The sequence below is a fragment of the Enterobacter sp. BNK-14 genome (assembly GCF_047456095.1).
In the GTDB taxonomy this organism is placed as follows: Bacteria; Pseudomonadota; Gammaproteobacteria; order Enterobacterales; family Enterobacteriaceae; genus Enterobacter; species Enterobacter kobei.
The window spans coordinates 2,975,126-3,032,796 of record NZ_CP179897.1 but is presented as its reverse complement, the minus strand read 5'-3'; the positions used below and the strand labels follow the sequence as shown (position 1 = coordinate 3,032,796).

General features: G+C 54.7%; 49 protein-coding genes and 5 tRNA genes (2 of these 54 running past the window's edge). 22 read left to right on the top strand and 32 right to left on the bottom strand.

Going from position 1 to position 57,671, the window contains the following annotated elements; translation table 11 throughout:
- The 9 genes from thiC to ACMGGM_RS14415 form a co-directional block, all read left to right on the top strand.
- On the top strand, window positions 1-1,143 hold the 3' portion of the coding sequence (thiC, locus tag ACMGGM_RS14455; protein WP_023331766.1) for a phosphomethylpyrimidine synthase ThiC. Its footprint begins 753 nt before the window's first position; 1,143 of the gene's 1,896 nt are visible here — the last part of the coding sequence; the start codon falls outside the window, past its left edge; it ends in the stop codon at window positions 1,141-1,143.
- Window positions 1,143-1,778 (top strand): thiamine phosphate synthase, encoded by a 636-nt coding sequence (thiE, locus tag ACMGGM_RS14450; RefSeq protein WP_414149026.1) that lies wholly within the window; start codon window positions 1,143-1,145, stop codon window positions 1,776-1,778. The genes thiC and thiE overlap by 1 nt, the downstream gene beginning before the upstream one ends.
- Window positions 1,771-2,526: a HesA/MoeB/ThiF family protein gene (locus tag ACMGGM_RS14445; RefSeq protein WP_045282298.1), complete on the top strand. Its 756-nt coding sequence runs from the start codon at window positions 1,771-1,773 to the stop codon at window positions 2,524-2,526. Before thiE ends, ACMGGM_RS14445 begins: the two co-directional genes overlap by 8 nt.
- Entirely contained in the window at window positions 2,510-2,710 is a 201-nt protein-coding gene (thiS, locus tag ACMGGM_RS14440) for a sulfur carrier protein ThiS (RefSeq protein WP_014882071.1), read from the top strand. Before ACMGGM_RS14445 ends, thiS begins: the two co-directional genes overlap by 17 nt.
- Window position 2,711: 1 nt before the next feature.
- A complete protein-coding gene (gene thiG, locus ACMGGM_RS14435) occupies window positions 2,712-3,482 on the top strand; it encodes a thiazole synthase (protein ID WP_045282299.1) in 771 nt (256 codons plus the stop codon).
- The gene (gene thiH / locus ACMGGM_RS14430) at window positions 3,479-4,606 is read left to right on the top strand and encodes a 2-iminoacetate synthase ThiH (RefSeq protein WP_063614560.1); all 1,128 of its coding nucleotides are present in this window, start codon (window positions 3,479-3,481) and stop codon (window positions 4,604-4,606) included. The genes thiG and thiH overlap by 4 nt, the downstream gene beginning before the upstream one ends.
- A gap of 340 nt (window positions 4,607-4,946) precedes the next feature.
- Window positions 4,947-6,488, top strand: coding sequence for a sensor domain-containing diguanylate cyclase (locus tag ACMGGM_RS14425; RefSeq protein WP_063614559.1), 1,542 nt, complete (start codon window positions 4,947-4,949; stop codon window positions 6,486-6,488).
- 146 nt (window positions 6,489-6,634) lie between these two features.
- Window positions 6,635-6,940 (top strand): PTS sugar transporter subunit IIB, encoded by a 306-nt coding sequence (locus ACMGGM_RS14420; RefSeq protein WP_014882067.1) that lies wholly within the window; start codon window positions 6,635-6,637, stop codon window positions 6,938-6,940.
- Window positions 6,941-6,944: 4 nt separating this feature from the next.
- Window positions 6,945-7,262, top strand: coding sequence for a PTS lactose/cellobiose transporter subunit IIA (locus ACMGGM_RS14415; protein WP_008503455.1), 318 nt, complete (start codon window positions 6,945-6,947; stop codon window positions 7,260-7,262).
- A 58-nt stretch (window positions 7,263-7,320) separates the two neighbouring features.
- Here the strand turns inward: ACMGGM_RS14415 and rpoC are convergent, their stop codons facing one another.
- From rpoC to ACMGGM_RS14350, 13 genes are all read right to left on the bottom strand, one after another.
- Window positions 7,321-11,544 (bottom strand): DNA-directed RNA polymerase subunit beta', encoded by a 4,224-nt coding sequence (gene rpoC, locus ACMGGM_RS14410; protein WP_014882066.1) that lies wholly within the window; start codon window positions 11,542-11,544, stop codon window positions 7,321-7,323.
- A 76-nt stretch (window positions 11,545-11,620) separates the two neighbouring features.
- The gene (gene rpoB, locus ACMGGM_RS14405; RefSeq protein ID WP_014882065.1) at window positions 11,621-15,649 is read right to left on the bottom strand and encodes a DNA-directed RNA polymerase subunit beta; all 4,029 of its coding nucleotides are present in this window, start codon (window positions 15,647-15,649) and stop codon (window positions 11,621-11,623) included.
- Between the two features lie 319 nt (window positions 15,650-15,968).
- Entirely contained in the window at window positions 15,969-16,337 is a 369-nt protein-coding gene (rplL, locus tag ACMGGM_RS14400) for a 50S ribosomal protein L7/L12 (protein ID WP_014882064.1), read from the bottom strand.
- Window positions 16,338-16,403: 66 nt separating this feature from the next.
- Entirely contained in the window at window positions 16,404-16,901 is a 498-nt protein-coding gene (gene rplJ / locus ACMGGM_RS14395) for a 50S ribosomal protein L10 (protein ID WP_004097644.1), read from the bottom strand.
- A 291-nt stretch (window positions 16,902-17,192) separates the two neighbouring features.
- Window positions 17,193-17,897: a 50S ribosomal protein L1 gene (rplA, locus tag ACMGGM_RS14390; protein WP_013095000.1), complete on the bottom strand. Its 705-nt coding sequence runs from the start codon at window positions 17,895-17,897 to the stop codon at window positions 17,193-17,195.
- A 3-nt stretch (window positions 17,898-17,900) separates the two neighbouring features.
- Window positions 17,901-18,329: a 50S ribosomal protein L11 gene (gene rplK, locus ACMGGM_RS14385; RefSeq protein ID WP_008503452.1), complete on the bottom strand. Its 429-nt coding sequence runs from the start codon at window positions 18,327-18,329 to the stop codon at window positions 17,901-17,903.
- A 156-nt stretch (window positions 18,330-18,485) separates the two neighbouring features.
- Window positions 18,486-19,031 carry a transcription termination/antitermination protein NusG gene (gene nusG, locus ACMGGM_RS14380; RefSeq protein ID WP_003862341.1) on the bottom strand — a complete coding sequence of 182 codons (546 nt, stop codon included), beginning with the start codon at window positions 19,029-19,031 and terminating at the stop codon, window positions 18,486-18,488.
- Window position 19,032: 1 nt separating this feature from the next.
- Window positions 19,033-19,416 carry a preprotein translocase subunit SecE gene (secE, locus tag ACMGGM_RS14375; RefSeq protein ID WP_013094999.1) on the bottom strand — a complete coding sequence of 128 codons (384 nt, stop codon included), beginning with the start codon at window positions 19,414-19,416 and terminating at the stop codon, window positions 19,033-19,035.
- A 229-nt stretch (window positions 19,417-19,645) separates the two neighbouring features.
- Window positions 19,646-20,830 carry an elongation factor Tu gene (gene tuf / locus ACMGGM_RS14370; protein WP_013094997.1) on the bottom strand — a complete coding sequence of 395 codons (1,185 nt, stop codon included), beginning with the start codon at window positions 20,828-20,830 and terminating at the stop codon, window positions 19,646-19,648.
- Between the two features lie 118 nt (window positions 20,831-20,948).
- Window positions 20,949-21,024: transfer RNA gene (locus ACMGGM_RS14365), tRNA-Thr, on the bottom strand.
- A gap of 6 nt (window positions 21,025-21,030) precedes the next feature.
- A tRNA-Gly gene (locus ACMGGM_RS14360) sits at window positions 21,031-21,105 on the bottom strand.
- 117 nt (window positions 21,106-21,222) lie between these two features.
- Window positions 21,223-21,307 (bottom strand) — tRNA-Tyr (locus ACMGGM_RS14355).
- A gap of 8 nt (window positions 21,308-21,315) precedes the next feature.
- Window positions 21,316-21,391: transfer RNA gene (locus tag ACMGGM_RS14350), tRNA-Thr, on the bottom strand.
- 317 nt (window positions 21,392-21,708) lie between these two features.
- Between ACMGGM_RS14350 and coaA the strand changes: the two genes are divergently transcribed.
- A complete protein-coding gene (gene coaA, locus ACMGGM_RS14345; RefSeq protein ID WP_014882061.1) occupies window positions 21,709-22,659 on the top strand; it encodes a type I pantothenate kinase in 951 nt (316 codons plus the stop codon).
- A gap of 42 nt (window positions 22,660-22,701) precedes the next feature.
- On the opposite strand, the gene dppF is transcribed toward coaA, so the two are convergent.
- The 9 genes from dppF to ACMGGM_RS14300 form a co-directional block, all read right to left on the bottom strand.
- On the bottom strand, window positions 22,702-23,715 hold the full coding sequence (gene dppF / locus ACMGGM_RS14340; RefSeq protein WP_023331759.1) for a dipeptide ABC transporter ATP-binding subunit DppF: 1,014 nt from the start codon (window positions 23,713-23,715) through the stop codon (window positions 22,702-22,704).
- Window positions 23,712-24,695, bottom strand: a complete 984-nt coding sequence (gene dppD, locus ACMGGM_RS14335; RefSeq protein WP_032635363.1) for a dipeptide ABC transporter ATP-binding protein — start codon at window positions 24,693-24,695, stop codon at window positions 23,712-23,714. The genes dppF and dppD overlap by 4 nt, the downstream gene beginning before the upstream one ends.
- A gap of 10 nt (window positions 24,696-24,705) precedes the next feature.
- On the bottom strand, window positions 24,706-25,608 hold the full coding sequence (gene dppC, locus ACMGGM_RS14330) for a dipeptide ABC transporter permease DppC (protein WP_014882058.1): 903 nt from the start codon (window positions 25,606-25,608) through the stop codon (window positions 24,706-24,708).
- A 9-nt stretch (window positions 25,609-25,617) separates the two neighbouring features.
- Window positions 25,618-26,637: a dipeptide ABC transporter permease DppB gene (gene dppB, locus ACMGGM_RS14325; protein ID WP_014882057.1), complete on the bottom strand. Its 1,020-nt coding sequence runs from the start codon at window positions 26,635-26,637 to the stop codon at window positions 25,618-25,620.
- A gap of 176 nt (window positions 26,638-26,813) precedes the next feature.
- Entirely contained in the window at window positions 26,814-28,421 is a 1,608-nt protein-coding gene (gene dppA, locus ACMGGM_RS14320) for a dipeptide ABC transporter periplasmic-binding protein DppA (protein WP_014882056.1), read from the bottom strand.
- A gap of 620 nt (window positions 28,422-29,041) precedes the next feature.
- Window positions 29,042-29,118, bottom strand: a tRNA-Pro gene (locus ACMGGM_RS14315).
- 91 nt (window positions 29,119-29,209) lie between these two features.
- On the bottom strand, window positions 29,210-30,904 hold the full coding sequence (eptB, locus tag ACMGGM_RS14310; RefSeq protein ID WP_014882055.1) for a kdo(2)-lipid A phosphoethanolamine 7''-transferase: 1,695 nt from the start codon (window positions 30,902-30,904) through the stop codon (window positions 29,210-29,212).
- Window positions 30,905-31,140: 236 nt separating this feature from the next.
- Entirely contained in the window at window positions 31,141-32,343 is a 1,203-nt protein-coding gene (locus ACMGGM_RS14305) for an MFS transporter (RefSeq protein WP_014882054.1), read from the bottom strand.
- A gap of 238 nt (window positions 32,344-32,581) precedes the next feature.
- Window positions 32,582-33,280, bottom strand: coding sequence for an autotransporter domain-containing protein (locus ACMGGM_RS14300; RefSeq protein ID WP_023331756.1), 699 nt, complete (start codon window positions 33,278-33,280; stop codon window positions 32,582-32,584).
- Window positions 33,281-33,442: 162 nt separating this feature from the next.
- Here ACMGGM_RS14300 and tag point away from each other — a divergent pair, with 162 nt between their 5' ends.
- Both tag and ACMGGM_RS14290 read left to right on the top strand, forming a co-directional pair.
- Window positions 33,443-34,024: a DNA-3-methyladenine glycosylase I gene (gene tag, locus ACMGGM_RS14295; RefSeq protein WP_023331755.1), complete on the top strand. Its 582-nt coding sequence runs from the start codon at window positions 33,443-33,445 to the stop codon at window positions 34,022-34,024.
- Complete coding sequence (locus ACMGGM_RS14290) at window positions 34,002-34,448, top strand: N-acetyltransferase (RefSeq protein WP_014882051.1); 447 nt, start codon at window positions 34,002-34,004, stop codon at window positions 34,446-34,448. The genes tag and ACMGGM_RS14290 overlap by 23 nt, the downstream gene beginning before the upstream one ends.
- Here ACMGGM_RS14290 and ACMGGM_RS14285 read toward each other — a convergent pair.
- On the bottom strand, window positions 34,411-36,690 hold the full coding sequence (locus tag ACMGGM_RS14285) for a molybdopterin guanine dinucleotide-containing S/N-oxide reductase (protein ID WP_045282198.1): 2,280 nt from the start codon (window positions 36,688-36,690) through the stop codon (window positions 34,411-34,413). The genes ACMGGM_RS14290 and ACMGGM_RS14285 overlap by 38 nt on opposite strands.
- Window positions 36,691-36,902: 212 nt before the next feature.
- Here ACMGGM_RS14285 and ACMGGM_RS14280 point away from each other — a divergent pair, with 212 nt between their 5' ends.
- A complete protein-coding gene (locus ACMGGM_RS14280; protein WP_010426241.1) occupies window positions 36,903-37,565 on the top strand; it encodes an OmpA family lipoprotein in 663 nt (220 codons plus the stop codon).
- A gap of 69 nt (window positions 37,566-37,634) precedes the next feature.
- Here ACMGGM_RS14280 and ACMGGM_RS14275 read toward each other — a convergent pair whose 3' ends face one another.
- The gene (locus ACMGGM_RS14275) at window positions 37,635-38,570 is read right to left on the bottom strand and encodes an IS110 family transposase (protein WP_045282185.1); all 936 of its coding nucleotides are present in this window, start codon (window positions 38,568-38,570) and stop codon (window positions 37,635-37,637) included.
- 309 nt (window positions 38,571-38,879) lie between these two features.
- Here ACMGGM_RS14275 and ACMGGM_RS14270 point away from each other — a divergent pair, with 309 nt between their 5' ends.
- From ACMGGM_RS14270 to ghrB, 5 genes are all read left to right on the top strand, one after another.
- On the top strand, window positions 38,880-39,896 hold the full coding sequence (locus ACMGGM_RS14270) for a LacI family DNA-binding transcriptional regulator (RefSeq protein WP_014882049.1): 1,017 nt from the start codon (window positions 38,880-38,882) through the stop codon (window positions 39,894-39,896).
- A gap of 103 nt (window positions 39,897-39,999) precedes the next feature.
- A complete protein-coding gene (locus tag ACMGGM_RS14265; protein WP_032664923.1) occupies window positions 40,000-40,749 on the top strand; it encodes a sugar phosphate isomerase/epimerase family protein in 750 nt (249 codons plus the stop codon).
- A 3-nt stretch (window positions 40,750-40,752) separates the two neighbouring features.
- Window positions 40,753-41,691: a sugar kinase gene (locus ACMGGM_RS14260; RefSeq protein WP_336221414.1), complete on the top strand. Its 939-nt coding sequence runs from the start codon at window positions 40,753-40,755 to the stop codon at window positions 41,689-41,691.
- A 117-nt stretch (window positions 41,692-41,808) separates the two neighbouring features.
- Entirely contained in the window at window positions 41,809-43,089 is a 1,281-nt protein-coding gene (locus ACMGGM_RS14255; RefSeq protein ID WP_023331751.1) for an MFS transporter, read from the top strand.
- A gap of 26 nt (window positions 43,090-43,115) precedes the next feature.
- Window positions 43,116-44,090: a glyoxylate/hydroxypyruvate reductase GhrB gene (gene ghrB, locus ACMGGM_RS14250; RefSeq protein ID WP_023338918.1), complete on the top strand. Its 975-nt coding sequence runs from the start codon at window positions 43,116-43,118 to the stop codon at window positions 44,088-44,090.
- 58 nt (window positions 44,091-44,148) lie between these two features.
- Here ghrB and cspA read toward each other — a convergent pair whose 3' ends face one another.
- Entirely contained in the window at window positions 44,149-44,361 is a 213-nt protein-coding gene (gene cspA, locus ACMGGM_RS14245) for an RNA chaperone/antiterminator CspA (protein ID WP_003860775.1), read from the bottom strand.
- A 247-nt stretch (window positions 44,362-44,608) separates the two neighbouring features.
- On the bottom strand, window positions 44,609-45,319 hold the full coding sequence (locus ACMGGM_RS14240; protein ID WP_014882044.1) for a DUF3053 domain-containing protein: 711 nt from the start codon (window positions 45,317-45,319) through the stop codon (window positions 44,609-44,611).
- A gap of 332 nt (window positions 45,320-45,651) precedes the next feature.
- Here ACMGGM_RS14240 and ACMGGM_RS14235 point away from each other — a divergent pair, with 332 nt between their 5' ends.
- Window positions 45,652-45,939, top strand: a complete 288-nt coding sequence (locus ACMGGM_RS14235) for an HTH-type transcriptional regulator (protein ID WP_014882043.1) — start codon at window positions 45,652-45,654, stop codon at window positions 45,937-45,939.
- A 38-nt stretch (window positions 45,940-45,977) separates the two neighbouring features.
- On the opposite strand, the gene ACMGGM_RS14230 is transcribed toward ACMGGM_RS14235, so the two are convergent.
- From ACMGGM_RS14230 to ACMGGM_RS14215, 4 genes are all read right to left on the bottom strand, one after another.
- The gene (locus ACMGGM_RS14230) at window positions 45,978-47,597 is read right to left on the bottom strand and encodes an ABC-F family ATP-binding cassette domain-containing protein (RefSeq protein WP_045134444.1); all 1,620 of its coding nucleotides are present in this window, start codon (window positions 47,595-47,597) and stop codon (window positions 45,978-45,980) included.
- A gap of 440 nt (window positions 47,598-48,037) precedes the next feature.
- A complete protein-coding gene (glyS, locus tag ACMGGM_RS14225) occupies window positions 48,038-50,107 on the bottom strand; it encodes a glycine--tRNA ligase subunit beta (RefSeq protein ID WP_014882041.1) in 2,070 nt (689 codons plus the stop codon).
- Window positions 50,108-50,116: 9 nt separating this feature from the next.
- Window positions 50,117-51,028 (bottom strand): glycine--tRNA ligase subunit alpha, encoded by a 912-nt coding sequence (gene glyQ / locus ACMGGM_RS14220; protein WP_045134445.1) that lies wholly within the window; start codon window positions 51,026-51,028, stop codon window positions 50,117-50,119.
- A gap of 160 nt (window positions 51,029-51,188) precedes the next feature.
- Window positions 51,189-51,494 carry a YsaB family lipoprotein gene (locus ACMGGM_RS14215; protein ID WP_045134446.1) on the bottom strand — a complete coding sequence of 102 codons (306 nt, stop codon included), beginning with the start codon at window positions 51,492-51,494 and terminating at the stop codon, window positions 51,189-51,191.
- A 182-nt stretch (window positions 51,495-51,676) separates the two neighbouring features.
- On the opposite strand from ACMGGM_RS14215, the gene ACMGGM_RS14210 reads away from it, so the two are divergent.
- The gene (locus ACMGGM_RS14210; protein WP_023338914.1) at window positions 51,677-52,672 is read left to right on the top strand and encodes an acyltransferase; all 996 of its coding nucleotides are present in this window, start codon (window positions 51,677-51,679) and stop codon (window positions 52,670-52,672) included.
- A gap of 54 nt (window positions 52,673-52,726) precedes the next feature.
- Here ACMGGM_RS14210 and xylB read toward each other — a convergent pair whose 3' ends face one another.
- Window positions 52,727-54,181: a xylulokinase gene (gene xylB / locus ACMGGM_RS14205; protein ID WP_045134447.1), complete on the bottom strand. Its 1,455-nt coding sequence runs from the start codon at window positions 54,179-54,181 to the stop codon at window positions 52,727-52,729.
- Window positions 54,182-54,242: 61 nt separating this feature from the next.
- Window positions 54,243-55,565 carry a xylose isomerase gene (gene xylA, locus ACMGGM_RS14200; RefSeq protein ID WP_086527836.1) on the bottom strand — a complete coding sequence of 441 codons (1,323 nt, stop codon included), beginning with the start codon at window positions 55,563-55,565 and terminating at the stop codon, window positions 54,243-54,245.
- Between the two features lie 370 nt (window positions 55,566-55,935).
- Between xylA and xylF the strand changes: the two genes are divergently transcribed.
- Together xylF and ACMGGM_RS14190 are read left to right on the top strand one after the other, a co-directional pair.
- The gene (xylF, locus tag ACMGGM_RS14195) at window positions 55,936-56,928 is read left to right on the top strand and encodes a D-xylose ABC transporter substrate-binding protein (RefSeq protein WP_014882036.1); all 993 of its coding nucleotides are present in this window, start codon (window positions 55,936-55,938) and stop codon (window positions 56,926-56,928) included.
- A gap of 72 nt (window positions 56,929-57,000) precedes the next feature.
- Window positions 57,001-57,671: the 5' end (the start) of a xylose ABC transporter ATP-binding protein gene (locus ACMGGM_RS14190; RefSeq protein WP_063614450.1), read on the top strand. It continues 871 nt past the right edge of the window; the window shows 671 of its 1,542 coding nt (coding positions 1-671); its start codon is at window positions 57,001-57,003; its stop codon lies beyond the right edge, outside the window.

Here is a 57,671-nt window from a genome sequence, read left to right as displayed (position 1 = left end):
GAGGTAGAAAAGCTGGTCTGGTCAACGCGCTGGGGCGCGGACACGGTAATGGACCTCTCAACTGGCCGTTATATTCACGAAACCCGCGAGTGGATCCTGCGTAACAGCCCGGTCCCGATTGGTACCGTCCCGATTTATCAGGCGCTGGAGAAAGTGAACGGCATCGCCGAAAACCTCACCTGGGAAACCTTCCGCGACACGCTGCTGGAGCAGGCGGAACAGGGCGTGGACTACTTCACGATTCACGCTGGCGTGCTGCTGCGCTACGTGCCGATGACCGCAAAACGTCTGACCGGCATCGTCTCCCGCGGCGGATCCATCATGGCAAAATGGTGTCTGTCACATCATCAGGAAAACTTCCTCTACGAACACTTCCGCGAGATCTGCGAAATCTGCGCTGCCTATGACGTATCCCTGTCGCTGGGCGACGGCCTGCGTCCGGGCTCCATTCGCGATGCCAACGACGAAGCGCAGTTTGCCGAGCTGCACACGCTGGGCGAACTGACAAAAATTGCATGGGAGTATGACGTACAGGTAATGATTGAAGGCCCTGGACATGTGCCGATGCAGATGATCCGCCGCAATATGACCGAGGAGCTGGAGCACTGCCACGAAGCGCCGTTCTATACTCTGGGGCCCCTGACCACCGATATTGCACCGGGCTACGACCACTTCACCTCCGGGATTGGCGCAGCGATGATCGGCTGGTTCGGCTGCGCCATGCTCTGCTACGTCACGCCGAAAGAGCACCTGGGCCTGCCAAATAAAGAGGACGTGAAGCAAGGACTGATTACCTACAAAATTGCCGCTCATGCGGCGGATCTGGCGAAAGGCCACCCGGGGGCGCAAATCCGCGATAACGCCATGTCGAAGGCGCGCTTTGAATTCCGCTGGGAAGATCAGTTCAACCTGGCGCTGGACCCCTTCACCGCCCGCGCCTACCACGACGAAACCCTGCCACAGGAATCGGGCAAGGTGGCACACTTCTGCTCCATGTGCGGTCCAAAATTCTGCTCGATGAAAATCAGCCAGGAGGTACGCGACTACGCCGCCGCACAGACCATCGAAGTGGGTATGGCAGACATGTCAGAAACCTTCCGCGCGAAAGGCGGCGAGATCTACCTCAAAAAAGAGGAGGCCTAATGTACCAGCCTGATTTCCCCTCCGTGCCCTTCCGTTTAGGGCTCTATCCGGTGGTGGACAGCGTGGAGTGGATCCAACGCCTGCTGGAGGCAGGCGTTCGCACCCTCCAGCTGCGCATCAAGGATAAGCGCGATGAAGAAGTTGAGGCCGACGTTATCGCCGCCATCGCGCTGGGACGACGCTACCACGCTCGTCTGTTTATCAACGACTACTGGCGGCTGGCTATTAAGCACCAGGCGTACGGCGTCCATCTGGGTCAGGAAGATCTGGAAACTACCGATCTTAACGCTATTCGCAAAGCCGGGCTGCGGCTGGGGGTGTCGACACACGACGATATGGAAATTGACGTGGCACTGCCGGCGCGCCCCTCCTACATTGCCCTCGGCCACGTTTTTCCGACGCAAACCAAGCAGATGCCCTCCGCACCACAGGGTTTAACGCAGCTGGCGTTACACGTTAAGCGCCTGACCGATTACCCCACCGTTGCCATTGGCGGGATAAGCCTTGAACGCGCCCCTGCGGTACTGGAAACCGGCGTCGGCAGTATCGCCGTCGTCAGCGCGATTACCCAGGCGACGGACTGGCAGGCGGCCACGGCACGGCTTTTACAGCTGGCAGGAGCGGGCGATGAATGACCGCGATTTTATGCGCTACAGCCGTCAAATTCTGCTGGAGGATATCGCCATCGACGGGCAGCAAAAGCTGCTCGCCAGCAGGGTGTTGATTGTTGGTCTGGGTGGATTAGGCGCCCCCGCCGCGCTTTATCTGGCAGGCGCAGGTATCGGTACGCTGGTGCTGGCCGACGACGACGAGGTGCACCTCAGCAACCTGCAGCGACAAATCCTCTTCACGACAAAGGACATTAATCAACCCAAAGCGCAGATTACCCGCCAGAGGCTGAATCAGCTCAACCCGGACATCGAACTGATTGCACTCCAGACGCGGCTGAGCGATGACAATCTGCACCGTGAGGTCGCCCTGGCCGACGTGGTGCTGGACTGCACTGACAATATGGCGACGCGTCAGGCGATCAACGCCGCCTGCGTGATCAATAACACGCCGCTGATCACCGCCAGCGCGGTGGGGTTCGGCGGACAGATGATGGTCCTGACGCCCCCCTGGGCGCAGGGCTGCTATCGCTGCCTGTGGCCGGACGATGCCGAGCCCGCACGCAACTGCCGCACGGCAGGCATTCTTGGCCCGGTAGTCGGAGTGATGGGCACCCTTCAGGCGCTTGAGGCCATCAAGCTGCTCAGCGGCATGGAGACGGAACGTAATACGCTGCGGCTGTTCGACGCTCGTTCAGGCGGCTGGCGCCATCTGGCCTTAAACCGCGCCAGCCACTGCCCGGTATGCGGAGGCCGCGATGCGCATTCTGTTTAACGATGAGCCGATAAGCTGCGACGACGGGCTGACCATTGCCGCCCTGCTCGATAAGTTACGTCAGCTCAAGCCGGGAACGGCGCTGGCACTCAATCAACAGATCCTGCCGCGCGAGCAGTGGGAACATCAGCAGGTCAATGACGGCGACCAGATCCTGCTGTTTCAGGTTATCGCAGGGGGCTGAGATGCTACATATTGCCGATAAAATCTTTGATTCACATCTGTTTACCGGAACCGGAAAGTTCGCCTCTCCACAGCTGATGGTAGAGGCCATCCGTGAAAGTGGCAGCCAGCTGGTGACGCTGGCGATGAAACGCGTGGATCTGCGCCAGCACAACGATGCCATTCTTGCGCCTTTGCTGGAGGCAGGCGTTACGCTCTTGCCCAACACCTCCGGTGCAAAAACGGCGGAAGAAGCAATTTTCGCCGCACAGCTGGCACGTGAAGCGCTCGGTACCCGCTGGCTGAAGCTGGAAATTCATCCGGATGCCCGCTGGCTGCTGCCGGACCCGATTGAAACGCTGAAAGCAGCAGAAAAGCTTGTGCAGCAAGGGTTTACCGTCCTGCCTTACTGCGGGGCGGACCCTGTGCTATGTAAGCGTCTGGAAGAGGTCGGCTGTGCCGCCGTGATGCCGCTGGGTGCGCCAATTGGCTCTAATCAGGGTCTCGAAACTCGCGCGATGCTGGAGATCATCATTGAACAAGCCACCGTGCCGGTGGTGGTAGATGCGGGGATTGGCGTACCAAGCCATGCCGCGCAGGCGCTGGAGATGGGGGCCGACGCGGTACTGGTCAATACGGCGATTGCGGTGGCTGACGATCCGGTCATGATGGCGCGCGCGTTCCGCATGGCCGTAGAGGCCGGCTTGCTGGCAAGAGGATCCGGCCCTGGCTCGCGCAGTTTTCAGGCGCAGGCCACCAGCCCGCTGACCGGTTTTCTGGAGGCTCTCTCATGAGTACGTTTACCGAACGCTGGCGTCAGCTCAACTGGGACGATATCGCCCTGCGTATCAACAGCAAAACGGCGGCTGACGTGGAGCGTGCCCTGAATGCCCGTCATCTGACCCGTGAGGACCTGATGGCCCTGCTCTCTCCGGCGGCCAGCGCGTACCTTGAACCGATGGCGCAGCGCGCTCAGCGCCTTACCCGCCAGCGTTTTGGCAACACGGTAAGCTTCTACGTTCCACTTTATCTCTCGAACCTGTGCGCCAATGACTGCACCTATTGCGGTTTCTCCATGAGCAACCGCATCAAGCGGAAAACCCTTGATGAAGATGAGATCGCACGTGAGTGCGCCGCCATTCGTGAAATGGGGTTCGAACATCTTCTGCTGGTCACGGGCGAGCATCAGGGAAAAGTGGGAATGGACTATTTCCGTCAGCACCTTCCGGCGATACGTCGCGAGTTTGCGTCGTTGCAGATGGAGGTACAGCCCCTGTCGCAGGATGAGTACGCGGAGTTAAAATCGCTCGGGCTGGATGGGGTCATGGTTTACCAGGAAACCTACCACGAGGCAACGTACGCCCGGCACCACCTGAAGGGCAAGAAACAGGATTTCTTCTTCCGGCTGGAGACACCGGACAGGCTGGGCCGCGCCGGGATCGATAAAATCGGTCTCGGGGCGCTGATTGGGCTCTCCGACAGCTGGCGGGTCGATTGCTACATGGTGGCAGAGCATTTGCTGTGGCTCCAGCAGCACTACTGGCAGAGCCGCTATTCTATCTCTTTCCCCCGCCTGCGACCCTGCGCAGGCGGAATAGAACCGGCATCGCTGATGGATGAGCGTCAGCTGGTGCAGACTATTTGCGCGTTTCGCCTGCTCGCCCCGGAGGTTGAATTATCGCTTTCAACGCGTGAGTCCCAGGCGTTTCGCGATCGCGTGATCCCGCTGGCAATTAACAACGTCAGCGCGTTTTCCAAAACACAGCCGGGCGGTTACGCCGACGATCACCCGGAGCTGGAGCAGTTTGCACCGCATGACGGGCGACGTCCGGAGGCAGTCGCCGCCGCCCTGACGGCACAGGGCCTACAGCCGGTCTGGAAAGACTGGGACAGCTGGCTGGGAAGAGCCTCGCAATAACGTTGAAACACGCTGCAATACGGTAAAAAAGTGTCGAGACACTACGGAAAGATAAAACCGGACGATTGTCAGCGATCGTCCGGTTTTTTTATTGTCATCCGGTCAGCAAGGGATGCTGGCCAGGGCGAAAAGCTTCTTCCTCGTTTCGCCCTGCCTCCGGTTTCTTGCATAAATGGGGCGGCAAAAAACATGGATAAGGAATTTCTTAGTGATTCTTAAGATAAATCATCTTGCCGAAAATCGTGTTCCGTATAATTCACCGCGAACCGCAGGACAGCGACTATGCTGAGAGGATATCGGCAGACAAAAAGTATTCACCATCAGGATCGATGTACAACTCATGGCACTTCACAGCAAAAAGCTCTCTTTTACCCGGCCAATCATGCTCAGCTTCGCGGGGATCCTGTGCAGTTTTGCGCTGATCGCGGTCGTGGTCTCTCTTTCGCAAAGAAAGGATTTTCTTGAGGATTATCACAAGATTAACAGTAACTTCACGCATAACCTGGCGGTTAACTATACCGAATCAATCCTGCGTGAAAACGACTATATCCTTGGTCGCTCTGCGATGTACTTTGCCCGCAGCGAGATACTGAATGAGACGCTCAACGTCAACCCGACGCAAGGGCTGCAGATGTTGATGCATTTGCAAAACCTGATGCCGACCGTGTCATCCATCTCGCTGGCCGATACAGAGGGACATTATTTACACGCACCAGAAGCACCTCCCACGGAAAAGAGTAAAAACGTCGATCCGCGGACGCGCCCGTGGTTTGTCGCGCACGCAGAAGCCAGTATTTTCAGCCATTATACCCACCATTATACGGACTACTTTACCGGGCATCCGACAGTTACGCTTTATAAGCCATTGATTTCAACAGAAGGCAGACTCAAGGGAACCCTCGCCTTTCATCTTGATTTGACGTCGATGGGGTATACCCTTCGACAAATGGTGGCCCCCGTACAAGGGGAATTCTTCGTCGTCGAACGCGACGGGACCGTCGTGCTGCACCCAGATACAGGCGCCCTGTTCAAAAAGTACGTGAGCGAAGCGCTGATGGACAAAATGACCAGCGGCGAAGGCCATCTTTACGACCGGAAAACCAATGCCTGGTATTACTACTACTCTTTCACGAACCCGGACTGGTTTGTTATCTATCGGGTATCTGGCGCAACGCTTACCGATATCACCCGCCACGAAACTACTATCGTTGTCTGGGGCTTCGCGCTGGCAGCCATCATCATCATTCTGTTCGGCCTTTATTTGCGTCATGCCTCGCGTACCGTATTAATGACCATTATCAATGCGATCAAAACGGGCGATGTCAGCCAGGCACCGCGTCTGGAAGCGATGCTGAGCCACACGATTCAGTCCAATAAAGAGCGGGAGATGGCGTATGTTCGCCAGGCGACTCACGATGCGTTGACCGGCTGCAAAAACCGCCGCGCGTTTGACAATGATGTGGATGAACTGCTGACCGCCCACCAGCCTTTCGCACTGGCGCTGATTGATATCGATAACTTCAAATCGATCAACGACACATGGGGACATCTGAGTGGTGACATTGTCCTGCGTAATGTGGCGCGCGAAGGGATCCAGATAATGCAGCCACACAACATCTCGGTCTATCGCTACGGTGGAGAAGAGTTCGCGGTGATCTTCCAGGCCGAGCAGATCGCTGCCGCATTCTCATTGCTTGACGCCTGGCGCACCGCCGTTGAAAGGCGCGTCTGGCGGGAAGAAAACCTGCACGTTACGTTCAGTGCGGGTCTGGGGGAATGGCACTTCGAACCGCTGGAACAACTGGTGGGAAGTGTCGATAACGCGCTTTATAGCGCTAAACAGCAGGGAAAAAACCGCATTGTTCGAACAACCGTCGGCTAATTTTCTCTCCTCCCGTCAGAATTGTAACCGGTTTCAGAAAAATGCCGTTTTCTTTGTGATGCCTGACACACAATCGCGGTAAAGCGGTTGTTGAAGCGGTCTGCACGGGATAATTATCAATAAACACATGTAGATCGAGGCTGATTATGAAGAACATCGTTTTATGCTGTGCAGCGGGAATGTCAACCAGCATGCTGGTTCAACGTATGAAAGACGCCGCGCAGAAAAAAGGGGTTGAAGTCACCATTAAAGCCGTTCCGGTTGCGGAGTTTAAAGACAACATCGCGACGGCCGACATCGTATTGCTGGGGCCACAGGTTAAATACGAGCAGGCAAAACTGCAGGCACAGGCTGACCCACTGGGCAAAAAAGTCGCGGTGATCGACATGATGGACTACGGCATGATGAAAGGCGATGCCGTACTGGAAAAAGCCCTCAAACTGCTGGAGTGACCTCATGGAAGATTTAGAGACAACGATCATGGAACTGCTGGTCAACGCCGGGGCGGCGCGAAGTGCCGCGCTTACGGCATTACAAATGGCCCGCAAAGGTGAGTTCGACGAAGCCGAAAAAGCAATGGAAGAGTCTCGCGAATATGTGAAGCATGCGCATACGATCCAGACACAGCTTATCGGTCTTGACGAAGGAACCGGCAAGCTCCCGGTCAACCTGATAACCGTTCACTCTCAGGACCACCTGATGAACGCCATGGTGATTCAGGATCTGGCAGGCGACATGATTGAGCTTTATCGACGGATCCCGTTAGTGAATTGAAAAAATGCAGATGTAAAAAAACCCGCCGAGGCGGGTTTTTTATTTACTGCATCAACGATTACTCGTTGTCGGAACCGCCCAGACCTGCGTTCAGCAGTTCTGCCAGGCTCGCGGATGCATCTTCAGCAGTCACCTGCGGTGCAGCTGGCAGTTCGCCCGCAGCACGACGACGCATACGATCCTGATGGTATGCATAACCGGTACCCGCTGGGATCAGACGACCCACGATAACGTTCTCTTTCAGACCGCGCAGTTCATCACGTTTACCTGCAACAGCCGCTTCGGTCAGGACACGAGTCGTTTCCTGGAACGATGCTGCAGAGATGAAGGACTCGGTTGCCAGAGACGCTTTGGTGATACCCAGCAGATCGCGCGCGTAAGTCGCACCGATTTTGCCATTCGCTTCCAGGTCGCGGTTAGCGATCTTGACGCGTGAGTATTCAACCTGCTCGCCTTCGAGGAACTCAGAGCTGCCTGCGTTTTCGATGGTTGCTTTACGCAGCATCTGACGAACGATAACTTCGATGTGTTTATCGTTAATCTTAACGCCCTGCAGACGGTATACGTCCTGTACTTCGTTAACAATGTAACGGGTAACAGCATGTACACCACGCAGACGCAGGATGTCGTGCGGCGCTTCTGGACCGTCGGAAACAACGTCACCACGTTCTACACGTTCACCTTCGAACACGTTGAGCTGACGCCACTTAGGAATCATCTCTTCGTACGGCTCGCTGCCATCTACTGGAGTGATAACCAGACGGCGCTTACCTTTGGTCTCTTTACCGAAGGAAATGATACCGCTGATTTCAGCCAGGATTGCCGGCTCTTTCGGACGACGTGCTTCGAACAGGTCCGCAACGCGTGGCAGACCACCGGTGATGTCCTTGGTACCGCCGGATTCCTGAGGAATACGCGCCAGGGTGTCACCAGAGCTGATCTGTACGCCATCTTCCAGCTGTACAATCGCTTTACCCGGCAGGAAGTACTGCGCAGGCATATCGGTACCCGGGATCAGAACGTCATTACCCTGAGCATCAACGATTTTCAGTGCAGGACGCAGATCTTTACCACCGGTAGTACGTTCAGCAGAATCCAGAACCACCAGAGAAGACAGACCGGTCAGCTCGTCGGTCTGACGAGTAATGGTCTGGCCGTCGATCATGTCAGTAAAGCGGATGAAACCACTTACTTCGGTGATAACCGGCATGGTGTGTGGATCCCAGTTTGCAACGGTTTCACCGCCGGCAACCTGCTCGCCATCACCTTTCGCCATAACCGCACCGTAAGGTACTTTATAGCTCTCTTTGGTACGACCGAATTCGTCGATCAGCTTCAGCTCGGTGTTACGAGAGGTCACAACCAGCTTGCCTGCGGAGTTAACAACCGACTTCGCATTGCTGAGCTTGATGCTACCTTTGTTTTTCACCTGAATGCTGGATTCAGCAGCCGCACGAGATGCCGCACCACCGATATGGAACGTGCGCATCGTCAGCTGTGTACCTGGCTCACCGATGGACTGTGCCGCGATAACGCCGATAGCTTCACCTTTGTTGATGATGTGGCCACGCGCCAGGTCACGACCATAGCAGTGCGCACAAACACCAAAGTCGGTGTCACAGGATACAACGGAACGCACTTTCACGGAGTCAACAGAGTTCGCTTCCAGCAGGTCACACCACTGTTCGTGCAGCAGCGTGTTGCGTGGAACCAGAATGTCTGCGGTACCCGGCTTCAGAATGTCTTCCGCGGTTACACGACCCAGTACGCGATCGCGCAGTGGCTCTTTAACATCACCACCCTCGATAACCGGGGTCATGGTGATACCTTCGAGGGTGCCACAATCGTCTTCAGTTACGACCAGATCCTGTGCAACGTCAACCAGACGACGCGTCAGATAACCGGAGTTCGCTGTTTTCAGTGCGGTATCCGCCAGACCTTTACGCGCACCGTGCGTGGAGATGAAGTACTGGAGTACGTTCAGACCTTCACGGAAGTTCGCGGTGATTGGCGTTTCGATGATGGAACCATCTGGCTTCGCCATCAGACCACGCATACCTGCCAGCTGACGAATCTGTGCTGCAGAACCACGCGCACCGGAGTCGGCCATCATGTAGATGCTGTTGAAGGAAACCTGCTGCTCTTCTACGCCGTCACGGTTAATCACGGTTTCGGTCTGCAGGTTATCCATCATCGCCTTGGATACACGATCGTTCGCCGCAGCCCAGATATCGATAACTTTGTTATAGCGTTCGCCCGCGGTTACCAGACCAGACTGGAACTGCTCCTGGATCTCAGCAACTTCAGCTTCCGCTTCAGAGATGATCTCGTGTTTCTTCTCTGGGATGACCATGTCATCGATACCAACAGATGCACCTGAACGCGCTGCATAAGCAAAGCCGGTGTACATTGTCTGGTCAGCGAAGATAACGGTCGGCTTCAGACCCAGAATGCGGTAACAGGTGTTCAGCATTTTGGAGATCGCTTTCTTACCCAGCGCCTGGTTGACGATGGAGAAAGGCAGACCTTTCGGTACGATCATCCACAGAATGGCACGGCCAACGGTCGTGTCTTTCAGGCTGGTGTGCGCAACGAATTCGCCGTTTGCATCTTTTTCGTATTCAGTGATACGCACTTTAACGCGCGCATGCAGAGAGGCCAGGCCAGCGCGATAAATACGCTCAGCTTCTTTAGGGCCAGTCAGCACCATGCCTTCGCCTTTGGCGTTAACACAGTCACGGGTCATGTAGTACAGACCCAGTACAACGTCCTGAGAAGGAACAATGATTGGCTCACCGTTCGCTGGGGACAGAATGTTGTTGGTAGACATCATCAGCGCACGCGCTTCCAGCTGGGCTTCCAGCGTCAGCGGTACGTGAACAGCCATCTGGTCACCATCGAAGTCGGCGTTATACGCCGCACAAACCAGCGGGTGCAGCTGGATAGCTTTACCTTCGATCAGTACTGGCTCAAATGCCTGAATACCCAGACGGTGCAGGGTTGGTGCACGGTTCAGCAGTACCGGGTGTTCGCGGATCACTTCGTCCAGGATATCCCAAACGACAGCTTCTTCACGCTCAACCATTTTCTTCGCGGCTTTGATGGTGGTGGCCAGGCCACGCAGCTCCAGTTTGCCGTAGATGAATGGTTTGAACAGCTCCAGTGCCATTTTCTTCGGCAGACCGCACTGATGCAGACGCAGGTATGGACCTACGGTGATAACAGAACGACCGGAGTAGTCAACACGCTTACCGAGCAGGTTCTGACGGAAACGACCCTGTTTACCTTTGATCATATCGGCCAAAGATTTCAGAGGACGCTTGTTAGAACCGGTGATCGCACGACCGCGACGACCGTTATCCAGCAGGGCATCTACCGCTTCCTGCAGCATACGTTTTTCGTTGCGTACGATGATGTCCGGCGCAGCCAGATCCAGCAGACGTTTCAGACGGTTGTTACGGTTAATGACGCGACGATACAGATCGTTCAGGTCAGACGTCGCGAAACGACCACCATCCAGTGGAACCAGCGGACGCAGATCTGGCGGCAGAACCGGCAGAACGGTCAGGATCATCCACTCTGGTTTGTTACCAGACTGAACGAACGCTTCCAGCAGTTTGATACGCTTGGTCAGCTTTTTACGCTTGGTTTCGGAGTTGGTTTCGTTCAGCTCTTCACGCAGCTGCTCGCACTCTTGCTCCAGATCCATGCTCTTCAGCAGGGCCTGGATAGCTTCCGCACCCATTTTCGCGTCGAATTCGTCACCGAACTCTTCCAGCGCGTCCAGATACTGCTCTTCAGTCAGGATCTGGTGACGTTCCAGATTCGTCATACCGCCTTCGATAACCACATAAGATTCGAAGTACAGTACGCGTTCGATATCACGCAGCGGCATATCCAGCAGCAGACCGATACGGGACGGCAGAGATTTCAGGAACCAGATGTGCGCAGTCGGAGACGCCAGCTCGATGTGGCCCATGCGCTCACGACGCACTTTGGTCTGGGTCACTTCAACGCCACACTTCTCACAGATCACACCACGGTGTTTCAGGCGCTTGTACTTACCGCACAGGCACTCGTAGTCTTTTACTGGCCCGAAAATACGCGCACAGAAAAGGCCGTCACGCTCAGGCTTGAACGTACGGTAGTTGATGGTTTCCGGCTTTTTAACTTCACCGAAAGACCATGAACGGATCATGTCTGGCGAAGCCAGAGCAATTTTGATCGCATCAAACTCTTCGGTTTTAGTCTGCGCTTTCAGAAACTTTAATAAATCTTTCACGGATTTGCTCCCGTCGGAGTTAGCACAATCCGGTGCCGGGGGTTAACCCGGCACCAGTGACCTGTTTGAGCGAGAATTACTCGTCTTCCAGTTCGATGTTGATACCCAGCGAACGAATCTCTTTCAACAGTACGTTGAAGGACTCTGGCATGCCCGGTTCCATCTGATGGTTGCCGTCCACGATGTTTTTATACATCTTGGTACGACCGTTCACGTCATCAGACTTAACGGTGAGCATTTCCTGCAGGGTGTATGCCGCGCCGTATGCTTCCAGCGCCCACACTTCCATCTCCCCGAAGCGCTGACCACCGAACTGTGCCTTACCACCCAGCGGCTGCTGAGTAACCAGGCTGTAAGAACCGGTAGAACGAGCGTGCATTTTGTCGTCGACCAGGTGGTTCAGTTTCAGCATGTACATGTAACCTACGGTTACCGGACGCTCAAACTGTTCACCGGTACGGCCGTCAAACAGCGTAATCTGACCAGACGTTGGCAGACCACCCAGTTGCAGCAGCTCTTTAATTTCAGCTTCTTTTGCACCGTCGAAGACCGGCGTTGCAATTGGCATACCTTTGCGCAGGTTCTCTGCCAGACGCAGCACTTCTTCATCGCTGAAGGTGTTCAGGTCGACTTTCTGACGAACGTCGGTACCCAGATCGTAGGCACGCTGGATGAATTCGCGCAGTTTCGCGACTTCCTGCTGCTGTTTCAGCATGGCGTTGATCTTGTCGCCGATACCTTTCGCAGCCATACCCAGGTGGGTTTCCAGAATCTGACCGATGTTCATACGAGACGGTACGCCCAGTGGGTTCAGTACGATATCTACCGGCGTACCGTTAGCATCGTGCGGCATATCTTCGATCGGGTTGATCTTAGAGATAACACCCTTGTTACCGTGACGACCTGCCATCTTATCACCAGGCTGGATCTGACGTTTAACGGCCAGATACACCTTAACAATCTTCAGCACGCCTGGTGCCAGATCGTCGCCCTGAGTGATTTTGCGGCGTTTCGCTTCGAGTTTTTTCTCGAACTCGTGTTTCAGTTCGTCATACTGCTCAGCCAGCTGTTCCAGCTGATTCTGTTTCTCTTCGTCGGTCAGGCCCAGTTCCAGCCAGCGATCGCGTGGCAGTTTGTCGAGCTTCTCAGCTTCAACGCCACCGGCAACCAGCACCGCATAAATACGGCTGAACAAACCTGCTTCGAGGATCTGCAGTTCTTCAGACAGGTCTTTCTTGGCCTGCTTGAGCTGCATCTCTTCGATTTCCAGCGCACGTTTATCTTTCTCAACGCCATCACGGGTGAAGACCTGAACGTCGATAACCGTACCGGAAACACCGTTTGGTACGCGCAGAGAAGAGTCTTTAACGTCAGACGCTTTCTCACCGAAGATGGCACGCAGCAGTTTCTCTTCTGGCGTCAGCTGGGTTTCACCTTTCGGCGTTACCTTACCAACCAGAATGTCACCGCCGGTCACTTCCGCACCGATGTAAACAATACCGGATTCATCCAGTTTGGAGAGCGCTGCTTCACCCACGTTAGGGATATCGGCCGTGATCTCTTCTGGCCCCAGCTTGGTGTCACGGGACACACATGCCAGTTCCTGAATGTGGATGGTGGTGAAACGATCTTCCTGAACCACACGCTCGGAGACGAGGATGGAGTCTTCGAAGTTGTAACCGTTCCACGGCATGAACGCTACGCGCATGTTCTGACCGAGCGCCAGTTCACCGAGGTCGGTGGACGGACCGTCTGCCAGCACGTCGCCGCGCTCAACTGGCTCACCCAGAGATACACAAGGCATCTGGTTGATACAGGTGTTCTGGTTAGAACGGGTGTATTTGGTCAGGTTGTAGATGTCGATACCCGCTTCGCCCGGATACATCTCGTCTTCGTTAACTTTGATAACGATACGGGATGCGTCAACGTACTGAACGGTACCGCCACGCTTAGCAACTGCAGTAACACCGGAGTCAACGGCAACAGCACGTTCCATACCGGTACCAACCAGCGGCTTATCAGCACGCAGAGTTGGAACGGCCTGACGTTGCATGTTCGCACCCATCAATGCACGGTTGGCGTCATCGTGTTCCAGGAACGGGATCAGGGACGCACCGACGGATACCACCTGCTGGGTGGATACGTCCATGTAGTCAACCTGGTCGCGGCTGAACAAGCTGGATTCGCCTTTGCTACGGCAGGTAACCAGATCTTCTACAAAGTGGCCTTCGTCATCCAGGTTGGAGTTCGCCTGAGCGATAACGTAGTTGCCTTCTTCGATAGCAGACAGGTAATGAATTTCGTCGGTTACAACACCGTCGGTCACTTTACGATACGGGGTTTCGAGGAAACCGTATTCGTTTGTCTGTGCGTACACGGACAGGGAGTTGATCAGACCGATGTTTGGACCTTCAGGCGTTTCGATTGGACATACGCGACCATAGTGCGTCGGGTGTACGTCTCGAACTTCGAAGCCTGCACGTTCACGGGTCAGACCGCCTGGGCCGAGTGCAGAGATACGACGTTTGTGCGTAATCTCAGACAGCGGGTTGTTCTGGTCCATGAACTGAGACAGCTGGCTGGAACCGAAGAACTCTTTCACTGCCGCAGAAATCGGCTTGGCGTTGATCATATCCTGAGGCATCAGGGTATCCAGATCGCCCAGAGACAGACGCTCTTTAACCGCACGCTCAACACGTACCAGGCCAACGCGGAACTGGTTTTCCGCCATTTCGCCTACGGAACGGATACGACGGTTGCCGAGGTGGTCGATATCGTCCACTTCGCCTTTACCGTTACGGATATCGATGAGCTTCTTCATCACTTCGATGATGTCGTCTTTGCTCAGGATACCGGAACCTTCGATCTCATCACGCAGCAGAGAACGGTTGAACTTCATACGACCTACCGCGGACAAATCGTAGCGGTCTTCGGAGAAGAACAGGTTCTCGAACAGGCTTTCAGCCGCTTCGCGAGTTGGTGGCTCACCAGGACGCATCATGCGGTAGATTTCAACCAGCGCGCTCAGACGATCGGTCGTTGGGTCGACGCGGATAGTCTCAGAGATATAAGGACCGTGGTCCAGATCGTTGGTGAACAGCGTTTCGATACGTTTGTGGCCAGACTGGCTCAGCTTAGCCAGCAGATCCAGGCTCAGCTCCATGTTAGCCGGGCAGATCAGCTCGCCAGTTGATTCATCAACGTAATCTTTCGCGGCTACTTTTCCTGCAATGTACTCAACCGGAACTTCGATGTGTTTGATATCATCTTTTTCCAGCTGGCGGATGTGGCGCGCGGTGATACGGCGACCTTTTTCCACATACACTTTGCCGTCGGCTTCGATGTCGAACGACGCGGTCTCACCACGCAGACGTTCCGGCACCAGCTCCATCTGCAGCTTGTTGTCGCGGATTTCAAAGATCACTTTCTCAAAGAACAGGTCCAGGATCTGCTCAGTGGTATATTGCAGCGCACGCAGAATGATGGTTGCAGGCAGCTTACGACGACGGTCGATACGGACAAACAGGTTGTCTTTTGGATCGAACTCGAAGTCCAGCCATGAACCACGGTAAGGAATGATACGTGCGTTATACAGTACTTTACCGGAAGAGTGTGTTTTACCTTTATCGCTGTCGAAGAAGACGCCCGGGCTACGATGCAGCTGGGAAACGATAACACGCTCAGTACCGTTGATAACGAAAGTACCGTTGTCTGTCATGAGCGGAATTTCACCCATGTAGACTTCTTGTTCTTTAATGTCTTTTACGGTGCCTTCCGGCGCTTCGCGCTCGTAGATCACCAGACGCAGTTTTACGCGCAGCGGTGCGGAATAGGTCACGCCACGGATCTGACATTCCTGAACGTCAAACACCGGTTCGCCAAGGCGGTAGCTGACGTACTGCAGCTCGGAGTTACCGCTGTAGCTCTGAATCGGGAACACGGAACGGAAGGCGGCTTCCAGACCGTACTGCCCTTCAGGATCTTGCTCGATAAACTTCTGGAACGAGTCAAGCTGGATAGAAAGGAGATATGGAATGTCCAGAACTTGTGGACGTTTACCAAAATCCTTACGAATACGTTTTTTCTCGGTATAGGAGTAAACCATAGGGTTCCTCAGCTCGCTGACAAGTCGACCCATCTGTCCGACGAAGGGACAGTTTGTGCAACACCATTTTGTGGACCGGAAAATTGAATACTTTCCGCAATACCTGTTGCTATCACGCTTAAATCATTTCGTCGCGATTTACACAGAGCGAGCACCCTGTCGCAATATATTAAGTCGTCGATAGAAACATGCATTGTCAGGACAATCAGCAGTCAAACAGTGTGAAATGCTACTGATGCCTTACAGCGCAAAAAGGCTGGTGACTAAAAAGTCACCAGCCATCAGCCTAATTGCTTAGGCTGCAACCAGAAGGGTTGGCTTATTTAACTTCAACTTCAGCGCCAGCTTCTTCCAGAGATTTTTTCAGTGCTTCTGCGTCGTCTTTGCTCACGCCTTCTTTCAGCGCAGCTGGAGCAGATTCTACCAGGTCTTTAGCTTCTTTCAGACCCAGGCCAGTTGCGCCACGTACTGCTTTGATAACAGCAACTTTGTTAGCGCCTGCAGCTTTCAGAATTACGTCGAATTCAGTTTTTTCTTCAGCAGCGTCAGCAGCTGGGCCAGCAGCAACAGCTACAGCGGCAGCAGCAGAAACACCGAATTTTTCTTCCATTGCAGAAATCAGTTCTACAACGTCCATTACGGACATAGCGGCAACTGCTTCAATGATTTGATCTTTAGTGATAGACATTTAAATTGTTCCTGAAAATCAGAATAAGTTTATACGTAAGCAAATGCTTTATAAAGATAACTGCGATTAAGCAGCTTCTTTTGCATCGCGAACAGCAGCCAGAGTGCGAACCAGTTTGCCAGCCGAAGCTTCTTTCATGGTTGCCATCAGGCGTGCAATTGCTTCTTCGTAGGTCGGCAGGGTTGCCAGGCGATCGATTTGCGATGCCGGGATCAACTCACCTTCAAAGGCTGCAGCTTTGACCTCAAATTTTGCATTCGCTTTCGCGAACTCTTTGAACAGACGAGCAGCAGCGCCCGGGTGTTCCATAGAGTATGCAATCAGGGTCGGACCAACAAACGTGTCTTTCAGGCACTCGAAAGGAGTACCTTCAACTACGCGACGCAGCAGGGTGTTACGAACAACACGCATGTATACGCCAGCTTCACGACCTGCTTTACGCAGTTCAGTCATTTTGTCTACAGTAACGCCACGGGAATCCGCAACTACTGCAGACAGCGCGCCTTTGGCTACTTCGCTGACTTCAGCAACAATCGCTTGTTTGTCTTGAAGATTTAAAGCCATTAGCTTTGCTCCTGGATGTTTGCCGGAACTCATGTTCCGGAACTCACTTCACTCTCCCAAACGGAAAGAGCGTCTTAATACGGTGAGCAGAAACAAGCCAGAATATCCAAAAATAATCTTAGCGTTCTGTCACCGTCTACGCAGGGGATTAAGTCTCTTGCGAAACACCTGCGGTCTTCGACGGAGGCCTGGATTAGGCCAGGCTCCAACGAACAATTCTTTTAGCCGCTAACTTTTGTTAGCAAACGTGGGGGTAAGATTGTAGACAAAATCACCGCCCACGTAAAGGCATTAGTTTGCAGCAGCGCTCAGGCCAGCCTGGTCAACTGCAACACCTGCACCCATGGTGGTGGAGATGCTAACTTTCTTGATGTACACGCCTTTCGCCTGAGTTGGTTTTGCTTTTTTCAGCGCAACCAGCAGAGCTTCCAGGTTTTCTTTCAGTTTGTCAGCGTCAAAGTCCACTTTACCGATGGTGGTGTGGATGATGCCGTTTTTGTCGTTACGATAACGAACCTGACCTGCTTTAGCGTTCTTAACCGCTTCAGCAACGTTAGGCGTTACAGTACCCACTTTCGGGTTTGGCATCAGGCCACGTGGACCCAGAACCTGGCCCAGCTGGCCAACAACGCGCATTGCATCTGGAGATGCGATAACAACGTCGAAGTTCATTTCGCCTTTCTTGATCTGGTCAGCCAGATCTTCCATACCTACCAGTTCAGCGCCAGCAGCTTTAGCAGCTTCTGCGTTAGCACCCTGAGTAAATACAGCTACGCGAACGGAACGGCCAGTACCGTGTGGCAGTACAGTTGCACCACGAACGTTCTGATCAGATTTACGAGCATCGATGCCCAGGTTAACAGCAACGTCAACGCTTTCAACGAACTTAGCAGTAGCCAGTTCTTTCAGCAGAGCGATAGCTTCGTTGATGTCGTACTGTTTGGTCGCATCAACTTTGTCACGGATCACGGACATGCGCTTGGTCAGTTTAGCCATTTCTTAGTCCTCCACTACCAGGCCCATGGAACGTGCAGTACCTTCGATGGAGCGAGTCATCGCTTCAATGTCGGCACCAGTCATGTCGGCAGCTTTGGTCTGCGCGATTTCCTGCAGCTGAGCGCGGGAAATTTTACCCACTTTGTCTTTGTTCGGTTTACCGGAACCAGACTTGATACCCGCCGCTTTCTTCAGCAGAACTGCTGCTGGAGGGGTTTTGGTAACGAAAGTGAAAGAACGGTCAGCGTAAACAGTGATTACAACTGGGATTGGCAGACCTTTTTCCAGGGATTCGGTTTTGGCGTTGAACGCTTTACAGAATTCCATGATGTTCACACCCTGCTGACCCAGAGCTGGACCAACTGGTGGACTTGGGTTCGCCATACCAGCTGCAACCTGCAGCTTGACGTAGGCTTGTACTTTCTTAGCCATTCTAAAATCCTCTGATTGGGTAATAGCGCCTCAGGGAGGCTCCCCGTGAATAAAATTCGTTTTACGGGCCGAGACCCATAAAAACAAAAGGCGCGAAATTGTATTCCAATCTCGCGCCTTGTGCAACGATTAAATCGTCGCTTTTTTGATCGCTGCTTAGGCTTTCTCTACCTGAGCAAAGTCCAGTTCTACCGGGGTCGCACGACCGAAGATAGAGACGGAGACTTTCAGGCGGGACTTCTCGTAGTCCACTTCTTCAACCACACCATTAAAGTCAGCAAACGGACCGTCATTAACACGAACCATTTCACCCGGCTCAAACAGCGTTTTCGGACGCGGCTTATCACCCACCTGCTGCAGGCGGTTCATAATCGCATCAACTTCTTTGTCGCTGATTGGCGCCGGACGGTCAGACGTGCCGCCGATAAAGCCCATCACGCGCGGTACGCTGCGCACCAGGTGCCAGCTCGCGTCGTTCATAACCATCTGAACCAGCACGTAACCCGGGAAGAATTTGCGCTCGCTTTTGCGACGCTGGCCGCCACGGATCTCAACCACTTCTTCGGTCGGAACCATAACTTCGCCAAATAACTCTTCCATGTTGTGTAATTTGATATGCTCACGCAGCGACGTTGCTACGCGGCCTTCAAAACCGGAAAACGCCTGAACGACGTACCAGCGCTTTTTAGGGGCTTCAGACATCTCAGAACCTCAGGCCAGTGATAAAGGATACCAGGCGAACCAGAATACCATCCAGTCCCCACAGGATCAGTGACATTACAGCGGTAACCGCCGCTACAATCAGCGTGGTGTGCAATGTTTCCTGGCGAGTCGGCCAAATCACCTTGCGGACTTCGGTACGCGCTTCGCGTGCAAAAGCGACAGTCGCTTTGCCTTTCGTCGTCAACAGCGCGACACCACCCGCTGCAGCAATCAGAATTACCACTGCAAGCGCGCGTAGCGGCAGCATAATGTCACGATAAAGGTAGTTGCCGACAATCGCTACGATCAGCAGAACGGCTACCACTACCCATTTCATCGCTTCCAGGCCGCGCCCGCTCCCTTGAGCTTCGGTATTCGCACTCATAAACCAACCTGTCAGAAGTATTCTACAAACATTTTCACCCCGCGATTGCGAGGCAAACCAAATCGAAATGCTCATTCGCTTTTCGGATTATACGCTCTCTGCAGAGCCTGTCTCAGCAATGATTATGACAAAAATAATCACTGATGAGCCAGGTTCTGATCTGAAAGCGTGCAAAAAGGGCATCAAATGATGCCCTTTTATTGCGCATTGCGTCAAATGTTATCAGCAATTAGCCGAGAACTTTAGCAACCACGCCCGCGCCAACGGTACGGCCACCTTCACGGATTGCGAAACGCAGACCGTCATCCATCGCGATTGGGTGGATCAGAGTCACAACCATCTTGATGTTGTCGCCTGGCATTACCATCTCAACGCCTTCTGGCAGTTCGATGGTACCGGTCACGTCAGTTGTACGGAAGTAGAACTGTGGACGGTAGCCTTTGAAGAACGGAGTATGACGGCCGCCTTCGTCTTTGGACAGGATGTACACTTCAGATTCGAACTTGGTGTGTGGCTTGATTGAGCCTGGCTTCGCCAGAACCTGACCACGTTCGATTTCTTCACGTTTGATACCACGCAGCAGAACACCAACGTTCTCACCAGCACGGCCTTCGTCCAGCAGTTTGCGGAACATTTCAACGCCAGTACAGGTAGACTTCGCAGTCTCTTTGATACCAACGATTTCAACTTCTTCACCAACTTTGATGATACCGCGCTCTACACGACCGGTAACAACGGTACCACGACCGGAGATGGAGAATACGTCTTCGATTGGCAGCAGGAATGGCTTGTCAATCGCACGCTCTGGTTCTGGGATGTAAGAATCCAGGTAGCCAGCCAGTTCGATGATTTTCGCTTCCCACTCAGCGTCGCCTTCCAGCGCTTTCAGCGCGGAACCACGAACGATTGGGGTGTCGTCGCCTGGGAAATCGTACTGAGACAGCAGTTCACGAACTTCCATCTCTACCAGTTCCAGCAGCTCTTCGTCATCAACCATGTCACACTTGTTCAGGAACACGATGATGTAAGGAACGCCTACCTGACGACCCAGCAGGATGTGCTCACGAGTCTGAGGCATTGGGCCGTCAGTCGCAGCAACAACCAGGATCGCGCCGTCCATCTGCGCAGCACCGGTGATCATGTTTTTAACATAGTCGGCGTGGCCTGGGCAGTCTACGTGTGCGTAGTGGCGAGTCGGGGTGTCGTATTCAACGTGAGAAGTGTTGATGGTGATACCACGAGCTTTTTCTTCTGGTGCGTTATCGATCTGGTCGAATGCACGAGCAGAACCACCGTAGGTTTTAGCCAGAACGGTAGTGATTGCAGCGGTCAGCGTTGTTTTACCATGGTCAACGTGGCCGATAGTACCGACGTTAACGTGCGGTTTTGTACGTTCAAACTTTTCTTTAGACATCGATTGTCCCTCTAAGACACGGATAAATCGGTGATATCACCACATCAACCAGGCGAAATGCCTGAATTGTTGAATACAGTAAAATTGAAACAGAGAGAAACGGGAAGGAGAAGTGAAGTGGTGCTGATACCCAGAGTCGAACTGGGGACCTCACCCTTACCAAGGGTGCGCTCTACCAACTGAGCCATATCAGCACGTATTGGAGCGGGCAGCGGGAATCGAACCCGCATCATCAGCTTGGAAGGCTGAGGTAATAGCCATTATACGATGCCCGCATCCTGAAACTCGGCTACCCAGTTCTTTCTGTAACAAAAAAAGAGATTTCTCTCTTTTTCAGTTTGAGCTGGCTAATTTTTCCAACCAGCTCCGGCGGCATTTACGCTGCCAGAAAGTGGTGGTGGGGGAAGGATTCGAACCTTCGAAGTCTGTGACGGCAGATTTACAGTCTGCTCCCTTTGGCCGCTCGGGAACCCCACCGGACTTGATGGTGCCGACTACCGGAATCGAACTGGTGACCTACTGATTACAAGTCAGTTGCTCTACCTACTGAGCTAAGTCGGCATCAAGTAGCGCGCATTCTATGGATACCTGCGCGGTCATGCAACTAAAAATTTGCATAAAACGTTCTTTCGCTCACATTTTATGCGAACAGCACACTAAGCGCTGTAAAAGTAGTCATTCGCGGTCAAATAATCAACATGCAAGGGTCGTTTGCACGGGATACACCGTAGCGTGACGGCTTCCGCGTAACGTAGCGCTTTCCATCTTTTTTCTTATTATTCCTGCCATCTGGTGTTAACCTCCTGCCCATTGTCCAAAATTAACTGTGTGATGAGCCACGATCCGGCAGTATTGAGCTGGCTCACTGAAGCATGCTTATGAGCAAAAAAGAGCAAACGTTAATGACGCCTTATCTTCACTTTAACCGCAGCCAGTGGGCTGCCCTGCGTGATTCCGTCCCTATGACGCTGACGGAAGGTGAAATCGCACGGTTAAAAGGGATAAACGAAGATCTGTCCCTGGAAGAGGTGGCAGAAATTTATCTCCCCCTTTCTCGCTTGCTTAACTTCTATATCAGCTCCAACCTGCGCCGTCAGGCGGTACTGGAGCAGTTCCTCGGAACGAACGGTCAGCGCATTCCTTATATCATCAGCATTGCGGGCAGCGTGGCCGTGGGTAAAAGCACCACCGCGCGCGTATTGCAGGCGCTGTTGAGCCGCTGGCCTGAACACCGCAGCGTTGAGTTAATTACCACCGACGGCTTCCTGCACCCGAACGAAGTATTAAAAGAACGCGGGCTAATGAAGAAGAAAGGCTTCCCGCTCTCTTATGATATGCACCGTCTGGTGAAATTTGTCTCTGACCTGAAATCCGGGGTGCCTCACGTCACGGCACCGGTCTATTCACACCTGATCTACGATCGTATTCCGGATGGGGATAAAACGGTGGTCCAGCCGGATATCCTGATCCTGGAAGGGTTAAACGTCCTGCAGAGCGGGATGGATTATCCTCATGACCCACATCATGTGTTCGTTTCAGACTTCGTCGATTTCTCTATATATGTTGATGCGCCGGAAGATCTTCTCCAGAGCTGGTACATCAACCGCTTCCTGAAGTTTCGGGAAGGCGCGTTCACCGATCCTGACTCTTACTTCCATAACTATGCGCAGCTGTCAAAAGAAGAGGCCATTAAGGTGGCGACGGGGCTGTGGAATGAGATCAACTACGTGAACCTGAAAGAGAACATCCTGCCGACGCGTGAACGCGCAAGTCTGATCCTCACCAAGAGCGAGAAGCACGCAGTCGACCAGATTCGCTTGCGGAAATAATTGCGCAGACATAAAAAAACCGGCTTCACGCCGGTTTTTTCTTTATGCATGTGGCTTCTCGCCATTTTCATCCTGATCGACCGCGAAACAGGCGACCAGTTGACCACCATAATCCTTCAGCTGCGGCTGCAGCTGCGTGCAAGGACCAAAGCGGCGACTGCAGCGGGCGTTAAAAGCACACCCAGGAGGCGGATTCAGCGGGCTTGGCAACTCACCCGTCAGCTTAATACGCTCACGGCGATCGTCCGGGTTGAGACGCGGCGTCGCAGACAGCAGGGCCTGGGTATACGGGTGACGCGGGTTAGTAAAGATCTGGTCTTTGCTCCCCTTCTCCACGCAGCGCCCCAGGTACATCACCATCACTTCATCCGCAATGTGTTCGACAACCGACAGATCGTGGGAGATGAACACGTAAGAGAGTCCCAGTTCCTGCTGGAGATCCATCATCAGGTTCAGCACCTGCGCACGCACGGAAACGTCGAGCGCGGAGACGGGCTCATCGGCAATCACCACGTCCGGGTCGAGCATCAGGCCGCGGGCGATGGCAATACGCTGACGCTGGCCGCCGGAGAACATATGCGGGTAGCGGTCATAATGCTCGGTTTTCAGGCCGACCTTCGCCATCATCGCCAGCGCTTTTTCGCGGCGCTGCTCTTTGCTCAGATTACTGTTAATGAGCAGCGGCTCTTCCAGAATCTGTCCCACTTTTTTACGCGGGTTCAGAGAACCGTACGGGTTCTGGAACACAATCTGGATTTTCTGGCGACGCAGCTTCTGCGCCTGAGGATCGTGTTTGAGCAGATCCTGCCCCTGATAATAAAGTTCACCGCCGGTCGGGACTTCAATCATCGTCAACAGACGGCCCAGCGTAGATTTACCACAGCCCGACTCCCCAACCACCGCCAGCGTTTTGCCGCGTTCGAGGGTAAAGGAGACGCCGTCCAGCGCTTTCACCAGGCGCTCAGGGGCAAAAATCCCCTTCTTCACCGGGTAGTGTTTTTTCAGATCGATGGCCTGCAACAGCGGTTGTTGCGTGGTGGCCTGTTGCGTACTCATAGTGTTGGCCTCCCGGCATCATCGAGTGGGTAGTGGCATTTCGACTGACGGCCGTCAGCAAGCTGGTTCAGCTCTGGCTCTTCCGCCCGGCATTTGTCCGTCGCATACGGACAGCGCGGGTTAAGCAGACAGCCCTGCGGACGGTCATATTTACCCGGCACCACACCCGGCAGTGACGCCAGGCGCGCTTTATCCTGGGCAAACTCCGGCAGCGCACGCAGCAGAGCCTGCGTATAAGGGTGACGCGGTGCGCGGAAGATATCGTGCGAACTTCCGGTCTCGACGACCTGGCCTGCATACATCACGATGATTTTGTGCGCCGCTTCGGCCACCAGCGCCAGGTCATGCGTAATCAGGACCAGCGCCATATTTTCCTGCTGCTGCAACTCCAGCAGCAGTTCGATGATTTGCGCCTGAATGGTCACGTCCAGCGCCGTCGTCGGTTCATCCGCAATCAGCAGTTTTGGCCGACAGGCAATCGCCATCGCGATCATCACGCGCTGGCTCATCCCGCCAGAGAGCTGGTGCGGGTAGACGTCCAGACGCGATGCCGGGTCAGGAATACCCACCTGATTCAGCAGATCGATCGCACGCTGGCGACGGGTTTTCTTATTACCGCCCTGATGCACCTTTATCGCTTCCATAATCTGGAAGCCGACGGTGTAACACGGGTTAAGGCTGGTCATCGGGTCCTGGAAAATCATCGCCACTTCCGCGCCCACCAGCTGGCGGCGCTGTTTTTCGGAAATGCGCTTCAGATCCTGACCATTGAACTGCAGGTTTTCCGCCATCACACGGCCGGGATAATCGATAAGCCCCATAATCGCCAGTGAGCTCACCGACTTACCGGAACCGGATTCCCCGACAATACCCACCACTTCGCCCTGATTTACGCTGTAGCTGATGCGGTCCACGGCGCGAAACTCAGTGCCAACGTCTCCGAAGTGCACCGATAATTGATCTACATTTAATAACGCCATCTCGTGCCTCTTACTGCTTCAGTTTGGGATCAAGCGCATCACGCAGGCCATCACCCATCAGGTTAAATGCCAGCACCGTCAGCAGGATTGCCAGACCCGGGAAGGTGACAACCCACCAGGCGCTTTGTGCGAACTGCAACACGTCGGAGAGCATCGTGCCCCACTCCGGTGTTGGCGGCTGCGCACCCATGCCCAGGAAGCCAAGAGCGGCCATATCAAGAATGGCGTTTGAGAAACCGAGCGACGCCTGAACAATCAGCGGCGCAAGGCAGTTCGGGAAGATATTGACGAACATCTGGCGCATCGCCCCCGCCCCCGCCACGCGAGACGCGGTGACGTAGTCGCGGTTCACTTCCACCAGCACCGCCGCACGGGTTAAACGCACGTAGTGAGGAAGCGCCACGAAGGTCAACGCCAGCGCGGCGTTACCGATAGACGGACCGAAGATCGCCACCAGCACCAGCGCCAGCAGCAGGCTTGGCAGCGCCAGCATGATGTCGACAACACGCATAATGATGTTATCGACGATGCCGCCGAAGTAACCCGCCACCAGACCAAGCACAATCCCCATAATCAGGGACAGCACCACCACCAGGCAGCCAACCAGCAGCGACAGACGCGCGCCGTACATCAGACGCGAAAGCACATCGCGGCCTACATCATCGGTACCCAGCAGGTGCGCCAGGCTACCGCCATCCTGCCACGCAGGAGGTGCAAGCAGCGCATCGCGGAACTGATCCGCAGGGTTATAAGGTGCGAGGAAGTTCGCAAACACCGCAATCAGGATCATGATTGCGACATACACCAGCCCTACTACCGCACCTTTATTGCGCTTGAAGTAGTGCCAGAACTCCTGCAGCGGTGTCATTGGAACCGGTGCAGCAACCACTTTGTTTTCAGAAACGTGTGACATGATGGCCCCTTACTTCTTATGACGAATACGCGGGTTCACCACGCCGTACAGCAAATCGACCAGCAGGTTGACGAGGATAATCATCGTCGCGACCAGCAGCACCCCGCCCTGCACGACCGGATAGTCACGGCGTTGCAGCGCATCAATCAGCCAACGACCAAGGCCGGGCCAGGAGAAGATGGTTTCGGTCAGGATAGCCCCTGCCAGCAGCGTACCCACCTGAAGACCAATAACGGTCACCACCGGCAGCATGGCGTTACGCAGCGCATGTACGATGATGACGCGCATACGGGTTAACCCTTTGGCGCGTGCGGTACGGATGTAATCTTCGCCCAGCACTTCCAGCATGGAGGAACGGGTCATACGCACAATCACCGCCAGAGGGATGGTGCCCAGCACCATGGCTGGCAGGATCATATGCGCGACGGCATCGATGAAGTTACCCTCTTCACCCCAGATAGCCGTATCAATCAGCATAAAGCCGGTCAACGGATTGGTGTCATCGAGGAAAACCATATCGCTGACGCGCCCGGAGACGGGCGTCAGGTTAAGCTGCACCGAAACCAGCATAATCAGCATCATGCCCCACCAGAAGATAGGCATGGAGTAGCCGGTCAGCGCCAGGCCAACAGCGGTGTGGTCAAAAATTGAGCCACGTTTAACGGCAGCCAGTACCCCAACTGGAATACCCACCGCAGTGGCGAAAATCATGGCGCAGACGCCAAGCTCCAGTGTCGCTTTAAAACGCGGCACGAACTCGTCCCACACCGGAAGACGGCTTTTTAGCGAAATCCCTAAGTCACCGTGCAACACGCCCCAGATATAATGGAGGTACTGCTGCCACATCGGCTTATCGAGGCCGAGTTCAGCCAGAAGCTGCGCATGACGTTCAGGGGAGATACCACGCTCGCCCGCCATAATCATTACCGGGTCGCCGGGGATCATATGGACGAAGGCAAAAGTGAGAAGGGTGATACCGATAAACGTCGGGATAACAAGTCCCAGACGTCGGAGGATGAACTGCAACATAACCCGGATTCTCTCTGATGACGCACGACCAGTGGCGTGACGTCTGTATTGCTCACAAATCTTATCCCCTCTCCTTTCAGAGAGGAAATAAAGCACTGCTGCCGGGTGGCGCTACGCTTACCCGGCCTACATACCGTAGGCCAGTGCAGCGCAGCGCCGCCTGGCGTTGCTTTTAATTATTCAACCGATACGTTTTCGAAGTGGTGTTTGCCCAGTGGATCAACCACATAGCCCTTCACTTCTTTACGCACTGGCTCATACACGGTGGAGTGAGCAACAATCAGCGCCGGAGCCTGATCGTGCATAACAACCTGCGCTTGCTTGTACAGCTCAATACGTTTGTTGTGATCGTCGGTCGCACGCGCCGGCTGGATCAGGTCTTCAAACGGCTTGTAGCACCAGCGAGAGTAGTTAGAACCGTCTTTCGCCGCCGCGCAGCTGAACAGGGTAGCGAAGAAGTTGTCCGGATCCCCGTTGTCACCGGTCCAGCCCATCATCACCGCCTGGTGCTCACCCGCTTTGGCGCGCTTCAGGTACTCGCCCCACTCGTAGGTCACGATCTTGGCCTGTACACCAACTTTCGCCCAGTCAGCCTGAACCATTTCCGCCATACGGCGTGCGTTCGGGTTGTACGGACGCTGTACCGGCATCGCCCACAGCTCAACGGTGAAGCCTTTATCCTGGCCCGCTTCTTTCAGCAGCGCTTTCGCTTTCTCAGGATCGTAGCTGTAGTCTTTAACGTCATCGTTATAGCCCCACATAGTTGGTGGGATCAGGTTCTTGGCTGCAACGCCTGCGCCCTGGTAAACGGCTTTGATGATCGCTTCTTTGTTCACCGCGTAGGTCAGCGCCTGACGCACTTTCACGTCATCAAACGGTTTCTTCTCGGTGTTGAAGGAGAGGTAGCCCACGTTCAGGCCCGCCTGTTCCAGCAGGTTAATGTTCTTATCCTGCTTCATGCGCGCGATGTCAGCCGGGTTCGGGTATGGCATCACCTGGCATTCGTTTTTCTGCAGTTTTGCATAACGCACGGACGCATCAGGCGTGATGGAGAAGACCAGACGGTCGATCTGCGGCTTGGTGCCCCAGTAGCCCGGGAAGGCTTTATACAGAATACGGGAGTCTTTCTGGTACTGCAGCAGCTGGAACGGGCCGGTACCGATTGGGTTCAGGTCCACTTTCTCAGGCGTGCCGGCTTTCAGCATGTTGTCCGCATACTCTTTAGAGAGAATAGAGGCGAAGTCCATGGCCAGGTCAGCCAGGAATGGCGCTTCCGGACGCGTCAGCACGAACTGCACGGTTTTATCGTCCACTTTTTTCACTTCTGAGATCAGGTCAGGCAGACCCATCCCTTCGAAGTACTCATAGCTGCCGCCCGACACTTTGTGGTACGGGTTCTGGGCATTTTTCTGACGGTCGAAGGAGAACACAACGTCGTCGGCGTTAAAGTCACGCGTTGGTTTAAATTCTTTGCTGTCCTGCCACTTCACGCCCTGACGCAGGTGGAAGGTATAGGTCTTACCGTCTTCGCTGACGTCCCACTTCTCAGCCAGACCCGGAATCACTTCGGTGGTGCCGGTTTTGAATTCAACCAGACGGTTATAGATCGGTACAGAGCTTGCGTCGTACGTCGTGCCAGAGGTAAAGAGCTGTGGGTTAAAGCCTTCCGGCGAGCCTTCAGAACAGTAAACCAGGGTTTTTGCCTGTACGCTTGCTGCCACGGTCATAGCCACCAGGCTCAGACCAAGCTTCAGCATCCCTGACTTCTTCAAGGAAATACTCATTATTCTGCTCCAATGTGATGTTTTGCTTTGTTGTGTTACGCCGCCAGACCTTTATTTATTTTTTACCCGGTCCGGTCGGTGGTGCCCGAAGGCAGTAAAGGGATGGAGAATCCTTTCAGAAGAGCGTTTGAGTTGCAGCGCAGATCGTCCCTGAAATGCCCCTCATGCCCTACAATCTGTCAACAGAATGTGAAAACGTCAATACAGGTGACGGGGATTTACGTGGAGTGTGAGAAACCGCAAACAAAGATTAAAAAAACTATGTATGCCAGTTTTCAGCAGGGAAATTTATGCTACTCGCCATCTTGCAGCACAAATATCTTCATATTTCGCAACAATCAGTGATTAACTTTTATTCAGAATGGGTAAATTTTCTTGCAGAATGGTGATTATCTGAGCACTAAATACCGCGAACGTTAAAACGCACAGCGAAAAATGCTGAGGTTATCCATAAGCAACGCGAAAAAAGATCAATCTATATATAAAAAAATACAATGGATTATGTCACAAAATCGTTAACAGGCAGGGAGAAGCCAGGATAAGGGGCGTTTTGGTGACTCTGGCGGGCTAAGGTCATAATGCAAAAAGGGCTAACCTTGCGGTTAGCCCTTTTCAGAATGTGGTCGGCGAGAGAGGATTCGAACCTCCGACCCACTGGTCCCAAACCAGTTGCGCTACCAAGCTGCGCTACTCGCCGAATGCGGAGCGCATCTTACTGCTGAGGTGCGCCCCCGTCAATCCCTTATTTTCAAAAAGCCATTCAACTGGCGATATTCTCGCCAGAGCAGCTACTGCGCGGCTTTTGCGGTGCTATCAGGGAGTTTACACCAGTTGTTGTTTTCGTTAATTCCACCATTTGGTGAGGTATAGCCGAGACAACCCATAATGGTGTCGTACAGTTCAACGTGGCGACGTGGCACCTTCATCTCCGCCTCTTTTTTCAGATGAGCAAACATTGCAGCTTTGTCAGGGTTTTCCAGATACTTATCCGACATCCACATAATCATCGGCACGCGGAACTGCTCCGGCGGTGCCAGCTTGCGCGGTGTACCGTGCAAATGCTCTTTCTCATTGATGGATTCACCGTGATCTGCCGCATAGATAACAATCGCTTTCTTGTCGCGCAGCTGGTCAATCACGCGGCTCAGGAAGGTATCAACATACAGTACCGAGTTATCGTAGGCATTGATCAATTCCTGCTTGCTGCAGTCTTTATTAATACCGACGCACTCAGGTTGCCACTTTGCAAAGTCGCGCGTGTAACGTTGGTAATAGCTGTAATGTGACCCTTTTGTATGCAGAATGACGAGATGTTTGCCCTGCGGATGATTCTTCAGAGACTCAGACATCTCCTCAAGCAGCAGCATATCGTCGACGTTTTTACCGCGGTTGCGGGGCTCGGCGCCAATCTGCTCACGGTACGCGATGTTATCCGCCAGCGTATTGGTGTAGAACCACATCTCACTTTGCATAGCGAAGAGATCGGAGCTAAAACCAAGCTGCTTCAGCACAGCAAACACGTTTTGCTCTTTCAGCGTGCGTTGTGGGTTATCACTCGCACCGCCTTCACGCACAAACATACAGCGCAATGAGAGCTTCGTCGCGGTATCGCAAGAGTAGCCGCGATAGGCCACCAGGTTCTTTTCCTGAGCCAGTTTTGGTGTGGTATCACGGTCGTAACCGAGAATACCCATATGATCCCAGCGTGTTGTTTCACCGATAACAAACACGACGTAAGTATCATCCAGTCCGTCAGCAGGTGCCTGATAGGTGAATTTTTTTGTCGGGTTAATCAGCGATTTCACATCACTCGATTCGTCCGCCTGTGCCCAGGCATAAAGACCTAATGCCGAGAGCCAGTTAGACGGCAGATAAGAGTTAGCCACTACACCACCGTAGCTTGGCATATCAACGCCCGTCGCTTTTTCAATTCGTTTTTGCTGTTTTTCCATTAAGCGAATAGGCGCCCATACCAGCAGTCCGGCCAGCAAAACGACAACGATATTGCGTACCCGCTGTCCGCGCGTACGCAACTGGCGTAATAAGGTATAGCGGCAGGTATTACTCCAGATAAAGAAGAGCGGGATCAGGCAGGTTAACACCGTCCAGACGATAAAGCCTTTACCGACCACCTCTTTTGAAAGATCGATATCCGTGGTCATCACCGACGCCACGATACCGTACCCGATGACGACGTTCATGAACGTCATGTAATAGCTTGCGGCGGCAGAGATAATCACCACCAGCGAGGCCAGAATTTGCCAGGTACGTCGGCCAAAAAGTGAGAGCAGGCGTAACAGGAAGAAGGTTGCCAGAACGGAACCAAACACTTCAATCGCGGCAAAAATTCCATTTCTTACGGTGAGGTGTTCAAAATAACCTTCCACTCTTCTGAACAGCACCGCGCCATTCAGAAACAAACCGATATAGACAGCCAGCATCAGACACAATCGTTGCTGGGTAAGAGACCTAATATATTTCATGCAAACAACCCTGGGGGAAGGGGTATAAAGACCCGCCGAATCTCATCGAGAAAGCAGACAGAGTAAGTTGGTGCGAGAGAAACCGTTATCAGAAAGGTCCACAAGCGCGATAAGTAGACCACAGCGGGAAAGAAAAGTGGCAGCAGAGAATGTGATCGATGAAGATTTTTACAAAATAACAAGTCCGAAAGCAATGCAGAGATAAAAAAGAGGCCCTGCGGCCTCTCTTCATTAAATCAGGCATGCGCTTCTTTATAGACTTCACGCTGCGGCTGACGAATCGTCGTGGACAGTGCCAGCGAAATAATCAGCAAAGCAAATATCACGCAGAAGGTCACGTAGAACCCGCCGAACAGCGAGGCAATCAGCGAGCCGCAGATACTGCCGATCCCAAAGCCGAGATAGATAACCCCGTAGTTTTTCGCCAGGTTATTCAGCCCAAAGAACTCGCTTACCAGCGACGGGAAGACGGTAATGGTGCCGCCAAAGTTAAAGGCCACGCAGGCAATTGCTGCAAAGAATGTCGCTTCATTCAGCGGGGCGAACAGTAACGCCGCCATCCCCACCAGAGAGACCACCTGCCCTATCGTAATGACGCGGATACGGGCAATCTTGTCGGACAAGATCCCCAGCACCAGGCGACCAGACAGGTTGGCGATGGAAATAACCGTCACCGCATTCGCCGCGGTTGCCGCATCCAGTTTCACCATTCCCTGGGCGATATCTTTCGCCACGCCAATGACGTACAGACCGCTCATGCAGGCCGTCAGGAACATCACCGCCAGCATCCAGTACTGCGGTTTGCGCATGGACTGCGCCAGCGTAAAGTCGTTCTCCACCACGCCGTTAACGGATTTCACTTCCTGCTGCGGGGCATCTTTCATCAGCGTGGCACCGAACAGAATCATCACCAGCACGATGGCACCCCAGATCATGAAGGTCTTTTCGAGGCCAACGGACGCCAGAAGATGGGCATCAATAAACTTAAAGCCGAGGCTGCCCAGGCCATAAGAACCAATGGCAAAGGCGGAGATTAACCCCTTACGCTCCGGGAACCACTTCACGCAGTTCGACAGCGTCAGCAGATAGCCCGCACCGTCTGCCAGGCCCACCAGGACGCCAGCACTCAGCCACAGCATCATCAGGTTGCTGGAATGCGCCGTCAGGAAGAAGCCCAGACCGAGCAAAATGCCGGACGCCATGGTCACGCGCTTCACGCCAAAACGCTCCTGCAGCTTGCCCGCGACGGAAGACGAGATCGCCAGCCCAAGACTCAGCAGACCAAAAGAAAACGCCACCTGGCTGACCGGTGCGCCAAGTTTGTCGGAAAGCGCACTGTTAAACAGACTCCAGGTATAGACCGATCCCAGCGCGAACTGGGTGACGATGGTGCCAAAGAGCGTGAGCCAGCGCGTACGGTTATAAGTTGATGTGTTCATGGCCGTTGTCCTGCAACAGAAATTAGAAGAATTCGCTGAGGACAACGATAAACAAAACCCTAGCGGTGATGGGGTAAAACGGCATGAAATGCAGGAGGAACGGAATGAAATGCCTGGAATCGGGAATGAATGACCTTGCCGGGGAACAAAGCGACAGCAGGTTAGTACCTGCTATCGCTGTAAAGCCCGTGGTTATTGTTTCCGAGATGTTATCGCTACGTTTAAAAAAGTAACAACATTAAAAATTCGCACTCACCCCCAGGGTATAGAGAAACTCTTCACCCGTCGTGGTGCGTTCCCCCTGAGCCAGCGACGCATACGCCGCCATGTGCGTATTAAAAGGCATATCCGTTCCAACAGTGACATCCATCCAGCTACCGTTTTGAGCAGGGGCCGGCGTTTGCGGCATGCCAAACTGCGATTTCCACTGGTTTTCACCAAACTGCTGGTTATAGCTCACCTGCGCCCAGGGACGAAGATCGCCGTACTGAGTATTTACGCGCCAGCCTAGCGTGCTCACGCTGGCATGCCAGAGCGGATCGGCGAGCGTCTGCGTCGTCGCGCTATCGCCAAACTCATTGATCATCATCGGCGTCGAGCCGTCATACCGCCAGGACATCACCGGACCGGTGGTTATCCGCGCTGAAACCGGAAAATTCCAGCCCAGGCTCATCGCCGCGTCCGTGGTGGCGCCTGAAGGTACAGCCAGGGCAAGCCCAGGCAAATTTTGCGAAGACTGAATACGCTCAGCAAGAATATCTTCATAACGCGGTTGGTGATCCGCGTCCCATGTATAGCGTTCCGCCGTATTATTTTGGGCGTCTGAAACGATATATTCCTGTTGCCAGGCAGACGCTGTATGACAAAACAACAGGCAGGCTGAAATCCCCACCAGGCCAGAAACAGCATGGCGACCACTGATTTTTTTTATCATCATCAAAGCGACCCCAGAGAGAGCCGAGTTCGGCGATATTTGTCGTTATTCAGGAAGCGTTTAGCGGGCATATAGCCCTGTATTAACTATTGTCTTTATACCAGGCACGTCAAGACAGACGGAATGAAAATTTTGCGAAATCAGCATCAGTAAGGGAGATAACGGATGGAACGTTGCGGTTGGGTAAGCCAGGATCAGCTTTATATCGACTATCACGATCGGGAATGGGGCGTGCCGGAGACGGAGGGCAGAAAACTCTTTGAGATGATCTGCCTTGAGGGACAGCAGGCGGGATTGTCATGGATAACGGTACTGAAGAAACGTGAAAACTACCGCAACGCCTTCCACCAGTTCGACCCCGCCGCCGTCGCCGCCATGACCGATGAAGACGTAGAACGCCTGGTGCAGGATGCTGGCATCATCCGCCATCGCGGTAAGATCCAGGCCATCATCGGCAATGCCCGCGCTTACCTGGCGATGGAGCAAAACGGCGAGCCCTTCTCTGCGTTTGTCTGGTCGTTTGTGAATAACACGCCGCAGCTCACTCAGGCCACCTCGCTGGCGGAGATCCCGGCCTCCACGCCGGAGTCGGACGCGCTCTCTAAGGCCCTCAAAAAGCGCGGCTTTAAGTTTGTCGGCTCCACCATCTGCTACGCCTTTATGCAGGCCTGTGGCCTGGTCAATGACCATGTTACCGGCTGCTTCTGTCATCCGGGGAGGCAACATGATCCGCAAGTGGCAAAGTGACAATGCCGATCCGCTCCTGAGCCTGTGGCTTGAAAGCACCACCGAAGCGCACCCGTTCATCAGCGCAAGCTACTGGAAGGAGAACGAAGCCATGGTGCGGGAGGTCTACCTCCCTGCAGCGGAAACCTGGGTGTGGGAAGAGGACGGTACGCTGCGTGGTTTTATTAGCATTATACAGTCGCAGTTTGTGGGGGCGCTGTTCGTCAGGCCAACGTATATCGGGCAAGGTATTGGAGGCGCGCTGCTGAACCATGTTCAACAGCGCTTCCCGCATTTAAGCCTGGAGGTCTATCAGAAAAACGTCCGGGCGGTGAATTTCTATCATGCACAGGGCTTTCGCATCGAAGACAGCGCCTGGCAGGACGATACCCAGCACCCGACCTGGATTATGAGCTGGCAGGCGGATCAAACGCCGTTAAGGTAAGCTCAGGCCCCTGGTATTTCTCGACCCAGGCCAGCGCCGTATTCCCTGCACAACCGTTCCCCAGCTTCGAGCTGGGGAGATCTTTGGTCAGCACGTTAACCGCCCCGTTTTTACAGATCCCCCCCTCGGCAGGCTCAAGATCGGGCCATGCGCCCTGGTGAATACAGATCACGCCCGGTTTAATCCCGTCGCTGACCACCGCCCCTGCCAGCACCTGACCACGATGATTCCAGACGCGCACCACATCGCCGTCCGCAATCCCGCGGGCTTTTGCGTCATGGGTATTCAGCGTGATCGGCTCTCGCCCGGCGACCGCATACTGCTCACGCAGTGAGGAGTAGTTAAGCTGGCTGTGCAGACGATGTGCGGGATGAGCAGATAACACCTGCAGCTGCTCCGGCTGGGCGTTGCCGTGCCACTCGTCCGGCTCCAGCCAGGAAGGGTGTGGCGGGCAATCGGCATAGCCAAAGCTGGCGATGCGCTCGCTGTAGATCACAATCTTGCCGCTCTCGGTTTTCAGCGGATGGTTCTCCGGGTCGCGGCGGAAATCAGCGAAACGGACGAACTGCGCGTTCTGTTCGCTTTCCGGCATTTCGATCAACTGGTTCGCTTCCCAGAACGCAGAAAATGGCGGCAGCGTTACGCCCTGCGCCGCACCGCGCTGCCCGGCGATCTGGTAAAACGTCTCCAGCCATTGCAGATCCGTTTTCCCTTCGGTAAAACGTTCACGACCGCCCGCTTCCCACCGCTCGCTCAGTTCAGCAAACACGTCAAAATCATCACGTGCTTCATCGCGCGGCGCCACAACGCGCTTCATCGGTACCATATGCTGGTTGCTGTAATCGCCGGTCATGGTGAGATCGTTACGCTCAAACGACGTGGTCGCCGGCAGCACAATATCCGCATGTTTGGCCGAAGCGGTCCAGAAGCACTCGGAAATCACCACCAACTCCGGCTTTTGCCAGGCGCGGATCAGGCGATTGGTATCCTGATGGTGCGTGAAGTTCGCCCCGCCCGCCCACCAGATAAATTTAATATCCGGGAAATGGCGGTCCAGACCGTTGTGCTGATAAAAACCGCCCGGGTTTTCCAGGGCTTCAATGATTCGCGCCACCGGGATTTTATCCACGGCATCCACGCCGCCTGCCACCGAACCTTGCAGAGAAGCCAGCACCGCCGCTTTGCGCGTTGGGTTTCCGCCGTTGGCAAAATGATAGGAGAGACCAAAACCGCCGCCCGGCGTACCGATCTGCCCGAGCATGGCGGCAAGCGTGACCAGCATCCAGTGCTTCTGCTCGCCAAACTGCTGGCGCTGCATCCCCCAGCCGGACATTAACATCGTGGTGTTGTCATGGAATAACGCGGCCAGTTCGCGAATTTTGTCAGCAGAAACACCACAAATTCCTGCCGCCCATTCTGCGGTTTTAGCCACCCCGTCGGATTGCCCCGTGAGATAGTCGGCAAATTGGTCAAAGCCGGAGGTGCAGCGGGTGAGGAAGTCACTGTCGTGCCAGTCGTTCTCCAGCAGCGTATGGGCGATACCCAGCATCATTGCCACGTCGGTGCCCATATGCGGCGCAATCCACTCGGCTCTGTCGCCGAAGAAATCCATGGTTTCAGAGCGCATCGGGTCAATGCAGATGATGCGCTTGCCGCTTTTGCGCAGCGCGTCGAAATAGCCAATGCCCTGCTCGTCACTGGCATTCCAGGCAATTTTCAACGTGTTAAGCGGGTTGGCACTCCAGAGCACCACCACATCGGTATGCGCCAGCACCAGCGGCCAACTGGTCTGCTGCTGGTAAACTTCGTTGCCGCCGACCACGTACGGCATGATCGCCTGCGCAGCGCCAGTGGAATAATCTCCCAGATGTCCTGTATAACCGCCCGCCAGACTCATGTAACGCTGCAGCAGCGTCGACGCCTTATGCAGCACGCCGTTTGAACGCCAGCCGTAAGATCCGGCAAAAATGGACGATGGGCCGTAACGTTCGCGGATGCGCTTATGCTGGGCGTGGATCAACGCCAGCGCGTCATCCCAGCTCACGCGAACAAACTCATCCTGGCCGCGAATACCCTGCGGTTTGTCCGGCGAAGCCAGAAAACCCTTACGCACCATCGGCCAGCGCACGCGCGTTTTGCTATGCACCTGATCGCGAACGACGGTCTGTAAAGAGTTGGGATGTTGTGTTGGCAGTGCCCCGCGGGACGACAAAACATTTTCGCCATCGGTTTCGACCAGCATCGGCCCCCAGTGGGCGGCGGTCAGAATGGTTTTCGTTGAGGTGCTCAAGCGTGCGCTCCTGGTTACGTGCAGGTTTTACGGCCTTCTTGCTGAGGCCGTTTATGGTTTGTCACAAATTTCAGAGTTATACCCGGAATTTTCTCCGTATCTGGACGTCATAATCAACTGCCACGCACGCCGTGGCAAAGAATAAAAAGGATTAAGGAAAGAAGATGAAAAAACGCGTACTCGTTATTGCCGCTCTGGTGAGCGGTGCACTGGCTGTTTCTGGCTGCACAACCAACCCTTACACCGGTGAGCGCGAAGCGGGTAAATCCGGCATCGGCGCAGGTATCGGCTCACTGGTAGGTGCAGGCGTTGGGGCACTCTCCTCCTCCAAGAAAGACCGCGGTAAAGGCGCGCTGATTGGCGCAGCGGCGGGGGCAGCACTGGGCGGCGGCGTCGGTTATTACATGGATGTGCAGGAAGCAAAACTGCGTGACAAAATGAAGGGAACCGGCGTAAGCGTGACGCGCAGCGGCGATAACATCATTCTGAACATGCCGAACAACGTGACCTTTGACAGCAGCAGCGCAACGCTGAAACCAGCGGGTGCGAACACGCTGACCGGCGTGGCGATGGTGCTGAAAGAGTACAACAAGACCGCCGTGAACGTGATTGGCTACACCGACAGCACCGGCAGCCAGGATCTGAACATGCGTCTGTCACAGCAGCGCGCGGATTCCGTTGCCAGCTCGCTGATCGCCCAGGGTGTGGAAGCGAACCGCATCCGCACCAGCGGCATGGGCCCTGCCAACCCTATCGCCAGCAACAGCACGGCGGAAGGTAAAGCGCAGAACCGTCGCGTAGAGATTACGTTGAGTCCAATTCAGTAATCGCATTTCTCCCTCTCCCGTGGGAGAGGGTTGGGGTGAGCAGCTGTGTTTAAAGTCAACATCTGACGACTAAGCTGCCGCCCATTTTTTATTGTCCCGCACCATCGCATTCAGGATTGTTACCAGCTTTCTGACGCAGGCTGTCATCGCCACTTTAAAGGCTTTTCCCTTGCTTCTCAGTTTCTCAAAAAAAGCCTGTATGGTTGGGTTATAACGCACCGCTGACATTGCCGCCATGTACAGCGCTGCACGCACCGCACTTCGTCCTCCCCAGATACATCGTTTTCCTTTCATCTTTCCGCTGTCATGGGCATAAGGACACACGCCTACCAGTGCGCTGATTTTACATCTGTTAAGTTGTCCCAGCTCCGGCAGCATCGACAGCAGAACCGCCAGCGTTGTCCGTCCTATACCCTTGACTTCTTCCAGCAGCTTCACTTTCTCCTGCCATAGCGGCATCACTTTTATCTGCTGGTCGATGTCGTCATCCGTGTCCTTTATCTCTGCATTAAGCCAGTCAATATGCCGTTTGATGCCCGTCCGGATAAGCTCATCAGTGCAGGAGCCGTAGCGGTTCTGCTCCATGGTTCTGTTGTCCACCAGCTGACGGCGGCGGGATACCATCATGGCCAGACGCTGTGTCTGTTCGTCCGGAGCGGGTCTGACATCCGGTGTCATTCTGCGGCCAAACTCGCAGATGATGCGGGCATCGTTCGGGTCTGTCTTGAACAGCGTCCCGAGAGCCCGTGCGAAGTGTTTGACCTGAGCAGGGTTAACGACGGCGACAGGCAGCCCGGCAAGTTCAAGTGTGGCAGCAAGAAGGTTGTGGTAGCGCCCGGTGGCTTCCATCACGATGCGTGCAACGGCACGGGATGAAAGGGCGTCGAGGAGTAGCTGATGGCCCTGAGGGGTATTGTCCAGATGAAGGAAAATCCCGTCAGGACTGATAAATACATCAAAGGTCTCTTTGGCGATATCGATGCCAACGGTGGTATGTTCAGTCATGTTCGAGTCTCCCGGCCTTGTAATATACGGGCTGGCACAGGCCGCCCGGGCAGCTGTTCGGGTTAACAGGAAAACTGAAGCCACGCCAGGAGCTCACCCGCGGGCTTGGAAACCCAGAGGGCTAACGGGCTGTGGCATCAGGTCAAACTCAGTGACAGTTTACCCGTCTGTTGACGGGTAACTGAAGTGACTTTAAACATACAAGGGCACCAGACCGCACCCCAGGTAAGCGCTGCGCCACCGGGCAAATTACTTGATTCGTCCGATTTTCCCGTTAAGGTATTCTCACTAAATTCAGGGAAATCAGCGATGAGCAAACCAGCCCGGGCCACCATCAGCGACGTGGCGAAAGCCGCCAGAACCGGTAAAACCAGCATTTCGCGCTACCTTAACGGCGAGAAACATCTATTGTCCGATGCATTGCTGGCGCGTATTGAACAGGCTATTGCCGATCTCGACTACCGCCCCAGCCTGATGGCCCGCGGGCTCAAACGTGGCCGCACCCGCCTTATCGGACTTATCATCGCGGATATCACTAACCCCTACTCTGTAAACGTGCTCAGCGGTATCGAAGCCGCCTGCCGCGAAAAAGGTTTTACGCCTCTGGTCTGTAATACCAACAACGAGGTCGACCAGGAGTTGCACTATCTCGATCTGCTGCGCAGCTATCAGGTGGAAGGGATTGTGGTCAACGCGGTGGGCATGCGTGAAGAGGGGCTGAACCGTCTGCAGCAATCCTCCCTGCCCATGGTCCTCATCGACCGTAAAATCCCGGAATTTGCCTGCGATGTGGTCGGGCTGGATAACACCCAGGCTGCCACGACCGCGACCGAGCATCTGATTGAACAAGGTTTCGAGGCGATTCTCTTTCTGAGCGAACCGCTGGGCATGGTAAATACCCGACGCGATCGGCTGGCTGCATTTCGTGCCACGCTGGCGCGTTATCCTGGCGTGATCGCCGAAAATGCCGAAACGCCGCTTCACGAAGCCGATCAGCTCGACAATACCCTACGCCAGTTCCACACGCGCCATCGCGGGATGCGCAAAGCCGTTATCTCCGCCAACGGGGCACTAACCCTGCAGGTTGCCCGCTCACTCAAGCGTATTGGCCTGCACTGGGGCAGCGATATCGGTCTGCTGGGGTTTGATGAACTGGAGTGGGCGGAGCTGGCTGGCGTCGGCATTACCACCCTCAAACAGCCCACCTGGCAGATTGGCTATGCTGCTGTAGAACAAGTGGTTCGTCGTATTGAAGGCACCAGTGAGGCCGTACGCGAGCAGGTCTTCTCCGGCGAGCTGATCGTCCGCGGCTCCACCGCACGTTAATTTCCCCTTGTGATAGCGATCATAAATTCGACATCCTGAGCTTTTCTTTGGAACCGGTTCCATCTAGCGTAATAGTATTGATATGTTGCGATGGAGTCCGAAGATGGGCAGGAAAATCATGGTGGTCACCGCCGCATATGGCGCGGAGCAGGTGCGACAGGCGGGCGGTCAGCGGGCGATGCTTCCCGTTATTGCGGGTGCAGGCGCCGACGGCGTGGAGATCCGCCGCGAGCTGTTCAATAGCGAAGAGTTACTGGCGCTGCCTGCGCTCGGTGAGTCCATTGAGCTTCTGGGCCTGCTGGCGTGTTACTCAGCACCTGCCGCCCTGTTTATGCCCGATGGCACCCTCAACCCGGACCTTCCGCGGTATCTCTCAGAAGCCAGCACCCTGAACGCGCTGTGGCTGAAGGTTTCCCTGGGCCATTTTAGCGACACGCAGCCTCTCGATGCCTTACGTACTCTGCTCAATACCAGCGGTATCGCGCTGGTTGTGGAAAACGATCAGACCGACTGCGGCCAGCTTGCACCGATGCAACGCTTTCAGGCCGCCTGTTGCGAAAGGGCGCTTCCCGTCACGCTGACTTTTGACATGGGCAACTGGCTGTGGGTCGGTGACTCCCCGGAAGAGGCCGCGCGTCATCTGGCGCCTGCCGTGAGCTATATCCACGTTAAAGCCGCCGTTCCGCATAAAGATAACTTCCGCGCCGTCGCGCCGGACGGTGCCGATTCCCGCTGGCTGGATCTGCTTGGCCAGCTGCCTGCCGATGCCCCGCGCGGTATCGAGTTCCCGCTGGAAGGGGCGGATTTAACCGCCGTTACCCGCCATTACGTCAACCTGCTGCGCGAGGAGTAAATCATGTACAAGACGCTGGATGTCATCACGATTGGCGAAGCCATGGCGATGTTTGTCGCCACCGAAACGGGCGAGCTGAGCGCGGTAGAGCACTTTATCAAACGCGTGGCGGGCGCAGAGCTGAACGTCGCAACCGGCCTGGCGCGTCTGGGTCTGAACGTCGGCTGGGTCAGCCGCGTGGGCGATGACAGCTTTGGCCATTTCGTTCTCGATTCGCTGAAAAAAGAGGGGATTGATGCCGCAGGCGTCACGCTCGACGGACGCTTCCCCACCGGCTTTCAGCTTAAGTCTAAAGTTGCAAATGGAACCGATCCCATTGTGGAGTATTTCCGTAAAGGGTCGGCCGCCAGCCATCTCTCCGTAGAAGATTACCACGCCGATTATTTTGCCTCCGCGCGCCATTTGCACCTGAGCGGCGTGGCGGCGGCACTCTCTGCCAGCTCGTATTCGCTGCTGGATCATGCGGCAACGACCATGAAGTCGCTGGGCAAAACGATCTCTTTCGATCCAAATTTGCGCCCGGTGCTGTGGAAAAGCGAAGCGGAAATGATCGAGAAGCTTAACCGGCTGGCATTCAGGGCGGACTGGGTTCTGCCGGGCCTGAAAGAAGGGATGATCCTGACCGGCAAAAATACACTGGAAGGCATTGCTGACTTCTACCTGAATAAAGGGGTAAAAGCGGTGGTGCTGAAAACCGGCGCCGATGGCGCATGGTTTAAAACAGCCGAAGGCGAGCAAGGCGCGGTCGCGGCGGTGAAGGTCGAGAATGTCGTCGACACCGTCGGCGCGGGCGATGGCTTTGCCGTGGGCGTCATTAGCGCGCTGCTGGAAGGCAAACCGCTGCAGCAGGCGGTTGCACGAGGCAACAAGATTGGCTCACTGGCCATTCAGGTGCAGGGCGACAGCGAAGGATTACCGACACGAGCACAGCTCGGCATGTAAATTCCCTCTCCCCGTGGGAGAGGGCCAGGGTGAGGGCAACAGGCCGCACCCAATAATTAAACCACCGTGTACCCTACAGGCAACGGCGGTAACAACCTCAACAACAGAGGCAAGCCTATGAACAGTTCGACCAATGCAGTAAAACGCTGGTGGTACATCATGCCAATCGTGTTTATCACGTACAGCCTGGCGTACCTTGATCGTGCCAACTTCAGTTTCGCATCCGCGGCGGGGATCACCGAAGACCTCGGGATCACTAAGGGCGTCTCATCCCTGTTGGGCGCCCTCTTCTTCCTGGGGTATTTCTTCTTCCAGATCCCCGGTGCTATTTACGCCGAACGCCGCAGCGTGCGTAAGCTGATCTTCATTTGTCTGATCCTGTGGGGCGCCTGTGCGTCACTTACCGGCGTGGTGAACAATATTCCTGCCCTGGCCGCCATTCGCTTTATCCTTGGCGTCGTTGAGGCGGCGGTCATGCCCGCGATGCTGATTTACATCAGCAACTGGTTTACCAAATCTGAACGCTCACGCGCGAATACTTTCCTGATCCTCGGTAACCCGGTCACCGTACTGTGGATGTCGGTGGTCTCCGGCTACCTGATCCAGTCCTTCGGCTGGCGCGAGATGTTCATCATCGAAGGGGTTCCGGCAGTGATTTGGGCATTCTGCTGGTGGGTGCTGGTGAAAGATAAACCTGCCCAGGCGAAATGGCTTTCCGAAGATGAAAAAGCGGCGCTCCAGGCGCAGCTGGATAAAGAGCAGCAGGGTCTGAAGGCGGTACGTAACTACGGTGAAGCCTTCCGCTCCCGTAACGTGATCCTGCTCTGCGCGCAGTATTTTACCTGGAGTATCGGCGTGTACGGTTTCGTGCTGTGGCTGCCGTCGATCATCCGCAGCGGCGGCGAAAACCTCGGCATGGTTGAAGTGGGCTGGCTCTCGTCCGTACCGTATCTGGCTGCGACCATCGCCATGATCGTCGCCTCCTGGGCGTCGGATAAGCTGCAAAACCGTAAGGTGTTCGTCTGGCCGCTGCTGCTGATTGCTGCTTTTGCCTTCATCGGCTCCTGGGCCGTGGGCGCGAATCACTTCTGGGCCTCTTATACCCTGTTGGTCATTGCCGGTGCCGCCATGTACGCCCCGTACGGTCCATTCTTTGCCATCATCCCGGAGATGCTGCCGCGTAACGTGGCGGGCGGTGCCATGGCATTAATTAACAGCATGGGCGCGCTGGGTTCGTTCTGCGGCTCCTGGTTTGTTGGTTACCTGAACGGAGCCACCGGCAGCCCATCCGCATCGTACATCTTTATGGGGGTGGCGCTTTTTGCCTCCGTGTGGCTTACTCTGATTGTTAAGCCTGCTAATAATCAACAGCACCCCGTCGGCGCACGCCACGCCTGAATCCTTAAAAATCAACGGAGATTAGCATGAAGCCGTCCGTCATTTTGTATAAAGCACTGCCGGAAGATCTGCAGAAACGCCTGGAAGAGCACTTCACCGTCACGCAGGTGAAAAACCTGAGTCCGGAGACCGTGGCACAGCATGCCGATGCGTTCGCCAGCGCCGAAGGCCTGCTGGGTTCAAGCGAGAAAGTGGACATCGCCCTGCTGGAGAAAATGCCGAAGCTTCGTGCTACTTCAACTGTTTCAGTAGGTTATGACAACTTCGACGTGGATGCCCTGAGCGCCCGCAAAATCCTGCTGATGCACACGCCGCATGCCCTGACGGAAACCGTGGCCGACACGCTGATGGCGCTGGTGCTCAGCACCGCCCGTCGCGTGGTTGAAGTGGCCGAGCGCGTTAAAGCAGGCGAATGGACAAAAAGCATTGGCCCGGACTGGTTCGGCGTGGATGTTCACGGCAAAACGCTGGGCATCGTGGGTATGGGACGTATCGGGCTGGCGCTGGCACAGCGCGCGCATTTTGGTTTCAACATGCCGATACTGTACAACGCGCGCCGTCACCACGGTGAAGCGGAAGAACGTTTTAACGCGCGTTACTGTGAGCTGGATACGCTGTTGCAGGAAGCCGATTTTGTCTGCCTGATCCTGCCGTTGACGGATGAAACACGTCACCTGATTGGCAAATCCGCATTTGAAAAAATGAAGAAATCCGCCATTTTCATCAACGCGGGTCGTGGCCCGGTGGTGGATGAGCAGGCGCTCATTGAAGCCCTTCAAAATGGCGAGATCCACGCCGCCGGTCTGGACGTGTTTGAGCAGGAGCCACTGCCGGTGGATTCTCCACTGCTGAAAATGCCAAACGTCGTCGCCCTACCCCACATCGGCTCTGCCACTCACGAGACGCGCTACAACATGGCGGCTACCGCAGTGGACAACCTGATTGCCGCGCTGGGTGGAAAAGTGGATAAAAACTGCGTTAACCCGCAGATCCAACAGTAGAAACGAAAAAACCCGCCAGAAGGCGGGTTTTTGAATTTTGTGCTACTGGGTTGGAAGCTTACAGGCTTACAACGTTACCAGCTGCTGGGCCTTTAGCGCCGCTTTCGATGGTGAAGGACACTTTCTGACCTTCGTCCAGAGATTTGTAGCCATCGTTCTGGATAGCAGAGAAGTGTACGAACACGTCTTTTGAGCCATCGTCAGGAGTGATGAAGCCGAAACCTTTATCAGCGTTGAACCATTTTACCAGACCAGTCATTTTAGCAGACATAGAATTACCTTAATTAACAAATATATTGTGCCTTCCGGCTTGATGGATTGCGTTACAGATTTTTAAGCGATGAAGGAAGGGTCACAACGAAGGGTATCTATGGATAACAATCTGGACTGCTTTACTAAACTGCTTTAGGTCTGTGTAACAAACCGACGGGAATAGTTATACCGATGTGGTAGAGGAATGACAAGCGTTATTTTCGCAATGCATAAAAAAACCCCGCCTGACGCGGGGTTTTTCCGGTTTATTCTGTGGCCGTGACGGCGGCACTCCAGGCCTGGCTAAAGGCCTGATGCTGGGAGGCCAGTGGCCCAATCAGCGTATTGTACTGACTTGCCTGCTGCGAAGTCGGGAACTGGATGCCGTTGGCAACAAAGCTCACCTGAGTGTCCTGCTGGGCGATAAAGTCACCCACCTGAACCAGCTGCTGCGTAAAGATTTGCGCGGCCGGAATCAGCGGTTGCAGCGCTTCAGACGGTTTGGTCACCACTTTCTCATACACTTTGTCAAAGACCGGTTTGAGATCGTCGCCCTGCTTAAGCGCAGAACGTGACGCATCAGCCTGCATTTTTGCATTCTGTAGCTGCTGGCTCAGCACGCCAAGCGCCCCGTTGGACTGGCGCAGCGGTTCACGCTGAGTCACATAATCCTGTGGAACGCGGATGGCGTTTACGCTATCCACGACCGGGCGGATACCGGAATCCATCGCCTGGCTCACCTGCTGTGAATACCCATAAAGAATGGCGTAATCAGACACAAAGGGACCAAACTGTTTTTTCTGATCCGCAGTCAGCGTCGGTAACCGCTCGCCGCTGCGCATCACTGTATTCTGCAGAAAATCGATAAACGCTTTGCGCTGATCGCCTTCTTTATCAAAACACCCACTCAGGCTAACAACCATCAACAACGCCGCAATAGGCGCAAACCAGCGAGAGCAGGACTTTCCTGTCGCCATTTTATTACTCCTTTCACCCAAAAAAGCGCACACCGGCACACGCGTGCCCGACGGCTTACAAGGATAGTCCAGGTCAGCCTTGCAAGATACTCTTTTCATGTAAAACGCCTATTGCCGATTTATTTCTTATCATTTACAAAAAAATACCTGACGGGCCCTCCTTATGGTTAATCAGGTAATTAGCATAACTATCCATATAGCTGAATCGGATAAAGCGATCGTTACCGCACGATTAATCACACCCGTGACGATCCTGGGTTTGTATTAGGGACTATTCTTAATTGGCTCTCTGATGTTCTTGATCACGATGTGAGATTTAAGAGGAGTTCTCAATGGAATATAAAGATCCTGAGTTTGAGCTGCTGAGCAGTCTGGAACAGATCATTTTTAAAGATGTACCGCAGACGATTACCCTGCAACAAAAAGCCAATCCCTTTACAGAATATGAGCAATTGCGCAAAGGGACAGGTCTGAAGACAGAAGAATTCGCCAGAGCGATGGGTGTCAGCGTAGCGATGGTGCTGGAGTGGGAGTCAAAACGTGAGAGACCCACGCCAACCGAGTTAAAGCTGATGCGCCTGATTCAGGCCAACCCTGCACTCAGCAAACAGATAGCGTAGTGACGTTTGAACGCCCCCGCCTTCGCGGGGGCTTGTGTTTAAAGGCTTTCGCAACGCCAGCCCGCCTCTTCCCAGATCATCTCGTGCGACAACGTTAACCCTTGTAAAAAAGCGTCATCGTGAGACACCACCAGCAGAGCTCCCGGAAAACCGGCCAATGCCGCTTCAATGGCCTGAACCGAGGCCAGATCCAGATGGTTGGTCGGTTCATCCAGCAACAGGAGCTGCGTGGCCTCAGCACGCCATAATACGCATGCCAGTGCCGCCTTAAGACGCTCACCGCCGCTCAGTTCCGCCAGCGGGAGCGCGACTTTATCGGCCCCCAACTGAAGCTGCGCTAAACGGGTTCGTAATACCCCCTCTTCAAGGGGCGTATTGCCCAGGTTGAGGTGGGTCATGACCGACTGCGAGAGATCGAGCCGGGACAGATGTTGGTCGAGATAAGCGCAGCTGACGGAAACGTTGCAGGTCCCTGAACGCGGGCTGATTTCGCCGAGAATCGCTTTTAACAGCGTCGACTTCCCGCAGCCGTTTGGTCCTTTTAACACCACGCGCATCGGACCATCCATCCGCCAGTTGAGTGGGGGAACGGGCACATGCGGCAGCACCAGATTTTCCATCACCAGCACCTGTTTTCCTTCCGGAATCTGACTCCCCGGCAGGGTAAACATCACCGGGTTATCGTCTTCAACCCGCTCACGCGCCTTGTTTACGGCAGCGTTCAGGGCATCATTTTGCTCGTTATGCTGCTTTTTCCAGCTGCCAATACGTTCCTTTGCCGCGCCTTTATATTTGACACGTTCGAACGATGCGATATTGAGGGTATCGACGGTGCGTAATGTTTTTGCCGACCGCCGCTGGCTGTCGTCATGCTCTTTCTGCATGCGCGCGCGGGTACGTTTGCGCGCCGTCGCCGCGTGCTCCAGCGCCGCGCGGGCAGCCTGTTGCTCAGCATCGCGCTGGGTTTGATAATCCGCATAATTCCCGCCATAGCTGCGAAGACCAGCGCCACTCAGTTCAAGAATACGCGGCACCTGCGCCAGCAGCTCACGGTCATGGGAGGCCACCAGTACACCGCCCTGATAACGGGCAAGCTGGTCGTAGAACCATGTCCGGCCTTGCCGGTCCAGGTGGTTAGTGGGTTCGTCCAGCAGCAGATAATCCGCTTGCGCCGTAAACGCCCCGCACAGCAACGCGCGGACACGCTCGCCACCGCTGAGTTCAGCGGCAGGCTTATCAGGCTCAAACGGCGGCAGTGTCGCCCGGGCAAACGCCTCTCTCAGGCGCTCTGCTAAATCCCAGAAGCCATCAAGCGTTTCCAGATCGTCAGGCTGATACTCTCCGCTGTCGACACGCGCTCGCGCCGCGAAGATGGCCTCGTACCCGAGCAATTCAGCCAGCGTCGTGTGTGGCAAAATATCCTGCTGCTGCGCCACATAAACCTGTGTTCCGGTTCGTTCGATATGCCCGTTTGCGGGTTCATCAAGCCCCGCCAGCAGGCGCAGCAGACGTGTTTTCCCACTGCCGTTGCGGCCCACCAGCGCGCACAGAGACGGCTCCAGAGAAAGATTCAGCGGACCAAAAAGGATATCCCCCGTCGCAAACTGACAGGTGACCTGATGCAAAATAAAAGAAGGGGACTGCGCAAAATGAGCCATAAGCACTCCTGAATGAAATCAAAACATCCCCTGCCGACGCGGTGGCGTTTAGCAAGGATCGAAATTCATCAGTCGTGTTTGTTCATTTTTGGGGGGCACTCCAGCGCGAGAAATTTAACGAGGGTAAGGATAACGGTAATGTGTTGAAGGTTTCAAGGTTAAATTTTGGGCGACTTATACTCCCTCAGCCCTTTGGGAAGGACTACTTTGCCGATACCCTGAAGGCGCCGCGCTTATCCGGCCTACAAAAGCCCCATAAAAAAACCCGCCGAAGCGGGTTTTCAAACTGCTGGCAAAGTGCATTTTGTCAGTTTCCCCCGGCGGCGCTACGCTTGCATGGGCCTACAATGAAACGTGCAACCCATTACACAATGTAGGCCGGGTAAGCGTAGCGCCACCCGGCAAGAAAGACGGCTCACATGTTTATGACAGCGTGCACATTACTGCAGCAGCGAAATATCCGCCACGCGCAGGAACAGCTCGCGCAGTTTTTCGAGCATAGAGAGACGGTTGATACGCAGGTCTTTATCTTCTACGTTCACCATCACTTTCTCGAAGAAGGCGTCGATCACGTCACGCAGTTCCGCCAGCTCCACCAGCGCTTCCTGGTAGCGGCCTTCCGCGAAGTACGGTTCGAGCTTGTCGCGCAGCACCACAACCTGCATCGCCAGAGCAATCTCTTCCGGCTCTTTCAGGGTTGCGGCGTTCACGCGTTCGTTCAGCGTTTCGTCGGATTTCGCCAGAATGTTGGAGACACGCTTGTTAGCCGCAGCCAGCGCAGATGACGCTTCCAGCGTACGGAAGTGGGAAACCGCCTTCATACGCGCATCGAAATCAGCCGGACGGGTCGGACGACGCGCCAGCACCGCCTGAATGGTGTCAACGGTGTAACCTTCGTCCTGATACCAGGCGCGGAAACGACCGAGCATAAAGTCGATAACGTCGTCCACCACGTTCGCGTTGGTCAGCTTGTCGCCGTACAGACGCACCGCTTCTTCGGTCAGTGTCTGCAGATCGAGGTTCAGGTTCTTCTCAACGATGATGCGCAGCACGCCCAGCGCAGCACGACGCAGCGCAAACGGGTCTTTGTCCCCTTTTGGATGCTGGCCGATACCGAAGATACCCGCCAGGGTGTCCATCTTGTCGGCAATCGCCACGGCGCAGGCGACCGGGTTAGACGGCAGTTCGTCACCCGCAAAGCGCGGCTGATACTGCTCGTTCAGTGCCACAGCCACGTCTTCCGCTTCGCCATCGTGACGCGCGTAGTGCATGCCCATCACGCCCTGGGTGTCGGTAAATTCGAACACCATGTTGGTCATCAGGTCGCACTTGGAGAGCAGGCCCGCACGGGTCGCATGGTTGACGTCGGCACCAATTTCGCGGGCGATCCAGCCGGACAGCTCCGCAATGCGGTCGGTCTTGTCGCGCAGCGTACCCAGCTGCTGCTGGAACAGCACGGTCTGCAGACGCGGCAGGTTATCTTCCAGACGTTTTTTGCGGTCGGTATTGAAGAAGAACTCGGCATCCGCCAGACGTGGACGCACCACTTTCTCGTTACCGGAGATAATCTGGATCGGATCTTTCGATTCGATGTTGGCGACGAAGATGAAGTTTGGCAGCAGCTTGCCGTCGTTGGCGTAGACCGGGAAGTACTTCTGGTCACCCTTCATGGTGTACACCAGCGCTTCTGCCGGAACGGCCAGGAATTTCTCTTCAAACTTCGCGGTCAGCACCACCGGCCATTCAACCAGAGAGGTCACTTCTTCCAGCAGGCTGTCGCTCAGATCGGCATTACCGCCAATCTTGCGCGCCGCCTCTTCCGCGTCCGCTTTGATTTTGGCTTTACGCTGTTCGTAGTCAGCAATGACCTTACCGCGCTCCAGCAGGATTTGCGGATACTGGTCGGCATTGTCGATGGTGAACTCCGGCTCGCCCATAAAGCGGTGGCCGCGGATCACGCGATCGGACGCCACGCCCAGAATGGTGGCAGGAATAACGGTGTCGCCCAGCAGCAGGGTCACGGTATGCACCGGACGCACGAAGTGGACGTCAGACGCGCCCCAGCGCATCAGCTTAGGAATCGGCAATTTCGCCAGCGACGTGGCAATCATGTCCGGCAGCAGCGCTTCTGCGCTCTCGCCTTTCACATGCGCACGATACAGCAGCCACTCGCCTTTGTCGGTGGTCAGACGCTCGGCCTGGTCAACGGTGATGCCGCAACCGCGCGCCCAGCCTTCAGCCGCTTTGCTCGGCTTGCCTTCCGCGTCGAACGCCTGGGCAATAGCCGGGCCACGTTTTTCGACTTCACGATCCGGCTGAGACGCCGCCAGATTTGCCACTTTCAGCGCCAGACGACGCGGCGCAGCAAACCACTCAATTTTACCGTGCGCCAGGCCAGCGTTATCCAGCTCGGCAGTCACGTTCGCAGCAAAAGATTCAGCCAGGCTGCGCAGGGCTTTTGGTGGCAGCTCTTCGGTGCCGATTTCCACCAGGAAAGTTTTCTCAGACATGGCCGCCTCTTATTTGTTTCGGTTGCACATCGGGAAGCCAAGGGCTTCACGGGACGCGTAGTAAGCTTCAGCAACGGCTTTGGTCAGGGTACGAATACGCAGAATGTAGCGCTGACGTTCAGTCACGGAGATGGCTTTGCGGGCGTCCAGCAGGTTGAAGCTGTGGGCGGCCTTCAGAATACGCTCGTAAGCAGGCAGCGGCAGCTGAGTCTCCAGCGCCAGCAGCTGCTGCGCTTCTTTCTCGTACTGCTCGAAGCAGGTGAACAGGAAGTCCACGTCCGCGTATTCGAAGTTATAGGTGGATTGCTCCACTTCGTTCTGATGGAACACGTCGCCGTAGGTGGTTTTACCCAGCGGGCCGTCGCTCCAGACCAGGTCGTAAACGCTGTCTACGCCCTGAATGTACATCGCCAGACGTTCCAGACCGTAGGTGATTTCACCCGTGATCGGCTTACATTCCAGACCGCCAACCTGCTGGAAGTAAGTGAACTGGGTCACTTCCATGCCGTTCAGCCACACTTCCCAACCCAGACCCCAGGCACCCAGCGTTGGGTTTTCCCAGTTATCTTCCACGAAACGGATATCGTGAATGGTTGGATCCATACCCAGCTCTTTCAGCGACCCGAGGTACAGTTCCTGAATATTGTCGGGCGATGGCTTAATCACCACCTGGAACTGATAGTAATGCTGCAGACGGTTCGGGTTCTCACCGTAACGACCATCGGTCGGACGACGGGAAGGCTGCACATACGCGGTCGCCATTGGCTCTGGTCCCAACGCGCGCAGGCTGGTCATCGGGTGTGAAGTGCCGGCGCCGACTTCCATGTCCAAAGGTTGAACAATGGTGCAGCCCTGACGAGCCCAGTAATCCTGTAAGGTCAGGATCAGGCCCTGGAAGGTCTTGGTATCAAACTTTTGCATAGTATTTCGTGCTGGATACGTGTGGTTTTAAATGGAAGGGACCAGTATACCCGCTGGCTGCAAGATATACAGTACGAAACGGGGTTGTTTAGGGAAAATTGGGAAATAAGCCTTCAGGCCAGAACGTGGGCGACGTCTGGCTGTTGATTATGCGAGCAGGCTAGCGCATGGAGAGGTGTAAAAACTGGCCGTCTGCATCAAACGAGCAGACAAAGCCCTCTTTACGCGACGTATGGCCCCGCAGCTCATAGCTTCCCTGAAAGCGCTCAAATCCGGTGACATCAATCTTCTGAACGGCCGAGTTATAGCGGCGTGCAGCCTGATCTTTACAGATTGCCTCCATCTTCAGTGAACGTTCCGGGCTCATTTTGCCCTGCTGTGCTTTTTGCACAGGTGCTTCTTGTGGCGTACTGCAACCTGCCAGCATGAGCAGCAGAAAGAGTGACGCCACTCGCTTCATCATCATTTTTATTACCGTCATGGTCAGTGGCTGTTATTTTTAGTATCAAAGCTTTTATAGATTAAGGTCCGCCATTCTGCGAATCTCGCGGTCTTCCGGCAAGCCTGCTGATAAAACTCAGAATTTTCCAAACGAAGACTTTTGGACAATGGCAGTCACACTCCATTTACAGGGAACACGAGGAACTGATGGCGTCAAAAATTAACTGGATTGATAACCTGCGAGGAATAGCGTGTCTGATGGTGGTCATGATCCACACGACGACCTGGTATGTCACGAATGCGCACAGCATCAGCTCTGTTAACTGGGACATTGCCAACATTCTCAACTCTGCGTCTCGCGTCAGCGTTCCGCTGTTTTTTATGATTTCCGGCTTTCTCTTTTTTGGCGAACGTAGCGCGCAACCGAGGCACTTCACCCGCATCGCGGCCTGTCTGGGGTTTTACAGCGCCGTTGCCTTGCTCTATATCACCCTGTTCACCTCAATTAACGCCGGGCTATCACTCAAATATTTGCTGCAAAAACCAGTGTTCTATCACCTGTGGTTTTTCTTCGCCATTATCGTTATCTATCTTGTCTCTCCTCTTATTCAGGTGAAAAACGTCAGCGGGAAAATGCTGCTGGCCCTGATGGTGGTGATTGGCCTCATCGCCAACCCGAATACGGTCTCGCAGAAAATCGACGGATTTGAATGGTTGCCGGTCAATCTCTATATCAACGGCGATACCTTCTATTACGTGCTTTACGGCATGCTGGGGCGCGCCATCGGGATGATGGAGACGCAAAAACGTAGTCTGAACTGGCTTTGTGCGTCGCTGTTTATCGCAGGCGTGGCGGTGATATCGCGCGGGACGCTGCACGAATTGCAGTGGCGCGGTAATTTTGCCGATACCTGGTACCTGTATTGCGGACCGATGGTGTTTCTCTGTGCCGTCTCGCTGCTTACGCTCGTTAAAAACACGCTCAACGCGCGGCCACTCCCGGTCCTGAGCGTGATTTCGCGGCACTCGCTCGGAATTTATGGTTTTCACGCGCTGGTTATCCACGCCCTGCGAACAAGAGGTGTGGAGCTAAAGAGCTGGCCGGTGCTGGATATCATCTGGATTTTTGCCGCCACGCTGGTCATCAGCCTGCTGCTGTCGATGCTGCTGCAAAGAATCGATACGCGTAGGTTTGTAAGTTAACCAGATGGACGGGGAGTGGTAGGCCGGGTCAGCGCAGCGCCACCCGGCGGATGTTTACGACATCAGCGGCAGCAGCTGCTGATAGATTTTGCGGAACACGTCGCGCCTCTGCGCATAGCGGGCATGGCGTGCTGCGTCAGGCAAGTGCGCCTGTTCAAGCGGAAGCTGCGGTAACAATTGTGAAAGCGGTTTTTCGGGGTTCATGGCTATCTGTGCCAGCCGTGCGGCGCCGAGCGCGGGCCCGACATCGCCACCAGTGCGGAAATCCAGCTGCAATCCGCTGATGTCAGCCAGCATCTGTCGCCAGTATGGGCTCCGCGCGCCGCCGCCAATCAGGGTGACGCTCGACGGTTTCAGGCCGCAATCATGCACCACGTCCATGCCGTCGGCCAGCGCATAGCCCACACCCTCCAGAACCGCACGCGCCAGCTCAGCCGGGCCATGCTGATGAGTTAAACCAAAGAACACCCCTTTCGCTTCCGGGTTGTTGTGCGGCGTTCGCTCACCGGAAAGATACGGTAAAAACCAGATCGTACCCGCGGTGTCATCCGCCTGCTGCGCGGCGGAGATGAGCGCCGGAACATCGGCCATGCCGGTGAGTCTTGCCGCCCAGTCCAGGCAAGATGCGGCACTGAGCATCACTGACATCAAATGCCATTTCCCCGGAAGGGCATGGCAGAAACTGTGCACTGCGCTTTCAGGGTTGCTGCGATACCCGTCGCTAACGGCAAAATAGACACCGGACGTTCCCAGCGACAGCATCGCCTGCCCTGCCTCCACCATGCCGACACCCACGGCCCCCGCCGAATTGTCACCGCCTCCGGCCACCACCGGTACGGCTGGCATATTCCAGCGTTCAGCAACGGCTGGCTGCAGCGTGCCTGTCACCTCGCTACCTTCGAACAGCGCGGGCATATGGGCGCGGGTCAGATGGCAGGCATCCAGCATCGCCTCGCTCCAGTCACGTTTCGCCACGTCGAGCCACATCGTGCCCGCCGCGTCAGACATGTCGCTGGCGAAATCACCCGTCATGCGAAAACGCAGATAATCTTTCGGCAGCAGGACTTTCGCCACCTGCCGGAAAATCTCAGGTTCATGACGCTGTACCCACAGAAGTTTCGGTGCGGTAAAACCGGGCATCATCAGGTTGCCGGTGATCTGGCGGGAGGTGGGTACACGTTCCTCAAGAAGCGCACACTCTTCTGCACAGCGGCCATCGTTCCAGAGGATCGCAGGACGCAACACGCGATGCTGGCTATCCAGCAGCGTTGCGCCGTGCATTTGCCCGGCAATCCCCAGCGCTTTGACGTCCCGCAGAGGGTGTTTCTCGCCTAGCGCCTTGATGGCACGGTCCGTTGCCTGCCACCACTGCTCCGGGTCCTGTTCCGACCACAGCGGATGCGGACGTGAAACCTGCAGCGTTTCCGTCTGCGTGGCTAACACATCGCCCTGCTCGCTTAACAGGATGGCTTTCACACCCGACGTGCCAAGATCGATCCCGATATACATTACGGTGACTCCTTTAACAGAAATGCCCGGTGGCGCTAACGCTTACCGGGCCTACGTGCTGTTATTTATCGAACAGGTAGTGGTTGACCAGGTTTTCCAGCAGTTCCTGGTGCCCGCTCTGGTGCTGCGGCGCCAGCTGCTGCTGTTCAGCGTACTTCGCGATCTCCGCAAGTGATAACTGGCCTTTCAAAATTTGCTGACCCAGCTCACTGTTCCAGCCGCTGTAGCGCTTCGCAACACGCTTATCCAGCTCACCGTCTTCAATCATGCGAGCGGCGACTTTCAGCGCCAGCGCCATGGTGTCCATCGCGCCAATGTGGCCGTAGAACAGATCGTATTTGTCGGTGCTCTGACGACGTACTTTGGCGTCAAAGTTCAGGCCGCCGGTAGTGAAACCACCCGCTTTAATGATTTCGTACATCACCAGCGCATTCTCTTCCACGCTGTTCGGGAACTGGTCTGTATCCCAGCCCAGCTGTGCATCGCCGCGGTTAGCATCGACAGAGCCAAATATGCCCAGTGCAATCGCAGACGCAATCTCGTGATGGAAAGAGTGGCCCGCCAGCGTGGCGTGGTTGGCTTCAATGTTAACTTTAATCTCTTTTTCCAGACCGAACTGTTTCAGGAAGCCATACACCGTCGCCACGTCGTAGTCATACTGGTGCTTGGTCGGTTCCTGCGGTTTCGGCTCGATCAGCAGCGTGCCACGGAAGCCGATTTTGTGCTTATGATCGACAACCATCTGCATAAAGCGGCCAATCTGCTCGCGCTCCTGGCGCAGATCGGTGTTGAGCAGGGTTTCGTAGCCTTCACGGCCGCCCCACAGGACATAGTTTTCGCCGCCCAACTGATGCGTGGCGTTCATGGCCGTCACCACCTGCGTGGCCGCCCAGCTAAACACTTCCGGATCCGGATTGGTTGCCGCGCCCGCGCCGTAGCGTGGGTTAGTGAAGCAGTTTGCGGTACCCCACAGCAGCTTCACGCCGCTTTGCTGCTGTTTTGCCGCCAGCACATCCACCATCTGCGCGAAATTGTTCAGGTACTCTTTCAGAGACGCACCTTCCGGCGAGACGTCCACATCGTGGAAGCAGTAGTACGGCACGTTCAGCTTGTGGAAAAACTCAAATGCCACATCGGCTTTGCGTTTCGCCAGCTCGATGGCTTCACCCGGCTGCTGCCATGGGCGGTCAAAGGAACCCACACCGAACATATCGGCGCCGTTCCAGCAGAAGGTATGCCAGTAACAGGCGGCAAAGCGCAGATGGTCTTCCATGCGCTTACCCAGTACCAGCTCATCCGGGTTGTAGTGACGAAATGCTAAAGGATTGGTCGTTTTTGGGCCTTCGTAACGAACACGATCGAGTTGGTCGAAATAAGCTTGCATATTGAGCTCCATAATCAGGGTATGCGGCGAGTCGTTGATACAGGAGTAATAGTGAATAGACATTTTGGGTTGCTCAATTACGTTATTTCACACTGCTATTGAGAGAATGCACAACTGTGCGCTGGCTCGCAAAATAATGCGCAGGCAAACTATTTTTCGGCGTAAATTCCAGAATCAAATGTAATTAAGACGTTACGCATTTTAAAATCCGATCGCGGTCATAAATTCAGAAATAAACCAAATATCGTAATGAGAAGATAAAAATCTGTAATTGCCAGCCCGCCTTTCCGCGTTAAAAATTTGCTGCGTCCCAGCAGTGAATGTTTCTTTTATCTCAGCAACACATACCCCTACAAAAGGCCTAATAATTATGAAGATAAAGAACCTGACCCTAACGATCTGCACTACTCTCCTCCTTGTAAGCTTTGCAGGACATGCCAAAGAGGTCAAAATTGGCATGGCGATTGACGACCTGCGCCTGGAGCGCTGGCAAAAAGATCGCGATATCTTTGTGAAAAAAGCGGAATCACTCGGTGCGAATGTCTTTGTTCAGTCAGCGAATGGCAATGAAGAAACGCAAATGTCACAGATCGAGAATATGATTAACCGTGGTGTCGATGTCCTGGTCATTATCCCTTATAACGGCCAGGTATTAAGTAACGTAGTGAAAGAAGCGAAGCAAGAGGGCATCAAAGTTCTCGCTTATGACCGCATGATTAATAATGCGGATATTGATTATTATATTTCGTTCGACAATGAAAAAGTGGGTGAATTACAGGCGCAAAGCCTGATCGACAAAGTGCCTCAGGGCAATTATTTCCTGATGGGTGGCTCTCCGGTAGATAACAACGCCAAACTGTTCCGTGAAGGACAAATGAAAGTCCTTAAACCCTACATCGACAACGGGAAAATTAAGGTGGTTGGCGATCAGTGGGCCGACGGATGGCTGCCAGAAAACGCGCTGAAAATTATGGAAAACGCGCTGACGGCCAACAACAACAAAATTGATGCGGTCGTGGCCTCCAACGATGCCACCGCAGGCGGTGCTATCCAAGCGCTGAGCGCCCAGGGGCTGGCCGGGAAAGTCGCTATCTCCGGGCAGGATGCCGACCTGGCAGGGGTAAAACGCATTATCGCTGGCACACAAACCATGACGGTCTACAAACCGATTACCGAGCTTGCCAATACCGCGGCTGAAATCGCCGTGGAGCTGGGCAATGGCAAGCAGCCTAAAGCAGACGCGACGCTGAATAACGGGCTGAAAGATGTTCCGGCTCGCCTGCTCACGCCAATTGAAGTCAATAAAGAGAACATTGACGCCACCGTGATTAAAGACGGTTTCCACAAGAAGAGCGAACTGTAATCCAGCGCGGCCCCCGCTCTGTGGGGGCGCATCACGTTGTACTGTTCTTCCCTCGGGTTATGTGGAGCAGGTATGCCTTATTTACTTGAAATGAAAAGCATCACCAAGCGCTTCGGCGCAGTGAAGGCCGTCGACAACGTCAGCCTCCGGTTGAACCCCGGCGAAGTGGTTTCGCTGTGCGGCGAGAACGGTTCGGGCAAATCAACGTTGATGAAAGTTCTGTGTGGGATCTACCCACACGGCAGTTACGAAGGCGAAATTGTCTTTGCCGGTGAAGTGATCCAGGCGACACACATTCGCGATACCGAACGTAAAGGGATCGCCATTATCCACCAGGAGCTGGCGTTGGTGAAGCATCTCACCGTGCTGGAAAACATCTTCCTTGGAGCCGAGATTTCCCGCCACGGCGTACTGGATTACGACACCATGACGCTCCGCTGTGAAAAGCTGCTGGCGCAGGTGAGCCTCAATATTTCACCGGATACCCGCGTGGGCGATCTGGGTCTGGGGCAACAGCAGCTGGTAGAAATTGCTAAGGCGCTGAACAAACAGGTACGGCTGCTGATCCTCGATGAGCCCACGGCTTCGCTCACCGAACAGGAAACCGCAGTTCTGCTCAATATCATCCGCGATCTGCAAAACCACGGCATCGCCTGTATCTACATTTCGCACAAGCTAAACGAGGTTAAAGCCATTTCGGACACCATCTGTGTCATTCGCGACGGGCAACACATCGGCACGCG

Coding starts and splice junctions, on each gene's coding strand:
- nusG (WP_003862341.1), bottom strand. CDS start 19,031: ATGTCTGAAGCCCCTAAAAAGCGCTGGTACGTCGTTCAGGCGTTTTCC.
- ACMGGM_RS14425 (WP_063614559.1), top strand. CDS start 4,947: ATGGCACTTCACAGCAAAAAGCTCTCTTTTACCCGGCCAATCATGCTC.
- tag (WP_023331755.1), top strand. CDS start 33,443: ATGGAACGTTGCGGTTGGGTAAGCCAGGATCAGCTTTATATCGACTAT.
- secE (WP_013094999.1), bottom strand. CDS start 19,416: ATGAGTGCGAATACCGAAGCTCAAGGGAGCGGGCGCGGCCTGGAAGCG.
- ACMGGM_RS14255 (WP_023331751.1), top strand. CDS start 41,809: ATGAACAGTTCGACCAATGCAGTAAAACGCTGGTGGTACATCATGCCA.
- rpoB (WP_014882065.1), bottom strand. CDS start 15,649: ATGGTTTACTCCTATACCGAGAAAAAACGTATTCGTAAGGATTTTGGT.
- ACMGGM_RS14275 (WP_045282185.1), bottom strand. CDS start 38,570: ATGACTGAACATACCACCGTTGGCATCGATATCGCCAAAGAGACCTTT.
- ACMGGM_RS14290 (WP_014882051.1), top strand. CDS start 34,002: ATGATCCGCAAGTGGCAAAGTGACAATGCCGATCCGCTCCTGAGCCTG.
- ACMGGM_RS14260 (WP_336221414.1), top strand. CDS start 40,753: ATGTACAAGACGCTGGATGTCATCACGATTGGCGAAGCCATGGCGATG.
- ACMGGM_RS14240 (WP_014882044.1), bottom strand. CDS start 45,319: ATGGCGACAGGAAAGTCCTGCTCTCGCTGGTTTGCGCCTATTGCGGCG.
- ACMGGM_RS14285 (WP_045282198.1), bottom strand. CDS start 36,690: ATGCTGGTCGAAACCGATGGCGAAAATGTTTTGTCGTCCCGCGGGGCA.
- xylB (WP_045134447.1), bottom strand. CDS start 54,181: ATGTATATCGGGATCGATCTTGGCACGTCGGGTGTGAAAGCCATCCTG.
- ACMGGM_RS14235 (WP_014882043.1), top strand. CDS start 45,652: ATGGAATATAAAGATCCTGAGTTTGAGCTGCTGAGCAGTCTGGAACAG.
- ghrB (WP_023338918.1), top strand. CDS start 43,116: ATGAAGCCGTCCGTCATTTTGTATAAAGCACTGCCGGAAGATCTGCAG.
- ACMGGM_RS14210 (WP_023338914.1), top strand. CDS start 51,677: ATGGCGTCAAAAATTAACTGGATTGATAACCTGCGAGGAATAGCGTGT.
- coaA (WP_014882061.1), top strand. CDS start 21,709: ATGAGCAAAAAAGAGCAAACGTTAATGACGCCTTATCTTCACTTTAAC.
- rplL (WP_014882064.1), bottom strand. CDS start 16,337: ATGTCTATCACTAAAGATCAAATCATTGAAGCAGTTGCCGCTATGTCC.
- glyQ (WP_045134445.1), bottom strand. CDS start 51,028: ATGCAAAAGTTTGATACCAAGACCTTCCAGGGCCTGATCCTGACCTTA.
- rplK (WP_008503452.1), bottom strand. CDS start 18,329: ATGGCTAAGAAAGTACAAGCCTACGTCAAGCTGCAGGTTGCAGCTGGT.
- ACMGGM_RS14280 (WP_010426241.1), top strand. CDS start 36,903: ATGAAAAAACGCGTACTCGTTATTGCCGCTCTGGTGAGCGGTGCACTG.
- dppB (WP_014882057.1), bottom strand. CDS start 26,637: ATGTTGCAGTTCATCCTCCGACGTCTGGGACTTGTTATCCCGACGTTT.
- dppF (WP_023331759.1), bottom strand. CDS start 23,715: ATGAGTACGCAACAGGCCACCACGCAACAACCGCTGTTGCAGGCCATC.
- ACMGGM_RS14265 (WP_032664923.1), top strand. CDS start 40,000: ATGGGCAGGAAAATCATGGTGGTCACCGCCGCATATGGCGCGGAGCAG.
- ACMGGM_RS14270 (WP_014882049.1), top strand. CDS start 38,880: ATGAGCAAACCAGCCCGGGCCACCATCAGCGACGTGGCGAAAGCCGCC.
- xylF (WP_014882036.1), top strand. CDS start 55,936: ATGAAGATAAAGAACCTGACCCTAACGATCTGCACTACTCTCCTCCTT.
- dppD (WP_032635363.1), bottom strand. CDS start 24,695: ATGGCGTTATTAAATGTAGATCAATTATCGGTGCACTTCGGAGACGTT.
- cspA (WP_003860775.1), bottom strand. CDS start 44,361: ATGTCTGCTAAAATGACTGGTCTGGTAAAATGGTTCAACGCTGATAAA.
- ACMGGM_RS14230 (WP_045134444.1), bottom strand. CDS start 47,597: ATGGCTCATTTTGCGCAGTCCCCTTCTTTTATTTTGCATCAGGTCACC.
- ACMGGM_RS14300 (WP_023331756.1), bottom strand. CDS start 33,280: ATGATGATAAAAAAAATCAGTGGTCGCCATGCTGTTTCTGGCCTGGTG.
- tuf (WP_013094997.1), bottom strand. CDS start 20,830: ATGTCTAAAGAAAAGTTTGAACGTACAAAACCGCACGTTAACGTCGGT.
- ACMGGM_RS14445 (WP_045282298.1), top strand. CDS start 1,771: ATGAATGACCGCGATTTTATGCGCTACAGCCGTCAAATTCTGCTGGAG.
- ACMGGM_RS14415 (WP_008503455.1), top strand. CDS start 6,945: ATGGAAGATTTAGAGACAACGATCATGGAACTGCTGGTCAACGCCGGG.
- ACMGGM_RS14305 (WP_014882054.1), bottom strand. CDS start 32,343: ATGAACACATCAACTTATAACCGTACGCGCTGGCTCACGCTCTTTGGC.
- dppA (WP_014882056.1), bottom strand. CDS start 28,421: ATGAGTATTTCCTTGAAGAAGTCAGGGATGCTGAAGCTTGGTCTGAGC.
- dppC (WP_014882058.1), bottom strand. CDS start 25,608: ATGTCACACGTTTCTGAAAACAAAGTGGTTGCTGCACCGGTTCCAATG.
- ACMGGM_RS14215 (WP_045134446.1), bottom strand. CDS start 51,494: ATGATGATGAAGCGAGTGGCGTCACTCTTTCTGCTGCTCATGCTGGCA.
- rplA (WP_013095000.1), bottom strand. CDS start 17,897: ATGGCTAAACTGACCAAGCGCATGTCCGTGATCCGTGACAAAGTTGAT.
- rplJ (WP_004097644.1), bottom strand. CDS start 16,901: ATGGCTTTAAATCTTCAAGACAAACAAGCGATTGTTGCTGAAGTCAGC.
- ACMGGM_RS14420 (WP_014882067.1), top strand. CDS start 6,635: ATGAAGAACATCGTTTTATGCTGTGCAGCGGGAATGTCAACCAGCATG.
- thiG (WP_045282299.1), top strand. CDS start 2,712: ATGCTACATATTGCCGATAAAATCTTTGATTCACATCTGTTTACCGGA.
- thiS (WP_014882071.1), top strand. CDS start 2,510: ATGCGCATTCTGTTTAACGATGAGCCGATAAGCTGCGACGACGGGCTG.
- thiE (WP_414149026.1), top strand. CDS start 1,143: ATGTACCAGCCTGATTTCCCCTCCGTGCCCTTCCGTTTAGGGCTCTAT.
- thiH (WP_063614560.1), top strand. CDS start 3,479: ATGAGTACGTTTACCGAACGCTGGCGTCAGCTCAACTGGGACGATATC.
- eptB (WP_014882055.1), bottom strand. CDS start 30,904: ATGAAATATATTAGGTCTCTTACCCAGCAACGATTGTGTCTGATGCTG.
- glyS (WP_014882041.1), bottom strand. CDS start 50,107: ATGTCTGAGAAAACTTTCCTGGTGGAAATCGGCACCGAAGAGCTGCCA.
- xylA (WP_086527836.1), bottom strand. CDS start 55,565: ATGCAAGCTTATTTCGACCAACTCGATCGTGTTCGTTACGAAGGCCCA.